Source organism: Rhodococcus sp. IEGM 1305 (assembly GCF_030058635.1).
GTDB lineage: Bacteria > Actinomycetota > Actinomycetes > Mycobacteriales > Mycobacteriaceae > Rhodococcus_F > Rhodococcus_F opacus_D.
Genome location: NZ_JASHKX010000012.1, coordinates 56,371 through 113,536, shown reverse-complemented (window position 1 = coordinate 113,536; position 57,166 = coordinate 56,371). Strand labels below are relative to the sequence as shown.

Annotated in this window: 54 protein-coding genes (2 of these 54 running past the window's edge); 24 read left to right on the top strand and 30 right to left on the bottom strand. The window is 68.5% G+C overall.

Going from position 1 to position 57,166, the window contains the following annotated elements:
• On the bottom strand, positions 1–325 hold the start of the coding sequence (locus tag QM693_RS19145; protein ID WP_283353146.1) for a DUF3710 domain-containing protein. It extends 536 nt beyond the left edge of the window; the window shows 325 of its 861 coding nt (coding positions 1–325); it begins with the start codon at positions 323–325; its stop codon lies off the left edge, out of view.
• A 2-nt stretch (positions 326–327) separates the two neighbouring features.
• On the bottom strand, positions 328–849 hold the full coding sequence (gene dut / locus QM693_RS19140; protein WP_009480080.1) for a dUTP diphosphatase: 522 nt from the start codon (positions 847–849) through the stop codon (positions 328–330).
• An 86-nt stretch (positions 850–935) separates the two neighbouring features.
• On the opposite strand from dut, the gene QM693_RS19135 reads away from it, so the two are divergent.
• On the top strand, positions 936–1,406 hold the full coding sequence (locus QM693_RS19135; protein ID WP_280783357.1) for a DUF3093 domain-containing protein: 471 nt from the start codon (positions 936–938) through the stop codon (positions 1,404–1,406).
• Positions 1,407–1,452: 46 nt separating this feature from the next.
• Here the strand turns inward: QM693_RS19135 and QM693_RS19130 are convergent, their stop codons facing one another.
• Complete coding sequence (locus tag QM693_RS19130; protein WP_005240850.1) at positions 1,453–1,755, bottom strand: DUF4193 domain-containing protein; 303 nt, start codon at positions 1,753–1,755, stop codon at positions 1,453–1,455.
• A 480-nt stretch (positions 1,756–2,235) separates the two neighbouring features.
• Between QM693_RS19130 and cei the strand changes: the two genes are divergently transcribed.
• Entirely contained in the window at positions 2,236–2,925 is a 690-nt protein-coding gene (gene cei / locus QM693_RS19125; RefSeq protein ID WP_105414591.1) for an envelope integrity protein Cei, read from the top strand.
• A gap of 7 nt (positions 2,926–2,932) precedes the next feature.
• Here the strand turns inward: cei and QM693_RS19120 are convergent, their stop codons facing one another.
• Positions 2,933–3,835 carry an inositol monophosphatase family protein gene (locus QM693_RS19120; RefSeq protein WP_283331909.1) on the bottom strand — a complete coding sequence of 301 codons (903 nt, stop codon included), beginning with the start codon at positions 3,833–3,835 and terminating at the stop codon, positions 2,933–2,935.
• Positions 3,836–3,991: 156 nt separating this feature from the next.
• On the opposite strand from QM693_RS19120, the gene ppgK reads away from it, so the two are divergent.
• Positions 3,992–4,744, top strand: a complete 753-nt coding sequence (gene ppgK / locus QM693_RS19115; RefSeq protein WP_283331910.1) for a polyphosphate--glucose phosphotransferase — start codon at positions 3,992–3,994, stop codon at positions 4,742–4,744.
• A 121-nt stretch (positions 4,745–4,865) separates the two neighbouring features.
• Positions 4,866–6,239, top strand: a complete 1,374-nt coding sequence (locus QM693_RS19110; protein WP_283353145.1) for an RNA polymerase sigma factor — start codon at positions 4,866–4,868, stop codon at positions 6,237–6,239.
• Between the two features lie 62 nt (positions 6,240–6,301).
• On the opposite strand, the gene QM693_RS19105 is transcribed toward QM693_RS19110, so the two are convergent.
• Genes QM693_RS19105 through QM693_RS19095 form a run of 3 tightly spaced genes read right to left on the bottom strand, consistent with a single transcriptional unit; the run spans position 6,302 to position 8,365 of the window.
• A complete protein-coding gene (locus QM693_RS19105; RefSeq protein WP_005261095.1) occupies positions 6,302–7,474 on the bottom strand; it encodes a cation:proton antiporter in 1,173 nt (390 codons plus the stop codon).
• Between the two features lie 7 nt (positions 7,475–7,481).
• Complete coding sequence (locus tag QM693_RS19100; RefSeq protein WP_005240833.1) at positions 7,482–7,964, bottom strand: cation:proton antiporter regulatory subunit; 483 nt, start codon at positions 7,962–7,964, stop codon at positions 7,482–7,484.
• Positions 7,965–8,011: 47 nt separating this feature from the next.
• Positions 8,012–8,365 (bottom strand): DUF952 domain-containing protein, encoded by a 354-nt coding sequence (locus QM693_RS19095; RefSeq protein ID WP_283353144.1) that lies wholly within the window; start codon positions 8,363–8,365, stop codon positions 8,012–8,014.
• 260 nt (positions 8,366–8,625) lie between these two features.
• Between QM693_RS19095 and QM693_RS19090 the strand changes: the two genes are divergently transcribed.
• Positions 8,626–8,820 carry a DUF7455 domain-containing protein gene (locus QM693_RS19090; protein WP_005240831.1) on the top strand — a complete coding sequence of 65 codons (195 nt, stop codon included), beginning with the start codon at positions 8,626–8,628 and terminating at the stop codon, positions 8,818–8,820.
• 107 nt (positions 8,821–8,927) lie between these two features.
• Here the strand turns inward: QM693_RS19090 and QM693_RS19085 are convergent, their stop codons facing one another.
• On the bottom strand, positions 8,928–10,688 hold the full coding sequence (locus tag QM693_RS19085) for a DEAD/DEAH box helicase (protein WP_009480072.1): 1,761 nt from the start codon (positions 10,686–10,688) through the stop codon (positions 8,928–8,930).
• A gap of 255 nt (positions 10,689–10,943) precedes the next feature.
• Here QM693_RS19085 and QM693_RS19080 point away from each other — a divergent pair, with 255 nt between their 5' ends.
• A complete protein-coding gene (locus QM693_RS19080) occupies positions 10,944–12,116 on the top strand; it encodes a YihY/virulence factor BrkB family protein (protein WP_283331912.1) in 1,173 nt (390 codons plus the stop codon).
• On the opposite strand, the gene QM693_RS19075 is transcribed toward QM693_RS19080, so the two are convergent.
• Complete coding sequence (locus QM693_RS19075) at positions 12,089–12,325, bottom strand: DUF3039 domain-containing protein (RefSeq protein ID WP_005240826.1); 237 nt, start codon at positions 12,323–12,325, stop codon at positions 12,089–12,091. The genes QM693_RS19080 and QM693_RS19075 overlap by 28 nt on opposite strands.
• 77 nt (positions 12,326–12,402) lie before the next feature.
• On the opposite strand from QM693_RS19075, the gene QM693_RS19070 reads away from it, so the two are divergent.
• From QM693_RS19070 to QM693_RS19060, 3 genes are all read left to right on the top strand, one after another.
• Positions 12,403–12,762 (top strand): DUF3099 domain-containing protein, encoded by a 360-nt coding sequence (locus QM693_RS19070; RefSeq protein WP_009480070.1) that lies wholly within the window; start codon positions 12,403–12,405, stop codon positions 12,760–12,762.
• Between the two features lie 30 nt (positions 12,763–12,792).
• Positions 12,793–14,271 (top strand): DUF7782 domain-containing protein, encoded by a 1,479-nt coding sequence (locus QM693_RS19065; protein WP_283331913.1) that lies wholly within the window; start codon positions 12,793–12,795, stop codon positions 14,269–14,271.
• Positions 14,272–14,437: 166 nt separating this feature from the next.
• Positions 14,438–15,409 carry a sigma-70 family RNA polymerase sigma factor gene (locus QM693_RS19060; protein ID WP_005261102.1) on the top strand — a complete coding sequence of 324 codons (972 nt, stop codon included), beginning with the start codon at positions 14,438–14,440 and terminating at the stop codon, positions 15,407–15,409.
• A gap of 87 nt (positions 15,410–15,496) precedes the next feature.
• Here QM693_RS19060 and QM693_RS19055 read toward each other — a convergent pair whose 3' ends face one another.
• On the bottom strand, positions 15,497–18,259 hold the full coding sequence (locus tag QM693_RS19055; RefSeq protein ID WP_280783308.1) for a bifunctional acetate--CoA ligase family protein/GNAT family N-acetyltransferase: 2,763 nt from the start codon (positions 18,257–18,259) through the stop codon (positions 15,497–15,499).
• A complete protein-coding gene (locus QM693_RS19050; protein ID WP_280783307.1) occupies positions 18,252–19,523 on the bottom strand; it encodes an acetoin utilization protein AcuC in 1,272 nt (423 codons plus the stop codon). Before QM693_RS19050 ends, QM693_RS19055 begins: the two co-directional genes overlap by 8 nt.
• A 134-nt stretch (positions 19,524–19,657) precedes the next feature.
• On the opposite strand from QM693_RS19050, the gene QM693_RS19045 reads away from it, so the two are divergent.
• Both QM693_RS19045 and galE read left to right on the top strand, forming a co-directional pair.
• Positions 19,658–20,350: an iron-dependent transcriptional repressor DtxR gene (locus QM693_RS19045; RefSeq protein WP_005240804.1), complete on the top strand. Its 693-nt coding sequence runs from the start codon at positions 19,658–19,660 to the stop codon at positions 20,348–20,350.
• Positions 20,351–20,353: 3 nt separating this feature from the next.
• On the top strand, positions 20,354–21,346 hold the full coding sequence (gene galE / locus QM693_RS19040; RefSeq protein ID WP_005261105.1) for a UDP-glucose 4-epimerase GalE: 993 nt from the start codon (positions 20,354–20,356) through the stop codon (positions 21,344–21,346).
• A 19-nt stretch (positions 21,347–21,365) separates the two neighbouring features.
• Here galE and QM693_RS19035 read toward each other — a convergent pair whose 3' ends face one another.
• From QM693_RS19035 to QM693_RS19025, 3 genes are all read right to left on the bottom strand, one after another.
• A complete protein-coding gene (locus tag QM693_RS19035) occupies positions 21,366–22,505 on the bottom strand; it encodes a DUF4192 domain-containing protein (protein ID WP_283331914.1) in 1,140 nt (379 codons plus the stop codon).
• 159 nt (positions 22,506–22,664) lie between these two features.
• Positions 22,665–23,330, bottom strand: a complete 666-nt coding sequence (locus tag QM693_RS19030; RefSeq protein WP_283353160.1) for a DUF5642 family protein — start codon at positions 23,328–23,330, stop codon at positions 22,665–22,667.
• Between the two features lie 142 nt (positions 23,331–23,472).
• Positions 23,473–24,099, bottom strand: a complete 627-nt coding sequence (locus tag QM693_RS19025; RefSeq protein WP_283353143.1) for an MBL fold metallo-hydrolase — start codon at positions 24,097–24,099, stop codon at positions 23,473–23,475.
• 285 nt (positions 24,100–24,384) lie between these two features.
• Between QM693_RS19025 and QM693_RS19020 the strand changes: the two genes are divergently transcribed.
• The 3 genes from QM693_RS19020 (at position 24,385) to QM693_RS19010 (ending at position 29,080) form a co-directional block, all read left to right on the top strand.
• Positions 24,385–25,353, top strand: coding sequence for a proteasome assembly chaperone family protein (locus QM693_RS19020; RefSeq protein ID WP_105414577.1), 969 nt, complete (start codon positions 24,385–24,387; stop codon positions 25,351–25,353).
• A gap of 144 nt (positions 25,354–25,497) precedes the next feature.
• On the top strand, positions 25,498–26,535 hold the full coding sequence (locus QM693_RS19015; protein WP_005240793.1) for an alpha/beta fold hydrolase: 1,038 nt from the start codon (positions 25,498–25,500) through the stop codon (positions 26,533–26,535).
• Between the two features lie 40 nt (positions 26,536–26,575).
• Complete coding sequence (locus tag QM693_RS19010) at positions 26,576–29,080, top strand: DEAD/DEAH box helicase (RefSeq protein ID WP_283353142.1); 2,505 nt, start codon at positions 26,576–26,578, stop codon at positions 29,078–29,080.
• A 3-nt stretch (positions 29,081–29,083) separates the two neighbouring features.
• Here the strand turns inward: QM693_RS19010 and QM693_RS19005 are convergent, their stop codons facing one another.
• Entirely contained in the window at positions 29,084–29,488 is a 405-nt protein-coding gene (locus QM693_RS19005; RefSeq protein ID WP_005240786.1) for a DUF5997 family protein, read from the bottom strand.
• A gap of 58 nt (positions 29,489–29,546) precedes the next feature.
• Here QM693_RS19005 and QM693_RS19000 point away from each other — a divergent pair, with 58 nt between their 5' ends.
• Complete coding sequence (locus tag QM693_RS19000) at positions 29,547–30,296, top strand: LysR family substrate-binding domain-containing protein (RefSeq protein WP_283331918.1); 750 nt, start codon at positions 29,547–29,549, stop codon at positions 30,294–30,296.
• Between the two features lie 9 nt (positions 30,297–30,305).
• On the opposite strand, the gene QM693_RS18995 is transcribed toward QM693_RS19000, so the two are convergent.
• A complete protein-coding gene (locus tag QM693_RS18995) occupies positions 30,306–31,229 on the bottom strand; it encodes a hydrogen peroxide-inducible genes activator (protein WP_283353141.1) in 924 nt (307 codons plus the stop codon).
• 111 nt (positions 31,230–31,340) lie between these two features.
• On the opposite strand from QM693_RS18995, the gene QM693_RS18990 reads away from it, so the two are divergent.
• Positions 31,341–32,021 carry a PhzF family phenazine biosynthesis protein gene (locus QM693_RS18990; RefSeq protein ID WP_283353140.1) on the top strand — a complete coding sequence of 227 codons (681 nt, stop codon included), beginning with the start codon at positions 31,341–31,343 and terminating at the stop codon, positions 32,019–32,021.
• Here the strand turns inward: QM693_RS18990 and QM693_RS18985 are convergent.
• On the bottom strand, positions 32,007–32,723 hold the full coding sequence (locus QM693_RS18985; protein ID WP_283331921.1) for a hypothetical protein: 717 nt from the start codon (positions 32,721–32,723) through the stop codon (positions 32,007–32,009). The genes QM693_RS18990 and QM693_RS18985 overlap by 15 nt on opposite strands.
• An 18-nt stretch (positions 32,724–32,741) precedes the next feature.
• On the opposite strand from QM693_RS18985, the gene QM693_RS18980 reads away from it, so the two are divergent.
• A complete protein-coding gene (locus QM693_RS18980; RefSeq protein ID WP_283331922.1) occupies positions 32,742–33,044 on the top strand; it encodes a hypothetical protein in 303 nt (100 codons plus the stop codon).
• Here the strand turns inward: QM693_RS18980 and QM693_RS18975 are convergent.
• Positions 33,008–34,240 (bottom strand): aminotransferase family protein, encoded by a 1,233-nt coding sequence (locus QM693_RS18975; protein WP_283331923.1) that lies wholly within the window; start codon positions 34,238–34,240, stop codon positions 33,008–33,010. The two genes, QM693_RS18980 and QM693_RS18975, sit on opposite strands and share 37 nt — an antisense overlap.
• A gap of 63 nt (positions 34,241–34,303) precedes the next feature.
• Positions 34,304–35,668: an MFS transporter gene (locus QM693_RS18970; protein ID WP_283353139.1), complete on the bottom strand. Its 1,365-nt coding sequence runs from the start codon at positions 35,666–35,668 to the stop codon at positions 34,304–34,306.
• 156 nt (positions 35,669–35,824) lie between these two features.
• On the opposite strand from QM693_RS18970, the gene QM693_RS18965 reads away from it, so the two are divergent.
• Complete coding sequence (locus QM693_RS18965) at positions 35,825–36,208, top strand: VOC family protein (protein WP_283353138.1); 384 nt, start codon at positions 35,825–35,827, stop codon at positions 36,206–36,208.
• Here QM693_RS18965 and QM693_RS18960 read toward each other — a convergent pair.
• Both QM693_RS18960 and QM693_RS18955 read right to left on the bottom strand, forming a co-directional pair.
• Complete coding sequence (locus QM693_RS18960) at positions 36,170–37,249, bottom strand: alpha/beta fold hydrolase (RefSeq protein ID WP_283331926.1); 1,080 nt, start codon at positions 37,247–37,249, stop codon at positions 36,170–36,172. The two genes, QM693_RS18965 and QM693_RS18960, sit on opposite strands and share 39 nt — an antisense overlap.
• 97 nt (positions 37,250–37,346) lie before the next feature.
• Positions 37,347–37,991, bottom strand: a complete 645-nt coding sequence (locus QM693_RS18955) for a Pr6Pr family membrane protein (protein ID WP_283353137.1) — start codon at positions 37,989–37,991, stop codon at positions 37,347–37,349.
• A 70-nt stretch (positions 37,992–38,061) separates the two neighbouring features.
• On the opposite strand from QM693_RS18955, the gene hrpA reads away from it, so the two are divergent.
• Positions 38,062–41,952, top strand: coding sequence for an ATP-dependent RNA helicase HrpA (gene hrpA / locus QM693_RS18950; protein ID WP_283353136.1), 3,891 nt, complete (start codon positions 38,062–38,064; stop codon positions 41,950–41,952).
• 36 nt (positions 41,953–41,988) lie between these two features.
• Here the strand turns inward: hrpA and nrdR are convergent, their stop codons facing one another.
• Both nrdR and QM693_RS18940 read right to left on the bottom strand, forming a co-directional pair.
• Positions 41,989–42,453 carry a transcriptional regulator NrdR gene (nrdR, locus tag QM693_RS18945; RefSeq protein WP_015890458.1) on the bottom strand — a complete coding sequence of 155 codons (465 nt, stop codon included), beginning with the start codon at positions 42,451–42,453 and terminating at the stop codon, positions 41,989–41,991.
• A gap of 180 nt (positions 42,454–42,633) precedes the next feature.
• Positions 42,634–43,131 (bottom strand): LysM peptidoglycan-binding domain-containing protein, encoded by a 498-nt coding sequence (locus QM693_RS18940; RefSeq protein ID WP_283331929.1) that lies wholly within the window; start codon positions 43,129–43,131, stop codon positions 42,634–42,636.
• 291 nt (positions 43,132–43,422) lie between these two features.
• On the opposite strand from QM693_RS18940, the gene lexA reads away from it, so the two are divergent.
• Positions 43,423–44,154 carry a transcriptional repressor LexA gene (gene lexA / locus QM693_RS18935; protein WP_009480043.1) on the top strand — a complete coding sequence of 244 codons (732 nt, stop codon included), beginning with the start codon at positions 43,423–43,425 and terminating at the stop codon, positions 44,152–44,154.
• Positions 44,155–44,242: 88 nt separating this feature from the next.
• On the opposite strand, the gene QM693_RS18930 is transcribed toward lexA, so the two are convergent.
• The 3 genes from QM693_RS18930 to ptsP form a co-directional block, all read right to left on the bottom strand.
• Positions 44,243–45,385, bottom strand: coding sequence for an acyl-CoA dehydrogenase family protein (locus tag QM693_RS18930; protein ID WP_283353135.1), 1,143 nt, complete (start codon positions 45,383–45,385; stop codon positions 44,243–44,245).
• Positions 45,386–45,496: 111 nt separating this feature from the next.
• Positions 45,497–46,825 carry a uracil-xanthine permease family protein gene (locus tag QM693_RS18925; protein ID WP_065490622.1) on the bottom strand — a complete coding sequence of 443 codons (1,329 nt, stop codon included), beginning with the start codon at positions 46,823–46,825 and terminating at the stop codon, positions 45,497–45,499.
• A 69-nt stretch (positions 46,826–46,894) separates the two neighbouring features.
• Positions 46,895–48,565: a phosphoenolpyruvate--protein phosphotransferase gene (ptsP, locus tag QM693_RS18920; protein ID WP_105414561.1), complete on the bottom strand. Its 1,671-nt coding sequence runs from the start codon at positions 48,563–48,565 to the stop codon at positions 46,895–46,897.
• Positions 48,566–48,762: 197 nt separating this feature from the next.
• On the opposite strand from ptsP, the gene QM693_RS18915 reads away from it, so the two are divergent.
• From QM693_RS18915 to QM693_RS18900, 4 genes are read left to right on the top strand one after another with little or no spacing between them, the layout of a single operon-like run.
• Positions 48,763–49,530: a DeoR/GlpR family DNA-binding transcription regulator gene (locus tag QM693_RS18915; protein WP_105414635.1), complete on the top strand. Its 768-nt coding sequence runs from the start codon at positions 48,763–48,765 to the stop codon at positions 49,528–49,530.
• A complete protein-coding gene (gene pfkB, locus QM693_RS18910; RefSeq protein ID WP_283353134.1) occupies positions 49,527–50,507 on the top strand; it encodes a 1-phosphofructokinase in 981 nt (326 codons plus the stop codon). The genes QM693_RS18915 and pfkB overlap by 4 nt, the downstream gene beginning before the upstream one ends.
• Positions 50,508–50,523: 16 nt before the next feature.
• Positions 50,524–52,629, top strand: coding sequence for a PTS fructose transporter subunit IIABC (locus tag QM693_RS18905; RefSeq protein WP_283353133.1), 2,106 nt, complete (start codon positions 50,524–50,526; stop codon positions 52,627–52,629).
• Positions 52,630–52,678: 49 nt separating this feature from the next.
• On the top strand, positions 52,679–52,936 hold the full coding sequence (locus tag QM693_RS18900) for an HPr family phosphocarrier protein (protein WP_005261132.1): 258 nt from the start codon (positions 52,679–52,681) through the stop codon (positions 52,934–52,936).
• Positions 52,937–52,950: 14 nt separating this feature from the next.
• Here QM693_RS18900 and QM693_RS18895 read toward each other — a convergent pair whose 3' ends face one another.
• The 4 genes from QM693_RS18895 to dapF all read right to left on the bottom strand — a co-directional run.
• Complete coding sequence (locus QM693_RS18895; RefSeq protein ID WP_283353132.1) at positions 52,951–54,273, bottom strand: alpha/beta hydrolase; 1,323 nt, start codon at positions 54,271–54,273, stop codon at positions 52,951–52,953.
• A 68-nt stretch (positions 54,274–54,341) separates the two neighbouring features.
• Positions 54,342–55,472, bottom strand: coding sequence for a hypothetical protein (locus QM693_RS18890; RefSeq protein ID WP_283353131.1), 1,131 nt, complete (start codon positions 55,470–55,472; stop codon positions 54,342–54,344).
• Entirely contained in the window at positions 55,465–56,919 is a 1,455-nt protein-coding gene (gene hflX / locus QM693_RS18885; protein ID WP_283353130.1) for a GTPase HflX, read from the bottom strand. The genes QM693_RS18890 and hflX overlap by 8 nt, the downstream gene beginning before the upstream one ends.
• Positions 56,920–56,977: 58 nt before the next feature.
• Positions 56,978–57,166: the end of a diaminopimelate epimerase gene (gene dapF, locus QM693_RS18880; protein ID WP_280783282.1), read on the bottom strand. The gene runs 681 nt beyond the window's last position; the window shows 189 of its 870 coding nt (coding positions 682–870); its start codon lies off the right edge, out of view; it ends in the stop codon at positions 56,978–56,980.

The window sequence follows — 57,166 nt, the reverse complement described above, 5'->3', positions numbered from 1 at the left end:
CGGTGATGCGCCCCTGCTGGGTGACGAGATGCACTGCCTGCGGCGAACCGTCGGGCGCCATCTCGACCTGCAACTGGGCGCCCTGCGGCATCGGGACGAGGACCGAACCGAGGTCGAGGCGGGTTCCCACCTCACCGACGGTGAGGTCGGCGCCCGACTCGAGGTCGTCGGCGTCGTACGGACCGCCGTCCACCTCGGTCACGGCGTCGTAGTCGTCCTCGTAGTCCGCCTCCTCGTAATCCGCGTCGGCGTCGCCGGCCTCGGCGTCCTCGAAGAAACCGGGCCGGTCGTCCTCGGCTTCCTTGTTCTTACGACGTCCGAACATGATCAGGCTCCTTCACTGGCATTGCCGACGAGGCTCGCGTGGCCTCCGCTCGACCCATGTCCGTCACTGCCGCGGGTGGTGCCGTCGAGCGACGGGACCTCGACGAACGACACCAGTTCGACCCGCTGGACGAGCAGTTGGGCGATCCGGTCGCCCCGGCGGATCTCGATCGGGGTCTCGAGGTCGTGATTGATCAGGCACACCTTGATCTCGCCGCGGTACCCGGCATCGATGGTGCCGGGGGTGTTGACCACCGACAGACCCGACTTCGCGGCCAGCCCGGATCGGGGGTGGATCAGCCCGACCGTGCCCAGGGGCAGCGCGATCGCGATGCCGGTTCCGACGAGGACACGGCGCCCCGGCTCGATGGTCACGTCGACGGTGCTGCACAGGTCGACACCGGCGTCGCCGTCGTGCGCACGCTGCGGTACCGGAATGTCGGGGTCCAGCCGCTGAAGGGCGACGGGCGGAAGGGCGGGGGTCGCGGCGGGAGAAAGGCCGGGAGATAGGTCGCTCACGTGCACCGAGCCTACTCTCAGACACCGACTATCCTGGTCGGGTGTCACAAACGTCCCGGCCCGAAGTCGCGCCCACCGATAACACCTCGCCCGTGCTGTACTCCGAGCGCCTGTGGGTGCCCGTCTGGTGGTGGGCAGTGGGCTTGTTCGTCGCCGGTCTGCTCGCCGCGGAGGTGCACATGGGTGCGCCGGGCCTGCGCGCGTGGCTGCCGTACGTCCTTCTACTGCCCCTGCCCGTGTGGGGACTCGTCTGGCTCAGCCGTCTCCGCGTCGAGGTCGTCGAGGAACCGGACGGTGTCCACCTGCGGGTCGGACAGGCGCACCTGCCGCTGGATGTCATCTCGCGGGTCGCCGAGGTACCCGGTTCGGCGAAGAGTGCGGCGCTCGGTCGTCAGCTCGACCCCGCCGCCTTCGTGCAACACCGGGTGTGGGTCAAGCCGATGGCACTGATCGTGCTCGACGACCCCGAGGACCCGACCCCCTACTGGTTGATCAGCACACGACGGCCGGCCGAATTGCTGGCCGCCGTCAACCGTGCCCGCCCGCATACGGACGGAGACTGATCGGACGGTGGGCCTCCCACCGTCCGCCTCTCGTACTCGCCGCCGCTCAGGCTGCGCAGTCCCTGCACACCAGTACTCCGCCCGCGTCGCTGGCGAGTCGGCTGCGGTGGTGCACCAGGAAACAGCTCGAACACGTGAACTCGTCGGCCTGCTTCGGCACGACCCGCACCGAGAGCTCTTCACCGGACAGATCCGCGCCGGGCAGTTCGAACGATTCCGCGGTGTCGGACTCGTCCACGTCGACAACAGCCGACTGAGCCTCGTTGCGTCGCGCCTTCAGTTCCTCCAGCGAATCCTCCGAAACCTCGTCGGACTCTGTTCGCCGCGGTGCGTCGTAGTCAGTTGCCATGTCGCCTTCCCCTCATCCTCTTCGGTGTATCCCGGCCCGTGCGGTACGTCGAACCGATTGCTGGTCGACCGCCCACACGAAAACCGCCTCGGCGCAGATCACACCCTGCGGCTGCACAACGCTGCAGCGGATGGGTTCGTGCCCGGAACCAGGCTCCGGAAACATGATCTACGCCTCATTTGTCATCTTCTGCCGACCCTCGTCCTGCACGCTTTGAACGACTGGGGCCGCCAGACAGTAGCCGAAGGAAGTACAAAAGTCGTAACCGAATCGACCGATCGCGCAAATTGTCTGCTAATCGTCACCAACACCACAGCAAGCTGTGACATTCCACAACGGGGACGGGTTCGGGGTTATGACGTGCCCGGGATCTAAGGTAGGTGCCGAACCTGCGCCACGACGTGTGGCCGGGCCCTGTATCGGTGCGCTGTACGGGTGCAACGTACGAAGCGCAGTTCGTAGGAGAGGTCGAGGCACACTGTGGTTTCACTGATCACCGAAGGCAGCCCGCTCGACGACAAGGGTCGTCCGTTCCGGCGGCGGCGGGCGCTGCCGATCCTCGTGGTGTTCGCGGTCCTCGCCCTGCTCGGGGCCGTCGTGTGGGCCGGCGTCCTCGGCGACGACGAGGATCTGGCCACCACGGTCGACTGCAACCCTCCGCAGCCGGCCGCGCAACCCGTCGACCCCGCCGCCCCGCCGCAGCAGGCGCTGGGCGAAAAGGTCGACGGTTCGACCCTGCGGGACGTGGAGCCTGCCGCGCTGTCCGCCACGAAGGTGCGTGTGTTCAACGCCAACGGCGAGCACGGCCAGGCGGCGCAGGTGGCCGCACAGCTCAGTGACTACGGGTTCGCGAGCGCACCCGACGTCCAGGCGGGCAACGACCCGGTCTACGTCGACCAGAACATGCAGTGCCAGGGTCAGCTGCGGTTCGGTCCCAACGGTGCCGCGGCCGCCAGCGCGCTCTGGCTGGTGGCCCCGTGCGCCGAACTCATCCAGGACACCCGCACCGACGACACGGTCGACCTCGCGCTCGGCACCTACTTCCGCAAGATCTCGCCGAACACGGACGCCGAAGAGGTCCTGCGGTCCCTGAAGGATCCGCCGCCCGGAAGCCAGCCCGCCCCCCTCGACATCGACCTGCTGAAGGCGGCGCGCACCGCCCGCTGCTGACCGGCGGTCACCGTTCCGGGATCGGGGCGTCCACCCCGATCTCGGCGAACAGCGCGTCCAGCGCGTCGGCGATGCCGGGGGCCGCGGCCACCACCACGTCGCCGTCCGCACTCGACGTCTGCGGGGAAGGGATTCGCACGCGGGCCCCCGCCTCGGTCGCGATCAGCGACCCCGCGGCCCAGTCCCACGGGCTCAGCCCGTGTTCGAAATGCGCGTCGACACGGCCGGCCGCGACCATGCACAGATCGAGGGCCGCCGAGCCGATCCGGCGGATGTCCCGCACCCTCGGCAGGATGTCCGCGATGAGGGCGCCCTGCGCCTTGCGCCGCGCTGCGCCGTACCCGAATCCGGTGGCGAGCAACGCCATCGACACGTCGGTGACCGGGTTGCACCGGAGGTCGCTCACCCGCCCGTCCGCGTCGGTGAGGGTGGCCCCGCCGCCGCGTGCCGCCGCGTAGGTCGATCGGGCCGCCACGTCGACCACGGCCCCGGCGACGGACACCCCGTCGATCTGGGCCGCCACGGAGACCGCGTACGCGGGGACGCCGTACAGAAAGTTCACGGTGCCGTCGATCGGATCCACGATCCACCGCACCTCGGCGACGGAATCCTCCTCTCCCCCACCTTCTTCGCCGAGGATCGCGTCGTCGGGGCGAAGCTCCGCGAGCCGGTCGCGAATGACCTGCTCGCTCTCGGTGTCGACCACCGTGACCGGGTCGGTCGGGGTGCTCTTCGAGGCGACGGAATCACCGGATCCCGCTCGCTTCCCGACGATTCCGAAGACCTCGGGCCGTCGCGCCCGCACGTGGGCGGCGGCTTCCTCGGCCACCGCCACGGCGACCTCGAGCAGTCGCCTGGGGTCGGTGCCGACATGGCCTGGCGCGGACTCTGAACTCTGGGGTGCATGCACCCACCCATCGGAACACACTTTCGCTGCCTCACACCACCGCTGACGGTTCGCACGGCTGGTGTCATCGCCCACCGAACACGCGTCGACACACTAGTGTGACGAGCAGCAGAAGAGCGCCGGAGAACACGTCGTCGTCGACACGAAGGAGCACACGCCATGACCAAAACGGGGTTCGGTGTCGACGTCGGAGGCAGTGGCGTCAAGGGTGGCGTCGTGGATCTCGAGACGGGCCAGCTGGTCGGGGACCGCATCAAACTCCTCACTCCCCAGCCGTCCACTCCGGAGGCGGTCGCGGAGACCGTCGCCGAGATCATCCGCCAGGCAGAATGGGACGGACCGGTCGGTATCACCCTGCCGAGCGTCGTCACCGGCGGTGTGGCGCGATCCGCCGCCAACATCGACAAGAAGTGGATCGGGACGGACGCCCGCGCGCTGTTCTCCGAGGCACTCGGCGGCCGGCTCGTTACCGTCCTCAACGACGCGGATGCGGCGGGGATAGGGGAGGACGCGCTCGGCGCAGGCAAGGACGCGAAGGGGGTCGTCATCCTCCTCACGTTCGGCACCGGCATCGGCTCGGCGATCCTCCACGACGGCGTCCTGCTTCCCAACACCGAGTTCGGGCACATGGAGGTGGACGGCAAGGAAGCCGAGCACCGGGCGGCGTCCTCGGTCAAGGAGAAGAAGGACCTGTCGTACAAGGAATGGGCCGGCGAAGTGAGCCGCGTCCTCACCCGGTTCGAGAACCTCCTGTGGCCGGATCTGTTCATCGCCGGCGGCGGAATCAGCCGGAAGAACGAGAAGTGGATCCCGCATCTGACCAACAGGACACCCGTCGTACCTGCTGCGCTGCTGAATACGGCGGGCATCGTCGGTGCTGCGCTCGCAGTGGAAACGGGCATCGCTCCGTAACTAATTCGGATGGGTCGTTACAATGGAAGAGCCCGGCTGCGCGCCGGCGAAACCAGTAGACCTCTCCGCCGGATGACCACTCTGGCGTGACGCCGCACGACACCGTCACGAAAGGGCGTACGTGGCAGCCACCGATACACGTCAGACTGCTGATTCGACTTCGGAGTCAGGACCGGAAGCACCAGTCGGAGCGGCAGCCACCGGCACCGCTCCGGCAGCCGAGGAAGCTCCCGCGAAGAAGCCGGCGGCCAAGAAGGCTCCCGCCAAGAAGGCAGCAGCGAAGAAGGCCCCCGCCAAGAAGGCGGCGGCCAAGAAGGCGGGCGGCAAGAAGGCCACGGCCGGTAAGGGTGCGGACGGCGAAGACCTCGACGAAGACTCCGCCGAGATGGAGGACATCGACATCACCGAGGGCGATCTCGCCGAGGTCGAGTCCGATGTCGTCGAGGTCGTCGCAGTAGGCGAGGACGAGGAGACCGAGGAGCCGTCCGAGAAGGACAAGGCCTCCGGCGACTTCGTGTGGGACGAGGAGGAGTCCGAAGCGCTCCGCCAGGCCCGCAAGGACGCCGAACTGACCGCGTCCGCCGACTCGGTCCGTGCCTACCTCAAGCAGATCGGCAAGGTCGCCCTCCTCAACGCCGAAGAGGAGGTCGAGCTCGCCAAGCGGATCGAGGCCGGGCTCTACGCGACCCAGATCATGCAGGAACTGTCCGATTCCGGCGAGAAGCTCCCCGCCGCCCAGCGCCGGGACATGAGCTGGATCTGCCGCGACGGAAACCGCGCCAAGAACCACCTCCTCGAGGCGAACCTCCGCCTCGTCGTGTCGCTCGCCAAGCGCTACACCGGCCGCGGCATGGCCTTCCTCGACCTGATCCAGGAAGGCAACCTGGGCCTCATCCGTGCCGTCGAGAAGTTCGACTACACCAAGGGCTACAAGTTCTCGACCTACGCCACGTGGTGGATCCGTCAGGCCATCACCCGCGCGATGGCCGACCAGGCCCGCACCATCCGCATCCCGGTGCACATGGTCGAGGTCATCAACAAGCTCGGCCGCATCCAGCGTGAACTCCTGCAGGACCTGGGCCGTGAGCCCACTCCCGAAGAGCTCGCCAAGGAAATGGACATCACGCCCGAGAAGGTGCTGGAAATCCAGCAGTACGCTCGTGAGCCCATCTCCCTCGACCAGACGATCGGCGACGAGGGCGACAGCCAGCTCGGCGACTTCATCGAGGACTCCGAGGCCGTCGTCGCCGTCGACGCCGTGTCGTTCACCCTTCTGCAGGATCAGCTGCAGTCGGTGCTCGAGACGCTCTCCGAGCGTGAAGCGGGCGTCGTGCGCCTGCGCTTCGGCCTGACCGACGGTCAGCCCCGCACCCTCGACGAGATCGGGCAGGTCTACGGGGTCACGCGTGAGCGCATCCGTCAGATCGAGTCCAAGACCATGTCGAAGCTGCGCCACCCGTCCCGGTCGCAGGTGCTGCGCGACTACCTGGACTGACGAACACACCTCGATGCCCCCGGACTCCGAGCGAGTCCGGGGGCATCGTCGTCTGTGTCTCGCTACGCGCTGGTGCGGACCCGGATCCAGGCCCCTGCCACCGGTTCGACCACCCGTGCCGCCACCGGGCCGATGACGGCCATCAGGAGCACGTACGCGGTGGCGAGTGCCACGAGTTCGCTCTCCACCGCTCCGGCCGACAATGCCAGGCCTGCGATGACGATGGAGAACTCGCCGCGCGCGATCAGCGCGACCCCCGCCCGGGCCCGGCCCAGCCGCCCGACGCCCTGCTGTTTCGCCGCCCAGGCGCCGGTGACCATCTTCGTCAGCGCGGTGACCACGGCGAGCAGGACGGCCCAGCCGAGAACCGGTGGAATCGCCCGGGGGTCGGTGTTGAGTCCGAACACCACGAAGAACATCGCGGCGAACAGATCGCGGAGCGGTTCGAGGACGCGGCTCGCGTTGTGGGCGGTCGTACCGGAGATCGCGATCCCCAGCAGGAACGCCCCCACGGCGGCCGACACCTGCATCGCCGAACTGATCCCCGCGACGAGGAGCGCGGCGCCGAGCAGTTTCAGGAGCAGCGTCTCGCTGTCCGGGCTGTCCAGCAGGGCGGACACGTAGCGGCCGTACCGCAGTGCGATCACGAGGACGACCGAGATGACGACGAGGGAGATGCCCACCGCCTCGAGTCCACCGGCGAAACTGACGCCGGCGAGCAGCGCCGTCAGAATGGGCAGATACACGGCCATCGCGAGGTCCTCGAACACGAGAATCGAGAGCACGACCGGCGTTTCACGGTTACCGAGCCGACCCAGGTCGCTCAGCACCTTCGCGATGATGCCCGACGACGAGATGTAGGTGACGCCGGCCATCACAACCGCGCCGGTGGGTCCCCACCCCAGCATCAGTGCGACGACCGCTCCGGGCGCGGCATTGAGAACGGCGTCCACGACCCCGGCCATCCACGACCGTCGCAGCCCGGTGACGAGTTCCGACGCGGTGTATTCCAGCCCCAGCAGCAGCAGGAGGAGGACCACCCCGATCTCGGCCGCCAAGTGACTGAACTCGCTGATGTCGCCGAGGTTGACGAATCCGCCGCTGCCGAAGCAGAGTCCGCCGAGGAGATAGAACGGGATCGGCGACATGCCGAACTGAGCTGCCAGGCGGCCCAGCAATCCGAGCGCGAAGAACACCGCGCCCAGTTCGATGAGCGCGAGCGTGGTGGTGTTCACGGGAATGTCAGCCGTTGGCCAGGAGCTTGGCCGACGCGTCCAGTCCGTCTGTGGTTCCGACGGCGACCAGGAGGTCGCCCGAGGTGAGCAGGAAGTCGGGCTTCGGTGACGGGTAGACCTGACCGGCCCGCATGACCGCGACGATCGAGACCCCGGTGCGTGTGCGCATCGCCGTGTCGCCGAGCGGGCGGCCGTCGAACCGGGAGTCCTCCTTGATGTACAGCTGCTTGGTGCGGATTCCGGGCAGGTCCCGGTGCTCCTCCTCCAGCTGCGCCACCAGTTGCGGCGCCCCCAGCAGGTTGCTGAGGACTGCCGCCTCCTCGGTGGTGAGCGGCACCGACGCAGCGCACGCATCGGGATCGTCGGCCTTCGAGACGATCAGATCGGTGCGACCGTCGCGATGGGTGATGACACCGATGCGGCGACCGGCGGCGAGTTCGAAGTCCTTACGCACCCCGATACCCGGTAGTGGCGTCACTTCAACGTTCATGCCTCCACGGTAGACCGATCGGTGTGACCAACCGCGCAAGGCTCGCGTCAGTGCCGGGCTGGGAACGTTCCGTCGGCGTCGGGGCGGTAATCCTCGACCGCGGTAACCGCCGTGACGGGCAGCGTCCCGTACAGGTGTGGGAACAGCATCGACGCCGGATCGGCCGGCACGCCCGGCTCCCACTTCACCGGCGCACCGAGCGCGGCGGGGTCGAGCCTCAGCAGGACGAGGTCCGTACGCCCGGCGAACAACCTGTTGGCGGGTAGATGCACCTGGGCCGGTGTCGAGAGGTGCACGAAACCGTCCGCGGCGAACGTCGCGGGCACTCGACTGCCTTCACGTTCCGCGGTGCGCCATTCCTCGCGGCTGCAGATGTGGACCAGCTGGTCTTCGGATTTCACACGGTGAGACTAGCGTCACGCCTGAAAACGAATCAGCTGTCAGCGAACTCGGACCGCGCGGTCTGTTCACATCTGCGCTCGTCACGTCCCTGACGGCGCGTTTCCGGCCGGTTTCGTGTGTGATGCAACACTGAGAAACGCCGACGGGAACAACGCGTAAACCCCAAACGTCTGACAGAGTAGATCCACCGCGCCACCCCCGACGCGGCGGACCAAGGCCCCAGGCACTCGGCATCAGTCGAAGCCAGTACGGAGGAGTCATGCCCGGAACACTGACCAGCCCCCCGTTGACCGCAGCCGACCGGTGCGACCGGTGCGGTGCGGGAGCCCGCGTTCGCGCGGTTCTTCCGACCGGAGGAGAGTTGCTCTTCTGCGGTCACCACGCCAACGAGCACGCAGACCGCCTTCGCGAGATGAACGCCACGATCGTGTCCGAAGCCGAAGCTGCAATCTGATACGTCAGCCCGGGTGACCCGTCCCAGGCTCACCTCTTCAGCACAGAGACCGGCGAGTGCGATGCACTCGCCGGTCTCTTCACGTTCGCGTCACCGGGTGACGGCGGTCACCACTGCCGCAGGGTGGAGATCCGCTCGGTGAGCTGCTCGACGGTGGCGATCGCCGTGGGCGGTCCCCCGCAGACGCGGCGCAGTTCGCCGTGGATGGTCCCGTGCGGCTTGCCCGTCCTGTGGTGGTGCATCGCGACGAGACTGTTCAGTTCCCGGCGCAGCTGCGCGAGCTGTCCGGCGGCAGCCACCCGGTCCGCGACCTGGGGCACGGGCGTGTGCACGGGCGCGGGGGCGGGCTCGGCCTTGTCCAGCTGCTCCGACTGACGCTGACGCAGCAGCGCGCGCATCTGATCGGCGTCGAGCAGTCCGGGCAGACCCAGGTAGTCGGCCTCCTCGTCCGAACCCGAGAACGTGGCCGTCCCGAAGGAAGACCCGTCGTAGATCACCTGATCGAGCTCGGCGTCCGCGCCGAGCGAGGTGAACGCCTTCTCCTCCTCGCCGAGCTCGTCCTTTTGCTTGTTCGCGTCGGCGAGAAGATCGTCGTCGAAGCCGTCCTTCTCGCGGTGCGGCTTGCCGAGCACGTGGTCTCGCTGCGCCTCGAGCTGGCTGGCCAGGTCGAGCAGCACCGGAACCGACGGGAGGAACACGCTCGCGGTCTCGCCCTTGCGGCGGGACCGCACGAAACGCCCGATCGCCTGCGCGAAATAGAGCGGGGTGGACGCACTGGTGGCGTACACACCGACGGCCAGGCGGGGAACGTCGACGCCTTCCGACACCATGCGGACGGCGACCATCCACTTCTGGGTGCTCGCCCCGAACTCGGCGATCCGCTTGGACGCCGTTGGGTCGTCGGAGAGCACCACGACCGGGTCTTCCCCGGTGACCGCCTTCAGGGTCTGCGCGTACGCGCGGGCCACGGTCTGGTCGGTGGCGATGACCAGACCTCCGGCGTCGGGCATGCCGCCCGTGCGCAGCTGGCCGAGCCGGGTGTCCGCGGCGTGCAGGACCGCGGGAATCCAGTCGCCCGACGGATCCAGGGCCGTTCGCCACGCCCGGGCCGTCTGTTCCGCGCTGAGCGGCTCACCGAGTCGCGCGGAGAACTCCTCGCCCGCGTTGTTCCTCCAGCGTGCCTCGCCGGAGTACGCGAGAAACACGACGGGCCGGACGACGCCGTCGGCGAGGGCGTCCGAGTACCCGTAGGAGTGATCCGCCTTCGAGCGCATCAGACCCTCGCGATCGGGCTCGTACGTCACGAACGGGATCGCACTGTCGTCGCTGCGGAACGGCGTACCGGTCAGGGCGAGGCGGCGGGTGGCGTCACCGAACGCCTCCCGAATGGCGTCACCCCAGCTCTTCGCGTCACCACCGTGGTGGATCTCGTCGAGGATGACCAGCGTGCGGCGGCTCTCGGTACGGACCCGGTGCTTGAACGGGTGCGAGGCGACCTGCGCGTACGTCACCACGACACCCTGGTAGTCGCTGGACGTCTGCCCGGTCGAGTTCGAGAAGTACGAGTCCAGCGCGATGCCGTTGCGCGCGGCGGACTCGGCCCACTGGTGCTTGAGGTGCTCGGTCGGCGCGACCACGGTCACCTGATCGACGGTGCGGTCGCGCAGCAACTCCGACGCGACCCGCAGCGCGAACGTGGTCTTACCGGCGCCCGGCGTCGCGACCGCGAGGAAGTCCTGCGGTCCGGTGGACAGATACTTCGTCAGCGCACGACGCTGCCAGGCGCGCAGGGATCCTGCGGGTCTGGCCGGTTCCGTCTGTGCGAGGTAGGCCTCGGTGCCCACGATCTGCGCGGCCTCGGTTTCCACTCTCGGCGCCGACTGGGAGCCCACTGTCTCAGCACTCACGGGCTGCCCTCCGCTGGCATGGCACTGTTTGCTCGCACTCCTCGGTATTCGATCGACATGTCCGGGTCCACACCCGAAGGCGCTGTCCGTCAAGGAGCCTAGCGTCCGGATCCGACGCGAACCGCATTCGCGACATCCGATAGTGACAGATTTGTCGCGACACGAGGACAGCAGCGGTGGGCAACCGGGCGTGTCGTCAGGGATGCTGGAAACATCATGACCGAAACACCCTCGACAACGCCGCAGAGTGGCGGTGACCCACCCCGGTCCGGGTGGCATCCGCTACGTCGCACACTGAGCGTGATCGGTCGCACAGCGAGCAAGGCCTGGGACGATTCCATCTTCGGAAAGGCGGCCACGGCGGCGTTCTGGCAGACGCTGTCGCTGCCCCCGCTCCTGCTGGGGCTCCTCGGAATGCTCGGCTACGTCGGCGGCTGGTTCGGGCCCGACACCGTCGACATCATCCAGTCGAAGATCATCAACTTCAGCGGGACGGTGTTCAGCGACAGCGTCGTCGAACAGATCATCCGCCCGACGGTCGGCGACGTACTCGAACGCGGACGTCCCGAGATCGTGTCACTGAGCTTCCTGCTGTCCCTGTGGGCCGGCTCGTCCGCCATTTCCACGTTCGTGGACTCGATCGTCGAGGCCCACGGCCAGCAGGAGGCGCGGCACCCGGTGTGGCAGCGCGTGTTCGCGTTGCTGCTCTACGTGATGTTCCTGATCCTCGCCGTCTTCACCCTGCCGCTGGTCGCGCTGGGTCCGACGCTCGTCGGCAGGGTGCTCCCGGAGGCGTGGCGCACGATCGGGACGGAGATCGTCGACACGTTCTACTACCCCGGCGTGGGTCTGTTGCTCATCGTCGGCCTGACGACGCTGTACAAGGTGGCGCTCCCCCGGTCGCTGCCCTGGCACCGGCTGCTCGGCGGCGCGCTCGTCGCGGGGGTGTTCTTCCTCGGAGCGAGCACCTGCCTGCGCCGCTACCTCTCCTGGGTGGCCGGAACCGGGTACACATACGGGGCGCTGGCCACGCCGATCGCGTTCCTGCTGTTCACGTTCTTCCTGGGGTTCGCGGTGGTGCTCGGTGCCGAGTTCAACGCCACCGTCCAGGAGTTCTGGCCCGCCCGCGCGACGCGCATCGACCAGATGCGGGATTGGATCGCCGCACAGGCCGAGAGTTCGCCGTCGACGGGTCCGGTGACCAGCCTCACACGTCGCATCGCCACCGGTCCGATCAAGGTCGTCGGCGACCGGGCCCGTCCGGATGAGGCCGAGCCGGAGCCCGGGAACGACGACGAGCCCGACGGCCCGGTACGAGAATCCCCCGAGCCACCGGGTGTGCGACGAGCGCCGGTGAAGCCTCAGTCGCCCTTGCGTAATCCTTCGTAGATCTTCTTGCAGTCGGGGCAGACCGGCGATCCCGGTTTCGCGGACTTCGTCACCGGAAACACTTCGCCGCACAACGCGACGACGTGAGTGCCCATGACGGCGCTCTCCGCGATCTTGTTCTTCTTGACGTAGTGGAAGAATTTGGGAGTGTCGTCATCGGTCGACTCGTCGGTGGTGACGTCGGGCCGTTCCTTGGTTTGAGTGCTCACCCCTCAATAATGCCGCAACCGGCCGACGAACCCACCCCCTGTGTGCATTTGCCGCCCGACAGTGGAACAGTGGAGTCATGGCACGAAGTGCAGGGTTCGGTGGGTCCCACGACGCCGGCTCCCCGAGCAATCCGGTTCTCATCACCGAGGCGGCGCGATCCATCGAGGATCAACATCGCGCCCGTGTCCGCAAGTACCTGCTCATCATGTCCTTCCGGTTCCCCGCGCTGATCTTCGCGGCGGTGGCGTACGGCATCTGGGAGAACCCGTGGATCTCGATGGCGATCATCGGTGTGTCGATCCCGCTGCCGTGGATCGCGGTTCTCATCGCCAACGACCGCCCGCCGCGCAGCAAGGACGAGCCCAGCCGGTACGACCACCGCGAGTCGCCGTCCACCGCCCTGCCCGCGCCGCCGCACCACACGATCGAGGGCTGACGCAGTCGGGCGTGCTGCAACAATGCACGGGTGAACCGTGACGAGCTGCTGTCGATCTGCCCCTCTCTGCGTGAGGCCCTCCGCCGCAACCGGTACGACACGGACACCCTGCTCGATGCGCTGGGTCCCGAGGTCCATGCGGCGTTGAGCCGCAACGAGCCGGTCCCGGTGCGCCGCGCCAGCGCCGGCTGCGGCGAACTCGGCAGCCTGATCCGCCTGTTCCTGCTCACCGACGACTGTCCCGTCGGCGAGGTGGCCGCGGCGCTCTCCCCGCTCCCGGTCGAGGATGCTGTGGCAGCAGGCCTGCTCGAATCCGACGGCGACGTCGTCCGCGCGGCCCTCGACCTCCGTCCGATGGACATCGGCGGGGGCAACCGCTGGGTGCTCTCCGACCTCGACGGCTCCCTCCGCCCCCGCGAGACTCCCGTCGACCATGTCATCGGCGTCGGACACGCGTCGCTGTCGCTGCTGCAGGCCACCCCGACCGCGCCGGTCGGGACACTGCTCGACGTCGGGACCGGCTGCGGCATCCAGGCCCTGCACGGCACGTCCTACGCCGACTCGGTCACGGCCACGGACCTGAATGTCCGTGCCGTCGAACTGGCGGCAGTCACCGCGGCGCTCAACGAGGAGCAGGTGGAACTGCTCGCCGGCTCGTGGTTCGAGCCGGTCGAGGGCCGCACGTTCGATCAGGTGGTGGCAAATCCGCCGTTCGTCGTCAGCCGCGCCCGGGTGGGTCACACCTACCGCGACTCCGGACTCGACCTCGACGGCGCGAGTGAACTGATGATCTCCCGCGTGGCGGACTACCTCGCGCCCGGCGGCACGGCGGCGCTGCTGGCGTCGTGGATCCACGTCGAGGGCGAGGACTGGCGGGCCCGGGTGGCCTCCTGGCTTCCCGCCCACGGGATCGACGCGTGGGTGGTTCAGCGGGATGTCGCGGACCCGGCCCTGTACGTCGGCACCTGGATGCGGGACGGCGGCCTCGACACCCGGGACCCGGCCACCGCGACTATTGCCGAGGACTGGCTGGATCACCTCGCGAGCGCGAACGTCGAGGGGGTCGGCTTCGGGTTCGTCTACCTGCGCCGGACCGACGCACCCACCGATCTGATGGCGGAGGATCTCACCCACGGCTTCAGCGACCCCTTGGGCGCGGAGGCGCTCGCGTACTTCGAGCGGGTGGCGTGGCTGCGCGAGCACGACGTGCTCACCGCACGTTTCCGCGTGGAGGAGAGCACCGCCCTGGAGCGGGTGTTCCTGCCCGGCGACGAGGGATGGACCCAGGTGGTCGCCCGGTTGCACCGCGGGAACGGCCCGGCGTGGCAGCACGAGATCGACGATCTCGTCGCGTCGCTCGTCGCGGGCATGCGCGGTGACGGCCTCGTGCTGGGCGAACTGATCGAGCTTCTCGCCGCCGCCCACGGCGTCGACGCCGAGGACCTCGCGCAGTCGGCCGTGCCACTCGTGCACGCCCTCGTCCGGCACGGACTCGTGCTTCCCGCGTAGCCGTCGGGTTCCCGATCCGTCCCCCTTATACGTGTTCTCAGCAACTTCTCAGGACCGAATCGAGGAACCCGCAGGTCACAGCCTCTTCGCAAATTACCGGCCGGGAACTTTCCCAGGCCTTCGGTGCGTTGATCCATATGAGACACCACCGATGAGGAGGCAAGTCATGACAAGCCCCAGCACCACTACTCGCATTCGCCCCAGCGCTGCCGATCTGGACGCCCAGAGCCCCGCTGCCGACCTGGTCCGCGTCTACCTGAACGGAATCGGCCGCACGGCTCTGCTGACGGCCGCAGACGAGGTAGAACTGTCCAAGCGAATCGAGGCTGGGCTGTACGCCGCGCACATCCTGGAGACCGGGAAGCGACTCTCCCCCGCCAAGAAGCGCGACCTCGCGACGGTCGTCCGTGAAGGACAGTCCGCCCGAGCGCACCTCCTCGAGGCCAACCTGCGGCTCGTCGTCTCGCTCGCGAAGCGGTACACCGGACGCGGAATGCCGCTGCTGGACCTCATCCAGGAGGGCAACCTGGGTCTGATCCGCGCGATGGAGAAGTTCGACTACGCGAAGGGGTTCAAGTTCTCGACGTATGCCACCTGGTGGATTCGTCAGGCGATCACCCGCGGCATGGCCGACCAGAGCCGGACGATCCGGCTCCCAGTGCACCTCGTCGAGCAGGTCAACAAGCTGGCCCGTATCAAGCGTGAGCTGCATCAGCAGCTCGGGCGTGAGGCGACGGACGACGAGCTGGCCGAGGAGTCGGGCATCCCGGCGCACAAGATCGCGGATCTCCTCGACCACAGCCGCGACCCGGTGAGCCTCGACATGCCGGTCGGTAACGACGAGGAAGCTCCCCTGGGCGACTTCATCGAGGATTCCGAGGCCACGTCGGCGGAGAACGCCGTGATCGCGGGTCTCCTGCACAGCGACGTGCGCAGCGTGCTGGCCACCCTCGACGAGCGTGAGCAGCAGGTCATCCGCCTCCGTTACGGTCTGGACGACGGTCAGCCGCGCACTCTCGACCAGATCGGCAAGCTCTTCGGGCTCTCCCGTGAGCGTGTCCGTCAGATCGAGCGCGAAGTGATGGGCAAGCTGCGTCAGGGCGACCGCGCCGAGCGGTTGCGCTCCTACGCCAGCTGACGAGAGTCTCCCACCCGGTATCAGCGCCGGTGCCGGTCGTACGCGACCGGCACCGGCGTTGCGCTGTCTGCGGGACCGGGTGACCGGTCAGCGCAGGCGGCGGGGGCCGAGGTCGGCGACGCTGGGTTCCGGGCCGATCCGCACGCGCGAATCGGTGATCTGCGCGCCTTCGGCCGACGCGAGCACGGGTTCGCAGGCCAGTTCCCGTACCTCCGGGAGGTCGTCGGCGAGGGCGGAGATCCGCTGCACGAGGTCGACGAGAGCCGATTTGTTCACCGGTACCGCACTCCGGTAGCCGGACAGCAGCGGCGCCGCTTTCGGTGCGTCGATCAGTTCCGTTGCGGCGTCTTCGGTGAGGGGCAGCACCCGGTAGGCGCGGTCGCCGAGGAGGTCGGAGATCACGCCGGCAAGTCCGAACGAGATGAGCGAACCGAACGACGGGTCGTCCTGCACGCCCACCACACAGCCGATTCCCTTGGTGGCCATCCGCTGCACGTGGAGTAGCGGTTCACCGGACGCGGCGGCGAGGTCGCGGTAGGCCCAGCGCACCGAATCGGGTCCGACCAGATCGAGGCGGACGCCACCGAGGTCCGGCCGGTGCCGCCACTGCTCCCCCGTCGCCTTCACCGCGACCGGGTATCCCAACTCCTCGGCGGCCTGCACGGCCTCGTCTTCGGTGGTGGCGGAACGGAATTCCACGACGTTCACGCCGTAGCACGCGAGGAGTTGCGATGCCTCGAAGTCCGACAGCCAGCGTCCGGACGACGCCGCGAGCCAGCCGTCGATCATCGCTTTCGCCCGCTCCGGATCGATCCCGTTGGGGCGCACCACTTTCGAGGACGGTTTACTCTTCCACGCCGAGTACCGCCACGCGCGCGCCAGCGCCAGCGCCGCGCGCTCCGGACCGGGATAGGAGGGAACCGAACCGCGTGTCGGGTGCCCGTCCTCACCCCGGACCGCCAGGACGTCGGGCACACCCTCCGCCGCGAGGAACGTCGTGAGGACGGGCTTGTCGGCTTCCCGCACCGCCTCCCGCAGCGCCTGGGCATAGGGTTCGACCGGAACGGCGACCGGCGGGACGAACACGGCGATCACCGAATCGACGTCGAAGGACGTGAGCGCCGTCCGCACGGCCGCCGCGAACTCCTCGGGACCGGCCTGCGGACCGAGGTCGACGGGGTCGCCGACCTGCAGACCCTCACTGCGCGCCGCATCCGCGGCGAGCACACCGAGCGCGGTGGAGTTTCCGACCACGGCGAGCCGGGGGCCCGCGGGCAGCGGCTGATACCCGAACAGCAGCGCACAGTCGAACAGCTGGGAGATCGACCCGACCTGCACCACACCGGCCTGCTCGAAGAGGGCACGGACGATCGAATCGTCCATCTCGCCACCGCTGGCCGCCAATGCGGGCGGGACGGCGTGCCTGCCACTCTTGACCGCGACGATCGGCTTGTTCCGCGCCACCCGGCGCGCGATGCGCGAGAACTTGCGGGGATTGCCGAAGCTCTCCAGATACAGCAGCACCACCTCGGTGGCCGGATCCGAATCCCAGTACTGCAGGAGGTCGTTACCGGAGACGTCGGCGCGGTTGCCCGCGGAGACGAAGGCGGACAATCCGATGCGGCTCCGTGCGGCCTCGTCGAGGATGGCGATGCCGAGTGCGCCGGACTGGCAGAAGAATCCGACGTTACCGGGGCTCGGCAGCACCGGCGCGAGGGTGGCGTTCAACGAGACTTCGCTGTCGTTGTTGGCCACGCCGAGCGCGTTGGGCCCGATCAGCCGCATCCCGTGCGCGCGGGCGGCGTGGACGAGGCGACGTTCGGATTGCCGTCCGTCCATGCCGGTTTCACTGAATCCCGAAGACACGACGACGAGGGCCTTCACCCCCTTGACCAGGCAGTCGTCGAGGACGGCATTGATCGATTCAGCGGGTACCGCGACGACGGCGAGATCCACCTCGTCGGGGATGTCGCGGACCGACGGGTACGCGCGCACACCGTGGACCGAACGGTGCTCGGCGTTGACCGGATACACCGGGCCGGTGAATCCCGCCCGCAGCAGGTTGGTCAGCACGGCGTTGCCGACCTTCGCGCGGTCGGTGGACGCGCCGATCACCGCGACCGACCGTGGACTGAGCACGTTCCGCATGCTGCGCGCCTCGGCGGCCCGCTCGCGCGAATTGCGCACGGACACCATCGCTTCGGTGGGGTCGATCGCGAACTCGAGCTTGAGCACTCCGCCCTCGAAGCTGCGGCTCACCTGATAGCCCGCCTCACGGAAGACCGTCACCATGTTCCGGTTCTCCGCGAGGACCTCGGCGACGAACATGGTCAGGCCGTTCTCCGCGGCCGCCGCGGCGAGATGCTCGAGCAGAATGGGCCCGAGTCCGCGGCCCTGATGCGCGTCCGCGACGACGAACGCCACCTCGGCGGACTTGCCGTCCCCCTCACCGATGAGTCGCTCGTATCGGCCGACGGCGATGATCTCGTCCCCGAGCAGCACCACGAACGCCACCCGGTCGTGGTGATCGACCGTGGTGAAGTGAACGATGTCCCGTTGCGACATGGTCGGGTAGGGGCCGAAATACCGGAGATAGCGGGTGCGTTCGGAGAGCTTCGAGTGGAACGCGACGAGTTTGTCCGCGTCCTCGGGGACGATCGGCCGCAACGCCACTGCCCCGCCGTCCGCCGCGAGCACGTCGGCGACCCAGTGCCGCGGGTAGTTGTGCGCTGCGTCGGGGGTCCCCTTCGCCTCGGTCGTGACCGCCGCCCCGGCGCTACCCGACGTCTCGGCGCTGTTCGACGCCTCGGCGCCGCCGGTGGTCTCGCTGCCGTGCGTCGGCTCAGTCACGGGGATCCTCCGGGTCGAGTCCGAGTAGGGGGAAGCAGGCGCGGCGAGTGGCGATGACGGCCGAGTCGATCCGCGTCAGGGCGCGGTCGATCGACGGGACCCCGGTTTCCGGTGTGCCACCGGGACCGTCCCAGGGCAGGTAGTCGACCTCGCCGCCGTCGCCCATCGTGTCCGGCAGGTCCACGCTGGGCGCGAGCGCGTGCGCGCGTTCCTGCCAGGCCTCGGGTACGGCACGGCCCGTGTCGATCTCGCGGTCGAGCGCCGCGGCGATGAGGTGGGTCCACGCGCGCGGGACCACCCGGACGAGGCCGTAACCGCCGCCGCCGACGGCGAGCCAGCGTCCTTCGGCGTAGCGGTCGGCGAGATCGCGCATGGCGAGGAACGCGGCCCGCTGGCCGTCGACCGTCAGCGCCAGGTCGGCCAGCGGATCTTCGCGGTGGCTGTCGACACCGCACTGACTGATCACGATCTGTGGCCGGAACGACGCGAGGGCGCCCGGCACGACGGCGTGGAAACCGCGCAGCCACAACGCATCGACGGTCCCGGGGAGCACGGGGAGGTTGACGGCGGTGCCCTCCCCCGATCCCTCGCCGACCTCGCTCGACCATCCCGTGTTGGGCCAGAGCGTCGCCGGATGCTGGTGGAGCGAGATCGTGAGGACGCGTGGGTCGTGCGCGAACGCGTGCTGCACCCCGTCACCGTGGTGCGCGTCGACGTCGATGTAGGCGATCCGGTCGAACCCGTGGTCCAGCAGCCAGGAGATCGCAATGGCGACATCGTTGTACACACAGAAGCCGGAGGCCCAGTCGGGCATCGCGTGGTGCATGCCGCCGCCGATGCTCACGGCCCGGCGTGTGCGTCCCGCTGCGATCTCCTGCGCCGCGGCGAGGGAACCGCCCGCGAGGATCGCGCTCGCCTCGTGCATCTGGGGGAAGACCGGATTGTCCTCGGTGCCGAGCCCGTGCGGGGCGTCCGCACCGAGCACGCCCGACGTCGCCGAGTGCCCGGCCTGTTTGACTGCTTCGACGTACGCGGGAGTGTGGATCCGCAACAGATCCGCGTCCGAGGCGGCGGCGGGCCGCAACAGTTCGACGCCCTCCAGAATCCCGAGGCTGCGGGCGAGCGACATGGTCAGCTCGAGCCGGGTGGGATTCATCGGGTGGTCCGCACTCCACCGATAACTGAGATAGTCCGGACTCCACACGACTGCACGGTGCGATACCAGTGCAGCCGAATCCTCCCCGGAACTGAACGACGCGGTCATGAACTCACGCTACTGGTCCCCCGCGGAGGGTGCGAGCAGACCCCGGCACGACCGGCACCGACGCGCTGCGGGGACGGACGGCGCCGGTGGCGGGCAATCACCGGTAGAATCAACCGAGACGAAGGGGTGTGAGTGTGAAGGATCTGGTCGACACCACGGAGATGTACCTCCGGACGATCTATGACTTGGAAGAAGAGGGCGTCGTCCCACTTCGAGCACGTATTGCCGAACGACTCGAGCAGAGCGGTCCGACGGTCAGCCAGACCGTCGCCCGGATGGAGCGTGACGGTCTCCTCCTGGTCGCCGGTGACCGCCACCTGGAACTGACGGAGAAGGGCCGCGAACTCGCGGTGTCGGTGATGCGGAAGCACCGCCTCGCCGAACGACTGCTGGTCGATGTCATCGGCCTCAAATGGGAAGAGGTCCATGCGGAGGCGTGCCGGTGGGAGCACGTCATGAGCGAGGAAGTCGAGCGGCGCCTCGTAGAGGTGCTCAACAACCCCACTACCTCGCCGTACGGCAACCCGATTCCGGGGCTCGCGCTGCTCGGGCTGGACCGCCCGGTGGACGCCCCCGAGACGCTCATCCGGCTCACGGACGTGCCGCCCGGCAAGCCGACCGCTGTCGTCGTCCGGCGTCTCGCTGAGCACGTGCAGTCTGATCCGGACGTCATCGGACAGCTGCGCGAGGCGGGTGTCGTCCCGGACGCGCGCGTCACCGTCGAGACCAAGCCCGGTTCGGTCACCATCACGGTGCCCGGCCACAGCGGGTTCGATCTGTCCGAGGAGATGGCACACGCCGTCCAGGTGAAGCAGGTTCAGGGATAGTCGATGAAACTTCTGGTCACCGGCGGCGCCGGCTATGTCGGCAGCGTCTGCAGCACGGTCCTGCTCGAACGCGGGCACGAGGTCGTCATCATCGACGACCTGTCCACGGGTAACGCCGACGCGGTGCCGCTCGGTGCCGAGTTCGTCGAGGGCGACGTCGCGGAGGTGGTGTCGGACGTGCTCGGCACGAGCGGCACACCCCGCTTCGACGGCGTCCTGCACTTCGCGGCGCAGTCGCTCGTCGGCGAGTCCGTCCAGTACCCGGAGAAGTACTGGCGCGGCAACGTCGTCACCACGCTCGAACTTCTGGAGGCCATGCGGCATTCGGGGACGCGGAAACTCGTGTTCTCGTCGACCGCCGCGACCTACGGCGAGCCCGAGCACTCGCCGATCACGGAGGCCGATCCAACCCGTCCCACCAATCCGTACGGGGCGACGAAACTCGCGATCGACCATGCCATCACGTCGTATTCGGTGGCTCATTCGCTCGCGGCGACCAGCCTGCGGTACTTCAATGTCGCGGGAGCGTACAAGTCGGCCGGCGAGAACCGGGTCGTCGAAACGCATTTGATTCCTCTCGTGCTCCAGGTGGCGCTCGGTCAGCGGGAGAAGATCTCGATCTTCGGAACCGACTGGCCGACTCCGGACGGCACGGCGATCCGCGACTACATCCATGTGCTCGACCTCGCCGAGGCGCACGTGCTGGCACTGGAGTCGTCGATCGAGGGCAGGCACCGCATCTACAATCTCGGCAGCGGTGCGGGTTTCAGTGTGCGCGAAGTCATCTCGGCGTGCGCGCGGGTCACCGGGCTTCCCATCGCGGTCGAGGACGCACCGCGCCGGGCAGGCGATCCCGCCGTGCTGGTGGCGTCGAGTGATCGGGCGATCGCGGAACTCGGATGGCGGCCGGAGCACACCGACCTCGACGAGATCGTCGCCGACGCCTGGGCCTACCTGCAGGAGCTGGGCGACCGGTCGCACGCGGCACGTCGGTGACGCCGGCGCGGTCCGCGATTTAGCGGGGCAGCACGACACCGATCGCTTCGGCTCGCTCGTAACCGACGTCGGCCAGGCCCCGCACCTCGGTCGGCCGGAGTCCTGAGTGCAGTGCACCGTCGAGCAGGGTGGCCAGTACGTGCCCCGGCTCCGAGTCCAGTGCGGCGGCCAGCGCGATGCCGGCGAACGGCCCGTCGCCACGAAGATAAGCGCTGTATCCGAGCAGCGCCGCCGCGTTCGCGCGTTCCGGGTCCGGGAGGTTGCGGGCGAGGAGAATCCACAGTTGCTCCGCGTCGTCGGCGTACGGGCCGACGGCCAGAGCGAGCGCGCTGTCCCGGACGGTGACATTGTCCAGTGCGAGCGCGAGTTCCGCGTACTCCGGCGCGAGGAGCCGCTCCCCGGACGACACCCGCGCGACGTGCGTCAGCACCAGTTCGAGCTCGAGACGGTGACCACGCTCCGGCGTGGCCGACCGTCCAGCCAATTCCCTTCGCAGAAGCGATGATTGACGACCACGTTCGATGAGGGCGGCGATCTGCATCCGTTCGAGCACCGGGCCCACCTCGATCGTGGCTTCCAGTTCCTCGCGCGAAGAGCGGATGGCCCTGCCCTCGACGACCCGCGCGAGCGCGACCCGCGACGACGTCGGATCGGACTGGACTCCGCACCCACCGCCGCCGAGGAGGCTGAACCATTCGCGGCCGGCGGCGATCTCCGCCGTGACGAACACGTCGAGAAGTTCGGCCGACGTGAAGTCGAGGAGTTCCTCGAATTCCTCGACGATCGCGGACAGCTCGTCCAGGGAGATCGAGGCCGGGTCGGTGAAGCGGTCGTCGACGAGCACCAGGAGCACCCCGGTGGCCTGCTCCCTCTCGCAGACGGTGGCGAACTGACCCAATGCCGCGTACATCGGCGGGGTCGGCACGTCGCCGCCGCTGAGGACGAGGTCGTGTCTCATGACGGCTCCGACCGACGGGTTGCGCTCCCCGGACAGGCACACCGCCACGATCGACCGGGCAGGCCGGAATCCGAGCAGTGCGGGCACCGAGGCGAGAAGGTCGCCCGGGGCGGACAGCGTGACGGTGTGCTGGTGCGGGGGCGGTCCCCCGCCGGGATCGTCGGAGAATCCGGAACCGTGCGGGAATGCGGGTGTCGTCATGCACCAGACTCTGACGGGTCGACGCGACGGCGCGGGCGGGCGAACTGGGGAAACACAGAGGGCTGTGGATGGGCCGTCGGTTGTGGACAACCGGGTCGCCGCGCCGCACGGACGCGCCGAGCGACCGAGAAGTCGTCGGACCCCTGTGCTAGGGCGCGCTCAGCTGTTCTGCACCTTCTGCACCGCGGCGGTGAACAACTCGTCGAGCGCGACGGTATCGGCCTTCGCGTCGCCGAACGACATGAAGGTCGCAGACACCCGCACGTCGCCCACCTGCGCGATCAACGTGACCATCGACTGGGTGACCTTGTCGCTCCCGTTACCGGACTTGACAGTCCGCCGGAGCGCGAGGGTGTCGTCGGCCCGGACGGGAGGGGCAGGTGTGACCTCGGTGGTGACGGTGGACTCGGCCCCACTGTCCGTCACGGTGACCTCACCGCACTTCTTCGTCTGCGCCGCCAGTTCGTCGAGGAGCGTATCGGTTCTGGTGAGCTCGACCGAGATCGTCGAACGGCTCGCGTTGTCCGTGCCCACCGCCATGACGGTGCCGGTCGGTCCGTAGTCCTGCGCGGGCGGCGCGCAGTCCGCGGGGTCGACCACCGCGCCCTGCGGTACGCCCGTCAGGTCGGGTGCCGCCATCGACACGGCCTGGGCGGGCAGCACGATCGCCTCGTATCGGGCCGGGAAGTCGGCCGGATCCACCAGAAGCTTCGACAGTCCCTTGCCCGACGGCGACCCCGCCGCGATCGTCGTGCTCGGCTGCGCGTCACCGGAGACCGTCGAGGAACATCCGGAGAGAATCGTCACCGCGGCCAGCGAGACCACCGGGACAACCATGGCCGTCCGTACCGCTGTGCGCCGAGACCTCACCGTCGACCTCCCGTGTCGGATGTGTGGTGCTCCCACCCCGGGGAGCCTTTTCCGCCACTCTGCCACGCCGGCGCGCCGACAGCGGGGAGGCTGCGGCTCAGCTGCCGCGGGCGATCCACTCCTCCAGGTGCGGGGATTCGGTCCCGATGGTGGTTCCGTCGCCGTGCCCGGTGCGGACCGTCGTCGACGGCGGCAACGCGAACAAACGGTCGCGGATGGACCCGATGATCGTCGGGAAGTCCGAGTAGGAGCGCCCGGTGGCTCCCGGACCGCCCGAGAACAGGGTGTCGCCACTGAACAACTCCCCCGCGTCCGGCAGAAACAGGCAGCAGGAGCCGGGCGAGTGGCCGGGCGTGTGGAGCACGCGGACGTCGGTCCCGGCCACGGCGATCTGCTGCCCGTCCTCGATCGGCGTGTAGGCGACGGCGGGGTGAGTCTGCCGCCACAACACGTCGTCGGCAGCATGGAGGTAGATCGGGGCGTCCAGCGCCGTGGACAGTTCGGGCGCCACGGTGACGTGGTCGTTGTGGCCGTGTGTGCAGACGATGGCCCTCACGTGCCTGCCGCCGACAGCCTCGACGATCGGGGCGGCGGTGTGGGCGGCGTCGATCACCACCACCTCGGTGTCGTCGCCGACGATCCACACATTGTTGTCGACGTCCCAGGTGCCCCCGTCGAGACTGAAGGTGCCGGAGGTGACCACCCGGTCGATGCGCACGCTCATGACGCGACCGCCGATCGTCGAACCCGGTCCGCACATCTTCGTACCCGTGCCGACATCGCGCACCTCCAGGATCTCGTCCGTCTGGGACCGTGCCGTTCCTCACATTGCCACAGACCGTGCGCGGGATCTCGCTGTGGGCGAACACCGGAACGCCGCAGACGGGAATTATCGGTCGCCCACGCCGTGTTCCCCCAGAGCAGGACCTCCGAGAGCAAAGTCCGACGTATCGATGCCGGAGACGATAGGGGACACTGGAGGCCAGGCACGAAGGAGAAGAGGTCTGTAATGGACGAACAGTCGAAGATGTACGAGCTGGAGTTCCCGGCACCGCAGCTGTCCTCCGCGGACGGCCAGGGACCTGTACTGATCCACGGACTCGAGGGCTTCTCCGACGCAGGCCACGCCGTCAAACTCGCCACGACGCATCTCCGGGAGAGCCTGGAGAGCGAGCTGGTCGCCTCCTTCGCGGTCGACGAACTCGTCGATTACCGCTCACGGCGGCCCACCATGACGTTCAAGGCCGATCACTTCTCGGACTACGACCAGCCCGAGCTGAACCTGTATGCGCTGAAGGACACGGCGGGCACCCCGTTCCTGCTGCTGGCCGGCATGGAGCCCGACCTGCGCTGGGAGCGGTTCACCACGGCGGTCCGCCTGCTGGCCGAGCAGCTCGGTGTGCGCCGGACCGTGGGCATCAATGCCATTCCGATGGCCATCCCGCACACCCGCCCGCTCGGGGTGACCGCGCATTCCACCAACAAGGACCTGATCAAGGATCACCAGCGCTGGTCCGGCGAACTGCAGGTTCCCGGCAGCGCGTCCTCGCTGATCGAGTTGCGGATGGCGCAGCACGGGCACGAGTCGGTCGGGTTCTCGGTTCACGTCCCCCATTACCTGGCTCAGACGGACTATCCGGGCGCCGCCGAGACCCTCCTCGAGAATGTGAGTGACGTCACCGACCTGGACCTGCCGCTGGCCGCGCTCGGCGAGGCCGCCGCACGCGTCCGCGAACAGGTCGACGAGCACATCGCGGGTAACGAGGAGGTACAAACCGTCGTCCACGCCCTGGAACGCCAGTACGATGCGTACGTAACGGCTCAAGAACAGCAGTCCACGCTCCTGGCCAGCGAAGAAGACCTGCCGAGTGGTGACGAACTCGGTGCAGAATTCGAGCGTTTCCTCGCCGAACAGGCCCTGCAGGACGGCGAGGGCGGCGACTCCGACGAGGAGGGGGGATCACCGGGCGGGGCGTGACCGAGGAGCTGTTGTGCGGTCGCCACGCGGACACTGTGCGACCGCACGGTCCAGTTGTTCGGCCGAGAGCGGTGCAATAGCGTCGAGATGAAGCGGATGATTGAGCTGTCAACATTCGGGAGTGCACCTAGTTCAGGAGGCGACATGAGCGACACTCGCATTCGTAAGCTCAGACCCGTTCCGAACGCCGAAACCCGCATGATGTTCCGCACGATCCACGGCTACCGCCGCGCGTTCCGCATGGCAGGCGAGGGTCCCGCACTTCTGCTGATCCACGGCATCGGCGACAACTCGTCCACCTGGACCGAAATTATCCCGCACCTCGCCAAGAACTACACCGTCATCGCCCCCGATCTGCTGGGCCACGGACGCTCCGACAAGCCGCGGGCCGATTACTCGGTCGCGGCGTACGCCAACGGCATGCGCGACCTGCTCTCCACCCTGGGCATCGACAAGGTCACCGTCGTCGGCCACTCCCTCGGCGGCGGTGTCGCGATGCAGTTCTCCTACCAGTTCCCGCAGATGGTCGACCGGCTCGTCCTGGTCTCGGCCGGCGGCGTCACCAAGGACGTTCACCCGCTGCTCCGGCTCGCGTCGGTTCCGGTGGTCAACGAGGCGCTGAAACTGCTGCGCATTCCCGGCGCCATGCCCACCGTGCGTCTGGTGGGCAACGTGTTGAGCCAGCTGAACGGAACGCGGTTGCGTCCCGGTGCGATGCTGCACGACACACCCGACCTGGTACGTGTGCTCGCGGAGCTGTACGACCCCACCGCCTACGAGGCGTATCTGCGCACCCTGCGCGCGGTCGTCGACTGGCGCGGCCAGGTCGTCACCATGCTCGACCGATGTTATCTGACCGAGAACCTCCCGGTGCAGCTCATCTGGGGCGATCAGGACGCCGTCATCCCGGTGAGCCACGCCCACCTCGCACACGCGGCGATGCCCGGATCACACCTCGAGATCTTCCGCGGCGCAGGCCATTTCCCGTTCCGCGACGACCCGATGCGGTTCCTGCGCACCATCGAGAAGTTCCTGTCCGTCACTCATCCCCTGCAGTTCGACGAAGCGAAGTGGCGGCAGATGCTCGTCACCGGCGTCGGTGAGAGCACCATCACCGGCAGCGCGTCCACCCGGATGGCGGTTCTGGACGCGATGGGATCGGACGAACGCAGCGCAACGTAGGCCCGGCAGCGGCGCACCACGTTCCGGCTAGCCTGTAGCAGTGCTTCTCTCCGACCTGCTCCCCGAGAACGCGGATTCCGATTCCGTTTTCGACGCCTTCACCTCCTGGACCGAAGATCGGGGTCTGACGCTCTACCCCGCCCAGGAAGAATCCGTGATGGAGCTGGTGTCCGGGGCCAACGTGATCCTGGCGACGCCCACCGGATCCGGCAAGTCGATGGTGGCGGTCGGCGCCCACTTCTACGCCATGGCCACCGGCAAGCGCACCTTCTACACGGCCCCGATCAAGGCCCTTGTCAGCGAAAAGTTCTTCGCCCTGTGCGAGGTATTCGGCGCGGAGAACGTCGGCATGATGACCGGCGACGCCGCCGTCAACTCACGGGCGCCGATCATCTGCGCGACCGCCGAGATCGTCGCGAACCTCGCACTGCGCGAGGGCCCCGACTCCGACATCGGTCAGGTCGTGATGGACGAGTTCCACTTCTACTCCGAGCCCGACCGGGGCTGGGCGTGGCAGGTCCCCCTGGTCGAACTCCCCCACGCCCAGTTTCTGCTCATGTCGGCCACCCTCGGTGAGGTCGACTTCTTCTCGTCCGACCTCACCCGCCGGACCGGCCGGCCCACCACCGTGGTGGCGGGCACCGAGCGTCCCGTTCCCCTCATGTTCTCGTATGCCACGACACCCGTGAGCGAGACGATCGAGGAACTGGTGACCACCAATCAGGCCCCGGTCTACGTGGTCCACTTCACCCAGGCCGCCGCCCTGGAACGCGCGCAAGCCCTGACCAGCGTCAACTTTTGTTCGCGCGAGGAGAAGGACGCCATCGCCGAAGCGCTCGGCGGCTTCCGGTTCACCACCGGATTCGGCAAGACCCTCTCGCGCCTCGTCCGGCACGGTATCGGCGTCCACCACGCGGGCATGCTGCCGAAGTACCGCCGCCTCATCGAGAAGCTGGCACAGGACGGTCTGCTGAAGGTCATCTGCGGCACCGACACCCTCGGTGTAGGAATCAACGTGCCCATCCGCACCGTGCTCCTCACGGGGCTGACCAAGTTCGACGGCACCCGCACGCGGCACCTCCGTGCCCGCGAGTTCCACCAGATCGCGGGACGCGCGGGACGCGCCGGTTATGACACGCTGGGCACCGTGGTCGTGCAGGCCCCCGAACACGAGGTCGAGAATCTGCGTGCACTCGCCAAGGCGGGCGACGACCCGAAGAAGCGCCGGAAGGTGCAGCGCAAGAAGGCGCCGGACGGCTTCGTGTCGTGGAGCGAGGCCACGTTCGATCGCCTCGTCGCCGCGTCACCCGAACCGCTCGTCTCCCGGTTCTCCGTGTCGAACTCCATGCTGCTCAACGTGATCGCGCGACCGGGCAACTGCTTCGAGTCCATGCGGCACCTCCTCGAGGACAACCACGAGTCGCAGCCCGCACAGCGCAAGCACATCCTCAAGGCGTTGTCGTTGTACCGCGGTCTGATCGACGCCGGGGTGGTGCAGAGACTCGACGAACCCGACGCCGACGGCCGCATGGCCCGGCTGACGATGGAACTCCAGCGGGACTTCGCGCTCAATCAGCCACTGTCCCCGTTCGCCCTGGCCGCCCTCGAACTCCTCGACGTCGAATCCGATTCCTATGCACTGGATGTGGTGTCGGTGATCGAGTCGACCCTCGACGACCCGCGGCAGGTCCTCATGGCGCAGCAGCACTTCGCCCGCGGTGAGGCGGTCGCGCAGATGAAGGCCGACGGGATCGAGTACGAGGAACGTATGGAACTGCTCGAGGAGGTCACCTGGCCCAAGCCTCTCGCAGACCTGCTGTTCCCGGCGTTCGAGATGTATCGCGGTGGGCACCCGTGGATCACGGAGTTCGCGCTGTCGCCCAAGTCGGTCGTGCGCGACATGGTCGAGCGGGCGATGACGTTCGCCGAAATGGTCAGCCACTACGGTCTGGCCCGTTCGGAGGGGCTCGTACTGCGGTATCTCGCGGACGCGTATCGAGCCCTGCGCCAGACCGTTCCGACCGAGGCCCGGACGGAGGAGCTGGACGACCTCATCGAGTGGCTGGGCGAGCTGATCCGCCAGGTCGATTCCAGCCTGCTCGACGAATGGGAATCCCTCACCGACCCCGGCGCCGAGGGAGACGACCAGCAGGTCGCGTTCGGCGCCGATGTGCCGCGCCCGATCTCGGCGAATACGCGAGCATTCCGGGTGATGGTGCGCAACGCCATGTTCCGGCGTATCGAACTCGCGTCGCGGCGGCGGTGGGCCGAACTGGAGGGACTCGACGACGGCATCGACGCCGACGAGTGGGAGGACCAGCTCCAGCCGTACTTCGACGAATACGACTCCCTCGGCACCGGCCCCTCGGCACGCGGCCCCCAGCTGTTCCAGGTGGAGACCGCGCCCGAGCTGTGGCGGGTGCGGCAGGTCCTCGAGGACCCGCAGGGCGATCACGGGTGGGCGTTGACGGCGGTCGTCGACCTTCCCGAGTCCGACGCGGCCGGCGAAGTGATCTTCGACGAGCTCAGCATCGTCGAAGGGTAGCGGTCAGGAACGCGGCCGGCGGGGCTGATCACGCCGCGCCGCGTTCTTCTCCTTGATGCGGACGGTCTCCTTGCGGACCTCGGCCTGGGTGGCGCGTTCCTGCTGCAGCCATTCGGGACGATCCGCCATGAGCGCGTCGATCTGCTCGGTGGTGAGCGCCTCGGTGACGCCGCCCCGGGCGAGGCCCGCGATGGACACCCCCAGCTTCGCCGCGACCACCGGCCGCGGATGCGGGCCGTTGCGGCGCAGCTCGAGCAGCCACTCCGGCGGATCGCTCTGCAGTGCACTCAGCTCGTCGCGGGAGACGAGACCCTCCTGGAACTCCGCGGGGGTGGCCTCGAGGTACACACCCAGCTTCTTCGCCGCGGTGGCGGGCTTCATAGTCTGGGGGCTCTTGTGCGACGTCATGGTGTCAAGAGTAACGAGCGTGTGCGGTGCCGTTGACCAAGGCCGGTAGCCTGACGGGGTGACAGACGCGGATGCATCCCCTTCGTTCCGGCTCGCGTATGTCCCGGGCGTGACCCCCACCAAGTGGGTGCGGATCTGGAACGAACGGCTGCCCGACGTCCCGCTCACCCTCGTCCCGGTGGCGGCCGCGGACGCACCCGACCAGTTGCGCGGCGGCGGCGCGGACGTGGGCCTGGTGCGGCTGCCGATCGACCGGACCGGTCTCAGCGCCATCCCCCTGTATACCGAGATCCCCGTGGTCGTGGCACCGAAGGACCACGTGGTGGCGGCGGTGGACGAGGTGTCGATCGCGGATCTGGCCGACGAGATCGTGCTGCACCCGCTCGATGACATCCTCGTCTGGGACAGCGTGCCGGGACTGCCCGCCCAGGACCGCCCGGCCACGACGGCCGACGCGATCGAACTGGTCGCCGCCGGGATCGGGCTGCTCGTCGTCCCGCAGTCGCTCGCCCGGCTCCACCACCGCAAGGACCTCGTCTACCGGACGGTGTCGGACGGCCCGGAGTCACGGATCGCGCTGTCGTGGCCCGAGGACGAGACCACCGAACTGGTGGAGGAGTTCATCGGCATCGTCCGGGGCCGGACCGTCAACAGCTCCCGGGGTCGCACCCCGACGCCGGCTCAGCCGAAAAAGAAGCGTCCTGCCGCGGCGACGGCACGCCAGAAACCGGCCGCGGGTGCCAGGACGTCCCGGTCGGGCTCCGGAACGAAGGGCGGCAAGAAGGGCAAACCGCGACGGCGGTCGTAGCTCCGACCGTCAGTCGGGCGCGGCGACCGACGCCGTCTTCGTGAGCAGGGCGGCGAGTTGCCCGTAGCCGTCCGCACGGGCACTGGACGAGCGGAACACGAGGCCGATCGTGCGGCCGGGCGCCGGAGCCGCGAAGCGGGCGGTCGCGAGCGGTCCCCGTCCGGTCTCCACCTGAACGGCGGATTCCGGCACCAGGGTCACGCCGAGTCCGCCGGCGACGCACTGCACCACCGTCGACAGCGACGTGGCGCGGGTGTCGCCCGCCACCGGGTGCGCGTCGACCGAGCGGCACAGATCGAGGGTCTGATCGCGTAGGCAGTGCCCCTCGTCGAGCAGCAGGAGGGGAAGCGCGTCCAGCATCTGCGGCGAGACGTCGGTGCGGCCCGCCAGCGTGTGCCCCTCCGGGACGACCATCACGAAATCTTCTGTGTACAAGGGAATGTCGACGAGACCACTCACCCCACTCGGCAACGCCAGCACCGCGACGTCGAGCGCACCCACACGCAACGCCTCCAGGAGTCGCGCCGTCTGGTCCTCGATGACCTGCGGCTCGAGGGCGGGCATCTCCTCGCGCAGCGCCGGCAACAGGGCAGGCAGCACGTAGGGGGCCACGGTGGGGATCAGCCCGATACGCAGCGGTCCGGCCAACCGGTCGCCGACACCCGCGGCCGTCGCGACGAAACCGTCCGCAGCCTCGAGGATGACCTTGGCCTGACCGAGGAGCCGCTCCCCCGCCGCGGTGACGAGGACGCGTCGGGTGCTGCGCTCGATGAGCTGCACCCCGAGCCCGTTCTCCAGGGCGGCCAGCGACTGCGACAACGTGGGCTGGCTCACACTCAAACGCGCTGCCGCCGTACCGAAATGGCGGTACTCCGCGACTGCCACGAACGCACGCAGCTGCGACAGCGTGGGTTGATAACTCTGATCAGCCATACCTATCAGTCTAGCGCCGTCCATCACCTCTGCCTTTCGCCCCGGGACCGGTGGCGACCCCTCCCACCGTCGAGGCACTTCCTCGAGGTCGACGAGCGATAAGGTGCATCAATGCCCATCCACGTAGACGTCGTCCGGGTGTTCACCGACGACAAAGGACGCCACGGCAATCCGCTCGGCATCGTCGACTCCTCGGCCGTCCCGCCCGAGGACCGGCAGTCGGTCGCCGCCGCACTCGGATACAGCGAGACGATCTTCATCGACATGCCCGGACCCGGCGACGAGCACGCACGCGCCCAGATCTTCACCCCCACCAGCGAACTGCCCTTCGCCGGACACCCCACGGTCGGACTGTCCTGGTGGCTGCACGAGCGCGGCGCCGCGGTCACCACACTCGACGTGCCCGCGGGCCCGGTCGCCACCCGCCGTTCCGGCGCCTTCACCTGGGTGCGGGCCCGGCCGGAGTGGGCACCCGAGTTCTCGCTGTACCCCATGAACAGCGTGCGCGAGGTTCAGTCCGCGGACCCGAAGAAGTTCGGTGCCGGACACCACTATCTGTGGGCCTGGACGGACAAGGTCGAGCACTCGATCCGGTCACGAATGTTCGCCCCGGACATGGGCATCACCGAGGACGAGGCCACCGGAGCCGCGGCCGTCCGGATCACCGCGCACCTCCGGCACGCCCTCCTGATCACCCAGGGCAAGGGATCCGAACTGCGCACCACCTACGATCCCGCCGGCTGGATCGAGGTCGGCGGACGAGTCCACCCCGAGAAGTCACGCACCCTCTGACGACGGCCGCCGACCTCGCCCCGCGGTGAGGTCGGCTTCGCTCAGAGTCACCTCGATCTCCCGGCCCAGCGTCACCCCGGGAGCGAGGGGAAGCCTGTCGCCGCTCCAGAACTTGCCGGGGTCGTACCAGTTGGTGCGCCTGCGCCCACTGATCAGCCCCATCTCCTCGTACGTCTGCGCAACCACCTCGGCGCAATAGGCACTCTCGAGGCCGCCCGACTTCTCCTGCCGGCGCCCCGTCCCGGGCAGGCGCCCGCCGAACCACCGTGACGCGAGTTTCGCGGTGGACGGGAACGGGGTTCCGTCGAGCCGAGCGATCGTCCGCAGCAACGCATCCTCCTGCTGCGACGTCGCGGGCTCGGCGAGCTGACGCAGCCATCCCCGCTGCCCGTACCGCGCACCCCACACCTGGACCGCGGCGCGCAGGTCGTGGAGTTGCACACCGCGCTGAAAGCGTCCCGTCCACATGTCCTGCAGCGAATGTCCCAGCTCGGCGTGCCACATCAGCGGCGGCAGGTCCTCGAGGACCACCGACATCCCGACGTGGTTGACCGGACTGTTCGTCAGCGTCTGAATGGCCCGGTCGGCCGGAGACTCTCCGCGGAAGATCCAGATGTCGCCGGTGCGCGTGACCTCGACAGCGGTGTCGAGGTCGATGGTGGAGCCGTGTCGTCGTGCGTCCGTGTGCCGTGGCGCGTCCATGGACCCTAGCCTAGAAGGATGCGACCGCGCGGCAGGCAATGGTGGAAACTACTCGGACTCGCGGGTGCGGTGGGTGTCGCCGCGACCGGGGTCGTCGCGGTGCGCGCGGATCGGCACCGCAAGGCGTACACGCCCGACGAGGTCCGGGCGCGTCTCCACGAGCGCTACACCCGCGCGTACGCGGTGCACGACGGGCAGAAGGAGATCGACCTGACCCCGCCCACCTGGCGGGACCGGGTCACCGGTGCCCTGCGCCGCCTCCGCAGGCGGGGCACCGGGACCGATCAGCCCAGGGCCCGGCGGATTCCGTCCGCGAGCTGAGCGACCTGCCCGTCCGTCATCACGAACGCCGGCGAGATCTGCATGGCACCCTGACCGGCCGCGCGCCCCGAGATCCCGTGTTCGCGCAACGTGTTCACGAACGGGAGCGCTTCCGCCGGATCGGCCAGCTGCACCGCCGCGACCGCACCGAGACCGCTGCGTACTTCCTCGACGCGCGGATGATCGGCGAGAGGCGCGAGGTGCTCGTGCAGTGACGACTCGAGCCGCTTCGACTCCGCCAGCAGATTCTCGCGCTCGATGATGTCGAGGTTGGCGAGTGCCGCCGCGGCGGCACCCGCATGCCCACCGTAGGTGTAGCCGTGCCGCCACCAGACCCCGCCGGCGAAGAACGGCTCGGCCACGCGCGGGGCGATGAACACCGCACCCATCGGGACGTACCCGGAGGTGAGGCCCTTCGCCGTAGTCATCATGTCGGGCTGCAGGTCGAATCGCGTCGACGCGAACCACTCGCCGCCGATGCGGCCGAATCCCGTGACCACTTCGTCGACGACGAACAGGATGTCGTGCTCGCGGCAGATGTCGCGGACCTCCGCGAGATAGCCCTCCGGCGGCAGGTATACGCCGCCCGCGCCGATGACGGGCTCGCAGAAGAACGCGGCGATCGTGTCGGCGCCGATCTTCTCGATCAGTTCGAGCAGGCTCTTGGCGTCGTTCCAGGCGACCGTGGCGGCGTCGGCCATCAACTCGCCGTAGCCCTCGCGGTTGGCGGGGATTCCCGCCAGCGCGGTGCCCGCCACATGCATCCCGTGATAGGCCTTCTGGCGGCCGACCACGATCGTCTTGGACGGCTTGCCCATCTCGTGCCAGTAGCGGCGGGCGAGCTTGGCCGCCGTGTCCACGGAATCCGAACCACCGGACGTGAGGAAGATCTTGCTGCCGGGCACCGGCGCAATGGTCGCGAGACGATCGGCCAGGGCCGCGGTCGTCTCGGGGACGAAGTCACCGAAGTTCGAGAAATGGGCCACGGTCCGCAACTGCTGCGCGACGGCGTCCGCGATCTCCGCACGGCCGTGCCCCACGTTGGTGAACCACAGACCTGCTGTCGCATCCAGGTATCGGTTGCCGCGATCGTCCCAGATGTAGGCGCCCTCGCCGCGGGACACCACGAAGGCGCCCTTCTGTTCCACCGCGCCCATGTCCGCGAATCCGTGCCACAGTGCCGACGCCATGCTCATCCCTTCGTGAAACCCCGCCCGAAGGCGACTATGCCACGACGCCCCACAGAGGATCGTGCCGCGTCACTTCTCCGCCAGGGCGGTGGGGTGTGGCTCGGTGTCGACTCCCGGAATCCCGCGACCGCGGATGGACGCGCCCGCCGTCTCGGCCACGAAGTACAGCGCGACGAGGCCGATCGCGCACGCGGCCATCATGTAGAACGCCGGCATGAGTGTGTTGCCGGTCCATTCGATGAGCAGTTCGTTGACCGCGGGGGCGGTGCCGCCGAACAGAGACGTCGACACGTTGTAGGCGATGGCGAAACCCGCGAACCGCACATGGGTCGGAAACATCGCCGGGAACGTCGCCGAAATCGTGGACAGCTGCAGGACGTACAGCAACCCGAGTACCGCGAACGCGAGGATCGCCCATCCGAAACCCTGACGCATCAGCAGGTACATCGGGACGGCGAGCACGATCAATCCCACGAGCGAGCCGTACCACAACGGTTTGCGGCCGACCCGGTCCGACAACCCGCCGGCGAACGGAATGACTGCCATCATCACGAGCTGCCCGACGATGAACAGGGACAGCGACGCGGTGGACGTCAGACCGATCTGTGTCTCCAGATATGTCGGCATGTAACTGAGCAGGGTGTAATTGGTGACGTTCAACGCGATGACGAGGCCTCCGAGCAGCAGCAACGGCTTCCAGTACTCGGTCACCAGATCCTTGAACTCGTGGGTCGGCGTCGACTCCACCTCGCCCTCCGCGTCCAGTTCCCGGAACACGGGGGTCTCCTCGAGCTTGGTCCGCAGGTAGAGGCCGATCAGACCCATCGGTCCGGCGATCAGGAACGGGATACGCCAGCCCCAGGTGGACATGAACGGATCGCTGGAGAACAACTCCACCGCCAGGACCACGATCGCACCCAGCGCATACCCGCCGAGCGTGCCGAACTCGAGGAAACTTCCGCAGAAACCGCGCTTGCGGTCCGGCGAGTACTCGGCCATGAACGTTGCCGCGCCGCCGTATTCGCCGCCCGTCGAGAAGCCCTGGATCATGCGCAGCAGCACCAGCAGCAGGGGCGCCCAGAAACCGATGACGTCGTATCCCGGCACGAGGCCCACGCAGAACGTCGCACCCGCCATCAGGATGATCGTCAGTGCCAGAACCTGGCGGCGTCCGAGCCGGTCACCCAGCGGACCCCACACGAGGCCGCCGAGCGGTCGCACGACGAACGACACCGCGAACACGAGCAGGGCGTACAGGGTGGCCGAACCGGTGTCGCCTGGAAAGAACGCTGCCGAGATGTACGACACGGTGAACGCGTAGACACCGTAGTCGAACCATTCGGTGGCGTTACCCATCGCCGACGCCGCGATCGCGCGACGGAGAACACCTGGTGGGAGGGTTTCCTGCTCGGCTGACGAACTCGCAGATGCCATGTGATCCCGTCTCCTCGGGCCGGTTTCGCGTTCACCCATTGTGGCCCGAGTGGCACGTGTTGTCGCGCGTTTGCCGGTTACAGACACGCCACGGAGGCGCGCCCGAGCCGTTCCCGCGACAGTGTGCGACCACCGTCGCGCGGGTATCCGCAGCCCATGACCAGCCGAATCATCGCCATCGCCGTCGACTGTCGTGACGCGGAAACACTGTCACGATTCTGGTGCGACGCCCTGGGCTATCCGTCGACCCGCCGATGGAAGGACTCGTACGGGCTCGAGTACGTCGAATCGAACGCACCGGGGTCCCCGTCACTGGTGTTCCAGCCCGTCGACGACCCGAAGTCCGAGAAAAACCGCCTGCACCTCGACATCGCGCCGTCGTCCGGTACCCGCGACGAGGAGGTCCGGCGGCTCCTCTCGCTCGGCGCACGCCGGCTGAGCGACGACCCGAACGTTCCCTGGGTGGTCCTCGCAGACCCCGAGGGCAACGAATTCTGCGTGCTACCGGAACGTGGGGCCGACGACGGGACGACCACGTAGCCCTCGCCACCAGGCGGCGGGCCCGCCGTGGGCGACCCAGTGCCGTGCGTGGTCCACGTAATCCGTCGCCACCCGGACCCACTCACTCCAGGCACTCGGCGTGGGCAGGGTTTCGACCGAACGGGTCAGGAGACGATCGATCGCGTCCGAGACGAGTTCTGCGCGCTCCAACTGCACCATGTGCCCCGCACCGGGGACCTTCACCAGTTCCGCGTCGGGCAGATGCCCGGCGATCGCCTTCGAGTACCGGAAGGGGGTCAGGAGGTCGCGATCGCCGCACACCACCAGCGTCTCGATGGGTGCGAGCAACGGCACCGCCGCCGTCTCGTCGTGATTCTTGAACGACGGCAGGAAGTCGACGAGGGTCTTGAGGGACGTGTCGTTGATCATCTGCTCGGAGTGCCACATGATCGCCGGGCTGATGCTGCGGTCACCGAACGACGCCGACCTCAGGATCGGCGCCAGCACCCTCTTGCTCGCGCCGCGACCGCTCTGGACGACCCGGGGCAGGTGCCGGGCCGCGGTGCTGAATCCGGCAACCACCGGCGTGTTGAGGGTCCGCGCGAGCCCCACGTCACCCAGCTTCTCCGCCGCGGTGGCGATCAGGCCCACCCCGACGACGCGGGACCCGATCAGATCGGGATGCTGCCCGACGTACGACAGGACCGCCATACCGCCCATCGAATGGCCTACCAGCACGATCGGCCCCTCCGGCACGAGCGCACGGATCACGGCGTCGACGTCCTGTGCGAGATGCGGAATGGTGCAGGTGGCGCGCCGCGGCACCCCGGAGTCGCCGTGCCCCCGCAGGTCGAAGAACACCATGCGAATCGTCGAGCCCCACGCCTCCTCGAGCTGAACCCGCTGGAAGTGCCAGCCGGTCATCCGGTTGCAGAAGCCGTGGACGAACACCACCGTCAAGGGGGCGAACGCCGGACCCACCTCGCGCACCGCGAGGGGCACACCGTCGTCGGCGGCGACGACACTGCCGCGGTCGCGGCCGAGCAGGTCGAAGTTCTCGCCTGCGAACTCGTCGAACATAGTCTCCCAGCCGTTGCCGAAGTCACGGATGATCGCGCGGACGCCTGTCGTGTGGAGGATAGCGCGGTGCGCGAATCGTCTGCGCGCAGCTTCGCCGCTACCGGTCCTCGCCGTACCGCCGGCGCGCACCGAGACGTCCCACCGCGTTCACGGCGAGCGCCATCAACGCCATTGCCAGCAACAACACGACCGCCGTGACGGCGAGCTGGAGGTACCCCTGCTGTCGGGGGTCCAGGAACGGATACGGGTACCAGTCGACGATCGGACCCCGGATCAGGGAATAGGCGCCATACACGGCCGGAAAGACCAGCCAGCCGAGGCTCTGCGCCTCGGAGATCCGCACCCGGGACGGGGCCACCACCCAGTCGAGCAGCAGCACGAGCGGCAGCAGACGGTGCAGGGCCGTGTTGATCCAGGCGTCCTGCAGCATGACGTCGATGTTCGCCAGCAGCACCGCGTACACAATTCCGGTGATGACCATGTACAGCGTGGTCGCGCCGCGGAACAGCTGCCAGCCCCGCGACTGCGGATCCCGGATCGCGCCGACGAGCAGGACGACGGCGGCGAGGATGTTGCTCTCGATGGTGAAGTAGCTGAGGTAGTTGGCCAGGGAGAAGTCGTCGCTGCCGGCGCTGCGGAGGGGAATCCACAGCAACGCGATCAGACCGTAGACGGCGAAGACCGCCCGCAGAACCCGAACGATCCTCTGACCTCGCAGGTCCGTGACGACGGCAGCGCCCATCCGCCGATATTCGCACACGGGCGGGCGCGGCACAGGGTGATCAACCGGGTTGGCTAGGCTGGGGTCCAGCATGTCCACCACAGCACCCAGCCGGCGGGAACTGAAAAACAGCCTCGGCGAACTCACTCTGCGCGACGAACACCGGCTCCGCCGGCGACTCGACCGTGCGCGCACACCCGACGCACTCGCGTCCCTGTCCGACGAGATCGCCGCCGCGCGCGGACGCATCGCACGAAGACTCGACAGCGTCCCTGTCATCGACTACCCCGACGCGCTACCCGTCAGCCAGCGCCGCGACGACATCGCGAAGGCGATCGCCGAGAACCAGGTCGTCATCGTCGCCGGCGAGACGGGCTCGGGCAAGACGACGCAGATCCCGAAGATCTGCCTCGAACTCGGCCGCGGCGTCCGCGGCCTCATCGGACACACCCAGCCCCGCCGTCTCGCGGCGCGGACGGTTGCCGAACGCATCGCCGAGGAACTCCGCAGCGAACTCGGTGAGACCGTCGGCTACACCGTGCGATTCACCGACCAGGTGTCGGACGGCACGCTGGTGAAACTGATGACCGACGGAATCCTGCTCGCCGAGATCCAGCGCGACCGGATGCTGCGCCGGTACGACACGCTCATCATCGACGAGGCCCACGAACGCAGCCTCAACATCGACTTCATCCTCGGATACCTGCGACAGCTACTCCCCCGCCGGCCCGATCTGAAAGTGATCATCACCTCGGCCACCATCGATCCGGAACGCTTCGCGCAGCACTTCGCCACCGACGACGGGGTGCCCGCACCGATCGTCGAGGTGTCCGGACGCACCTTCCCCGTCGAGATGCGTTACCGCCCACTCACCGTGGAAGTGGGCGACCAGACCTTCGACCGCGACCCCGTCGACGCGGTGTGCGAGGCGGTCGAAGAATTGTCCGGCGAGGGCGACGGCGACATCCTGGTCTTCCTCTCCGGCGAACGGGAGATCCGCGACACCGCCGACGCGCTCCGCGACCGCAGACTGCGCGGCACCGAGATCGTGCCCCTGTACGCCCGGCTGTCGGCGGCGGAACAGCACAAGGTGTTCACCCCCCACACCGGGCGGAGGGTCGTGCTGTCGACGAACGTCGCGGAAACCTCCCTCACCGTGCCCGGCATCCGGTACGTCGTGGACCCGGGAACCGCCCGCATCTCCCGCTACTCGGTGCGCACCAAGGTGCAGCGCCTCCCCATCGAACCGATCTCGCAAGCGTCCGCCCGCCAGCGTTCCGGGCGTTGCGGCCGTGTGGCCGAGGGCATCTGCATCCGCCTCTACTCGGAAGAGGACTTCGAGGCGCGGCCCGCGTTCACCGAACCGGAGATCCTGCGCACCAACCTCGCGTCCGTCATCCTGCAGATGACGGCGCTCGGCCTCGGCGACATCGCCGCGTTCCCGTTCGTCCAGCCACCCGACCCGCGGGCCGTCCGCGACGGCATCGGCCTGCTCGAGGAACTCGGGGCGATCGAACGGAAAGCCCAGAACGAGCAACCCGTCCTCACCGCGGTCGGACGCGAACTCGCGCAGATCCCCGTCGATCCGCGCATGGCCCGGATGCTCGTCGAGGCACACCGGAACGGCTGCCTGTCCGAGGTGCTGGTCATCGTCTCGGCCCTCTCGATCCAGGACGTGCGGGAACGTCCCGCCGAATTCCAGCAGGCAGCGGACGAGAAGCACGCCCGGTTCACCGTGGAGAACTCCGACTTCCTCGCCTTCCTCGAACTGTGGAAGTACCTGCGCGAGCAGCGGAACGAATTGTCGTCCAACCAGTTCCGCAAGATGTGCCGAAACGAGTTCCTGCACTGGCTGCGCATCCGCGAATGGCAGGACCTGCACGGCCAGCTCCGGCAGATCACCCGCGGGCTGGGCTGGGACACCACCGATACCCCGGCCGGCGAGGCGGCGATCCACCAGTCCCTCCTCGCGGGACTGCTGTCGCACATCGGACTCCGCGAGGGTGACAAGCGAGACTTCCTCGGGGCCCGCGGAAGCCGATTCGCGGTCTTCCCCGGCTCGAGCCTGTTCAAGAAGCCCCCGCGATGGGTCATGGCCGCCGAACTGGTCGAGACGTCCCGGCTGTGGGCGCGCATGTCGGCCAGGATCGAACCCGAGTGGGCGGAGAAGCTGGCGCCGCACCTCGTGAAACGCACCTACTCCGAGCCGCACTGGTCGTCGAAGCGCGGCGCCGCCATGGCCTACGAACGCGTGACGCTGTACGGGATCCCGCTCGTCGCCCGGCGTGCGGTCACCTACAGCACCATCGACCCCGAGACGTCCCGGGACCTGTTCATCCGCCACGCTCTGGTGCAGGGCGAGTGGCAGACGCAGCACAAGTTCTTCCACGCCAACCGCGCACTCCTCGAAGACGTCGAGGAACTCGAGCACCGCGCCCGCAGGCGCGACATCCTCGTGGACGACGACACCCTCTACGACTTCTACGACCAGCGCGTCGGCCCGGAATCGGTCTCCGCCCGGCATTTCGACTCCTGGTGGAAGGTCGCCCGCCGCAAGAACCCCGACCTGCTCACGTTCACCCAGGCGACGGTCGTCAACGCCGAGTCCGCAGCAGTACTCGGCGGCGAGTACCCCGACGCCTGGCGTCAGGGCGACATGCAGTTCCCCCTCACCTACCAGTTCGAGCCCGGCACCGAGGACGACGGCGTCACCGCCCGCATCCCGATTGCGCTGCTGGCGGGCCTGCGCCCGGTCGGCTTCGACTGGCTGGTCCCCGGCATGCGCGTCGAACTGGTCACCGCCCTGATCAAGACGCTCCCGAAGACCCTTCGCCGACATGTGGTTCCGGCACCGGATTTCGCGGCCGCCGCGCTTTCCGCCGTGAAACCCCGCTCCGAACCGCTCACCACGGCGATGGCCCGCGAGTTGTCGCGGCTCGGCGCGTGTCGCATCGATCCCAAGGACTTCGACGTCACCGCGCTCCCCGACCATCTGCGCATGACGTTCGCTGCCGTGGACGAGAAAGGTGCCGTCCTCGGCCGGGACAAGGATCTCGTGTCGCTGCGCAAGTCGCTCGCTCCCCGCGTCCAGGTGGAGGTGGCGAAGGCGGCGTCGAATTCGGAGCGGCCGCCCGCACTCACGTGGACCCCTGCCACCCTCGGTTCGCTCGAGGCCACCGTGACACGCGAACTCGGCGGCCAGAAGGTCACCGGCTACCCCGCCCTGGTCCCGGAGGGTGACGGTGTCGCCGTCCGCGTGCTCAGCACCGCGGCGGCGCAACGATCCGCAATGCGCGCCGGAACGCGCCGGCTGCTGCTCGCCGCCGTTCCCACCCAGGCGAAGACGGTCACGTCGGGCCTGAGCAACGCACAGCGACTGGCGCTCGGGCAGAACCCCGACGGCAGCCTCGACGCCCTGATCGACGACTGCCGCAACGCCGCCGCGAACCAGTTGATCGCCGCACACGGCACGCCGGTGCGCACCCCTCAGGAGTTCGACGCCCTCGTGGCGACGGCGCGCGCCGAGATGGCCCGGAACGTGGCGATGCTCCTACGACTGGTGTCGCCGGTGCTCGAAGCCGACCATCGGCTCGCCGTCGTGCTGGAACGCGCGACCGGTGAGGCCGCCGACGACGTGCGCGAACAGCGGCAGTCGCTGCTGTTTCCCGGATTCGTCGCCGACATCGGTGCCACTCGCCTCCGTGAACTGCCCCGCTACCTCGCCGCCGCGGCGGCCCGTCTCGAAGCTCTTCCCGGGAGCGCACCGCGCGACCAGAAGGGGATGGACGTTCTCGACCGGGTGTACGCCGGATACGAACGCATGCTCGCGGGCCTGCCGGAAGAACGACAGCACACACCCGAAGTCGACGCCATTCACTGGATGATCGAGGAACTGCGCGTCAGCCTGTTCGCTCAAACACTCGGGACACCGATCCCCGTGTCCGAGAAGCGCGTGATCAGTGCCATGGAGAAGGTGCGCTGACGCGCAAGGCCATGGAGAAGGTGCGGTGACCTCGGCTCAGGCGTCGTCTCGGGATTCGCGGTGTTCGCGTAGCTCTTTGATCTCGCGGGCGAAGTCCTCGGCGGAGCTGAAAGACCGATACACGGACGCGAAGCGCAGGTACGCCACCTCGTCGAGATCACGAAGCGGACCGAGAATGGCGAGGCCGACCTCGTTGCTCGGGATCTCCGCAGAACCCGACGCCCGGACCGCGTCCTCGACCTGCTGGGCAAGAAGATTCAGGGCGTCGTTGTCTACCTGCCGGCCCTGGCAGGCGCGGCGCACTCCCCGTACCACCTTCTCCCGGCTGAACGGTTCGGTGACACCACTGCGCTTGACCACCGACAGCACGGCCGTCTCGACGGTGGTGAATCGGCGACCACACTCGGGGCACGAGCGGCGGCGACGGATGGCCTGTCCTTCGTCGGCTTCTCGCGAATCGACCACACGTGAATCGGGGTGCCGGCAGAACGGGCAGTGCATGGCGATTCCTTCGTTGTAGCCGTCGTGGCCGCAACTGTTCGCCTCCCCCGATGGCGAACCGACGAAAACGGATTCACGCAGCGGATGCACGATCTCGACGCGACCACACGAAGTGGTGGGACTGACAGCATCCGAGACTACTCGGCCGCCCTGGGGGACAGACATGCAGAGCCACCCCCGTCACCGGGTAGAGGACGACGGGACGATCAGACTCTGGCCCGGGTGGAGCGCCGAATTGGACATGGCGTTCAGCTCCATGATCCGCTCGACCACCTGTGCCACCGGCAATTCCGGGGAGATCCGCGCCGCGAGCGCTGCCAGGCTCTCCCCCTGCTGCACCTGCACGACCTCCGTGGCCGCCGAATTGCTCACACCGTCGGTCGTGGCCAGCTGAGCCACCCCGACGAGCCCGCACAACACACCCGCCGTGATCACGACACTCGCGAGCACCATCCGCCAGCCGACGTCGTTTGCCCCGCGCGCGTGATCGGCACGGGAGACACCGGTGTGGGTGGGCCGGTACGCGACGGCGCCGGACGACGGGCGCCGCAGCTCGCCGTCGGTGCGCCGGCGGCGCGGCTCGGTCCGGTACGACCGTGCGGCCCCGGACCGGACGACACCCCGTTCCAGGGCCTGCCGGTTCAGCACTGCCTGCCGATGGAGAACTGCGTTGCTCATCGGTACCTCCGCTGCTCGTATCCGTTGTCAGATCCGTTGTCGTCAGATCCGTTGTCGTATCCGCTACCGACCCGGTCGGTGTCTGATCGCTCCGGTCGTTCGATCACGCGTTCGAAAGAACACATGTTCGATTTCTACCACGGCACTCCGACAATGTCTCTACTTCTCGCGACACGTGTCGAACAGATGTTTGAAACTCCGAGGAAAGCGGGATAGATTCGTGTCACGCGGCACAGCAGTCACATGCGACCCATACCGAGAAGATCCACATACAGACGGAGGCACCTCGCCATGAAGGACGACAGCTCGACCGACGGTTCGACTCCACGTGTGAGCGGTGGCTCCGCCGCCGGGTTGACCGACCGGCAGCGCCGTGTCCTCGAGGTGATTCGCACGTCCGTCAACGAGCGCGGATATCCGCCGAGCATCCGCGAGATCGGCGACGCCGTGGGGCTCACCTCCACGTCGTCCGTCGCTCATCAACTGCGCACGCTGGAGCGGAAGGGCTTCCTCCGCCGGGATCCCAATCGTCCCCGCGCCGTGGACGTGCGCGGCCTCGACGAGGTGGCGGCGGGAGCCGCGGCGAACGCGAGCGCCGCAGTCGGGTTGGCCGCGGTCAAGTCCGGCGCCGACGGCGCACCCCTGCCGGAACCCACGTTCGTCCCGGTCCTCGGCCGGATCGCGGCCGGTGGCCCGATCCTCGCCGAGGAAGCAGTCGAGGACGTGTTCCCGCTCCCCCGCGAACTGGTGGGCCAGGGCTCACTGTTCCTGCTCAAGGTCGTCGGCGAATCGATGATCGATGCCGCGATCTGCGACGGCGACTGGGTAGTGGTCCGTCAGCAGAACGTGGCGGAGAACGGAGACATCGTGGCAGCGATGATCGACGGCGAAGCAACCGTCAAGACGTTCAAACGCACCGAGAACGAGGTGTGGCTGATGCCGCACAATCCGCTGTTCGATCCGATCCCCGGCAACGACGCGGTCATTCTGGGCAAGGTCGTCACGGTCATGCGCAAGATCTAGTCACCGCCGCGCGGAGACACGAGGAGGCCCCACGGCGATTGCCGTGGGGCCTTCTCGCATCCACCCCGGATACGCAGGTCGCGCCTCGTCAGAGATTGAGGCCGCGACCGATGATTTCCTTCATGATCTCGGTGGTACCGCCGTAGATGGTCTGGACACGAGAATCCATGTAGGCCTTGGCAATCGGGTACTCCTTCATGTATCCGTAGCCGCCGTGCAGCTGCAGGCACCGGTCGATCAGCCGGACCTGCGCCTCGGTGGTCCACCACTTGGCCATCGCCGCTTCCTGCACCGACAGCTTCTCGTCGTTGAGCAGTTCGATGAACTTGTCGACGAGCACTCGGACGGCCGTTGCCTCGGTGGCGAGTTCGGCGAGCACGAAGCGGGTGTTCTGGAAGCTGCCGATCGACTTGCCGAACGCCTTCCGGTCGCGGCAGTACTGGATCGTCATGTCGAGTGCCGATTCCATTGCGGCCGCGGCCACCACGGCGATCGACAGCCGCTCCTGGGGAAGGTTCTTCATCAGGTAGAGGAAGCCCATCCCCTCCTCACCGAGGAGGTTGGCGGCGGGAACGCGGACGTCGGCGAAGCTGAGCTCCGCGGTGTCCTGCGCCTTCATCCCGATCTTGTCGAGATTGCGGCCGCGTTCGAAGCCCGGCATGTCCCGTTCGACGACCAGGAGGCTGAATCCCTGCGCCCCCTTGTCGGGATCGGTACACGCGACGACGATCACGAGGTCGGCGTTGATGCCGTTGGTGATGAACGTCTTGGAACCGTTGAGGACCCAGTCGTCGCCGTCGCGCACGGCGCGCGTCTTGATGCCCTGCAGGTCGCTGCCGGTGCCCGGTTCGGTCATCGCGATGGCGGTGATCAGCTCGCCCGACGCGAAGCCGGGCAGCCAACGCTGCTTCTGCTCCGCGTTGCTCAGTTCGAGCAGGTACGGCGCGACGACGTCATTGTGCAAGGTGAAGCCGATGCCGCTGTACCCGCCGCGGGTGGTCTCCTCGGTGATTATCGCGTTGTACCGGAAGTCGCGCACGCCGCCGCCGCCGAATTCCTCCGGTACGGCCATGCCGAGGAAGCCCTGCTTGCCGGCCTCGACCCACAGGCTGCGGTCGACGATGTTCTGCTCTTCCCACTTGGCGTGGTTCGGCTCGGCGTGCTGTGCGAGAAACTTGCGGTACGACTCCCGGAACAGTTCGTGCTCCGGTTCGAACAGGGTGCGCTCCACGCCGACTCCTCGTATCAACTATCTGGGTACGTCTCGTTCGACGGTAGAGGCGAGGAACACCGTGGTGAATGACCCAGGTGATCGGGATTCGTGACCCATCCGGTCACCGTGTCAGGGCTTGCGGAACCGCGCGAGCGAGCGCATCACCGGGTAGGCGACGAGGATGCCGACCGAACCCCACGCGATGCCACCGAGTTCCACGGATCCGATCGTCAGCGTCAGGTCGCCGATGCCGGCGACGAGCGCCGCAGCGACCACGGTGAGGTTCACGGGGTCGGTGAAGTCCACCTCGGCGTCCATCCAGATGCGCACACCGAGGACGCCGATCAGTCCGTACAGCACGAGGGTGGCGCCGCCGATGACACCGTTCGGCACCGTGAACACGAGGGCACCGAACTTCGGTGAGAACGCGAGAACCACGGCGGTGGCGGCCGCGACCCAGTAGGCGGCGGTGGAGTACACCCGCGTCGCGGCCATGACTCCGATGTTCTCGGCGTACGTGGTGGTTCCGGAGCCGCCGCCGAATCCGGCGAGGGTGGTGGCCAATCCGTCCGCAACGAGGGCGTCGCCGGCGACGTCGTCGAGCGACCGACCCGTCATGGCCGACACCGCCTTGACGTGGCCGACGTTCTCGGCGATCAGGACGATGACCACCGGCAGGGTCAGCGCGATCACGGACCATTCGAACGTCGGTCCCCGCAGTTCGGGCACGCCGAACCAGGCCGCCTCCCGCAGCGCCGTCACCCGCTCCTCGGCGAGCCCGCCGATCACGGCGGCGAACACCCAGCCGACGACGACCCCGACGAGAATGCCGAGACGGCCCAGCAGTCCCGGACCGAGCACGGTCACGAGCAGGATCGCCAGCAGGGTCACCCCGGCGATCAGCGGTTGCGATTCGAACGAATCCACCGCGGTGGGTGCGAGATTGAGCCCGATCAACGCGACCACGGCGCCGGTGACGACCGGGGGCATGACGGCGTCGATGACTCGCGATCCGGCCAGCTTCACTGCGATGCCCACCACGAGCAGCAACAGACCCGCGGCGGCAACACCGCCGAGTTGCGCGGCGGGACCCGAACTCTGCGACGCCGTCAGCGGCGCGATGAACGCGAACGACGATCCGAGATAGCTGGGGATGCGGCCACGGGTGATGAGCAGGAACAGGGCCGTCCCGATACCCGAGAACAGCAGTGTCGTCGTGACCGGGAACCCGGTGATGGTCGGCACCAGGAGGGTGGCGCCGAACATCGCGATGACGTGCTGCATCCCGATTCCGACCGTGCGCGGCCAGGTGAGACGCTCGCCGGGAGCGACCACCTCGCCCTCACCGATCCGCCTGCCGTCACCGTGCAGCGTCCACCCGAACGCCCGTGTGGGGGTGGACGGGCCGGCTGAGCCGCCGGCCGGACCGTCGGGGGCGTCGGTTTCTCTTTTCGTCACAGTTCGCCAATAGTAGGCACGATCTGGGAGTTTCGCGCCTTCGGGACCGGATCCCGCAGCACACCGGGGCTACGCGCCCAGCACCCGGACCGCCGCGGCACGCGCCTCCGCAGGATCGCTCGTGGCGAGCACGTCCTCGGCGGCACGACGGCAGTCGTCCAGCGAGACCGATCCCACCTTCGCACCCACACCGGATACGGCGGCACCCGCGCAGGACAGCGACGTGACCCCGAGTCCGATCAGCACGCAGGCGAGCAGCGGGTCGGCGGCCGCCTCGCCGCAGACGCCGACCGGTTTGCCTGCCGCGATGCCCGCCGCGGCCGTGCGGGCGACGAGCGCGAGGACCGCCGGCTGCCAGGGATCGGTGAGCGATGCCAGGTCGGAGGACATCCGGTCGGCGGCCATCGTGTACTGCGCGAGGTCGTTCGTGCCGATGGACAGGAAGTCGACGTGGCGCAGAAGACGGTCGGCCAGGAGCGCGGCGGCCGGTACCTCGACCATCACGCCGGGCACGAGTCCGCGAGCCCGGACCTCCGCCGCGAAGGATTCGGCCTCGGCGGGAGTCGAGATCATCGGCGCCATCACCCACGGCTGCGACTGCGTCTGCTTCGCCGCGGCGGCGACGGCGTCGAGTTGCCTGCTGAGGATGCCCGGATTCTGTTCGGCGATCCGGATTCCGCGGACCCCGAGTGCCGGGTTCGCCTCTTCGGCGTGGTTGGCGAAGCGCAGCGGCTTGTCCGAACCCGCGTCGAGCGTCCGGATCACCACTTTCCGGCCGGCGAACGCGTCGAGCACCTCGCCGTAGATCTCGGCCTGCTCGTCGACGCCGGGCTCGGAATCGCGGTCCAGGAAGCACAACTCGGTGCGGAAAAGTCCGACGCCCTCGGCGGCGGTCGTGGCGGCCGACCGCGCACCGGCCCCGTCCTGAACATTGGCCAGAATCGACACGGAATGTCCGTCGCTCGTGCGGCCGGGCCCCTCCCACGACTGGATGCGGATCCGTTCGGCGCGGCCGTGTTCCACGGCGGCGCGGGCCTCCACGGGGTCCGGTTCGACGACGAGTTCGCCGGCCGAGCCGTCGAGGAGGACGGGGGTGCCCGCGACGACGGATTCGAGGTCACGCACCGCGACCACACACGGAATGCCCAGCTGCCGCGAGATGATCGCGGTGTGGCTGGTGGGGCCGCCGAGGACGGTCACGAGTCCGACGATCAGCTCGGGATCGAGACCGGCGGTGTCGGCGGGCGCGAGGTCCTGGGCACACAGGATCGACGGTGTCGTGGGCACGGGGATGCCGGGTTCGGGCAGACCGAGGAGTTCGGACACCACGCGGTCCCGGATGTCGCGCAGGTCGGTCACCCGTTCGGCCATCAGCCCGCCCATCTTGGTGAACAGGGTTGCGAACTGCTCGGTGGCCTCGGCCGCCGCTTCCTCGGCCGGGGTTCCACCGGCGATCAGCTTCTGCGCTGCACCGAGCCAGCCGCGATCGGCGGCCATCGCCGCGTTCGCCTGCAGCACCTCTGCCGCGGCGCCGGACACGCTCGCCGCGCGGTCGCGGAGTCGTTGCGACACCACGGCGGCCGCTTCCTCGAATCGGACCTTCTCCGCGTCGCGCGACACCTCGTCGATCCGGGCCGAACCGGGCGCGACCTCCGGCCGCGGAGCCGGCCAGATCACCGGCGCGTAGGCAATGCCCGGTACCACCGGTGTACCTCGCACGATTTCACGGTTTTCGGTCATCGGATCCTCCTGGCCGGTTCGTTCTGTCTTCGCACAGTCGGAAATGCGAATCGACTATGTGACGGAGATTACTCTCAACTCTTGACATGTCAACACACTCGGGCGTAAAACAACATGACACAACATTTCGTGTGATGCAGACCATAACGGATCGCGTCACCGAATACTTCATCGACGAGAACAGGAACGGGGTCACGGTGTATCCGGAAGAACGCCAGCAAGCGGTCACCACGCTGATCTCGCAGCGGGGACGCATGTCGGTCGCGGACCTCTCCGACACGTTCGGCGTCACCACCGAGACCGTGCGACGTGACCTCGCGCTACTCGAGCGTCTCGGCCACGTCCGCCGCGTGCACGGCGGCGCGGTGCCCGCGGGGTCCCTCACCGTCACCGAGCCCGGCATGACGGAGCGCGATCACACCCGCGCCGAGCAGAAGGACCGGATCGCCAAGCGCGCCGCCACCTACCTGCCGCCGTCCGGTGGCAGCGTGCTGTTCGACGCGGGAACCACGACGGGGCGCATCATCCCGGAACTCCCGTCCGATCTGGACCTCACCGTGATCACCAACTCGGTGCCGATCGCCGCCCGGCTCGCGGGACTCAATTCGGTGACGCTCCACATGCTGGGCGGCCGGGTGCGCGGCATCACGCAGGCCGCCGTCGGCGAGGAGGCGCTGCGCATCCTCGATGTCCTCCGCGTCGACGTCGCGTTCATCGGCACCAACGCGCTCAGCGTCGGCCACGGCCTGTCCACACCGGACACCGAGGAGGCCGCGGTCAAGCGCGCGATGGTCCGGTGCGCCAACCACGTCGTCGTGGTCGCCGACTCGTCGAAGGTCGGCCGCGAGCACCTCGTGAGCTTCGCCCCCATCCACAGCGTCGACATCCTCGTCACCGACGCCGACATCAGTTCCGCAGACCGAGCCCACTTCCACGACCAGGGAATCGAGGTGGTGATCGCATGATCGTCACGCTGACCGCCAATCCGAGCATCGACCGCACCGTCAACCTGGTGGGGCGCCTCGAACGAGGAACCGTCCTGCGCGCGGCCGCGACCCACAGCGACCCCGGCGGCAAGGGCGTCAACGTCGCCCGCGCACTCACCTCGGCCGGTGTCGCCGCGGTCGCCGTACTCCCCGGCAACGAGGGCGATCCCCTGCTCACCGCCCTGTCCGAGCACGGGATCGAGCACGTGACCGTGGCGACGTCCGGTCCGGCGCGCACCAACATCACCATCACCGAGCCGGACGGCACCACCACCAAGGTCAACGAACCGGGCGTCGCGATGTCGGCCGGGTCCCTCGCCGATCTGCAGTCGGAGATCATCGAGCGCGGGTCCCGGGCCGAATGGGTGGTGCTGTCCGGGTCGCTTCCCCCGGGCATTCCCACCGACTGGTACGCCACGCTCGTCGAGGCTTTGCGCTCGGCGCCGTGCAGGGTCGCCGTCGACACGTCGGACGCCCCGCTGCTCGCGCTCGCGGACCGGTTCCCCGCGGCCGCTCCCGACCTCGTGAAACCGAACAGCGAGGAACTCGCGCAGCTCACGGGCGCCGACGGGCAGCTGCTCGAGGCGTCCGCGCTGCGCGGGGACCCGACGGCCACCGCCCATGCCGGCAGGCAACTCGTGGACCGCGGGGTCGAAGCCGTCCTCGCCACGCTCGGCGCCGCGGGTGCGGTTCTCGTGACCGAGGCCGGCGCCTGGTGGGCCACGCCACCACCGATCGTCGCCCGCAGCACCGTCGGCGCCGGCGACTCGTCGCTGGCGGGTTACCTGGCAGCGCACATGTCCGGTGCAACGCCCGCGGACTGCCTCCGATCCGCCGTCGCCTACGGCAGCGCAGCGGCAGCCCTCCCCGGCACCACCCTGCCGACCCCCGAACACGTCGACATCGACGCCGTCACCGTCACCGCCCTCAGCTCCCCCGCCCCCGATCCGGCCTGAACCAGAAGGAAACACCATGTCTCACTCGACACCCGACCGCGATTCGGGGCCGCAGATCATCAGCGAAGATCTGATCTCCCTGGACACCGACCTCGGAGCCTCCAAGGAGGACGTGATCTCCGCGCTCTCCCGGCGTCTGGCCGACGCCGGTCGCGCCACCGAAGCGGACGCTCTCCGCGACGCCGCACTGGCGCGTGAATCACAATCGGCTACAGGACTTCCCGGTGGGATCGCGATCCCCCACTGCCGTTCCGAAGCTGTTGTGGCGGCGTCCCTCGGATTCGCCCGGCTCGCCCCGAAGGTCGACTTCGGCGCCCCCGACGGACCCGCAGATCTGGTGTTCCTCATCGCCGCACCCGAAGGTGCGGGCGCGGAGCACATGAAGCTGCTCTCCTCGCTCGCGCGGGCACTGGTCCGCCCCGCCTTCGTCGGCGCCCTGCGTGATGCGAAGACCCCCGCCGAGATCGTCACCCTGGTGAACGACGTCCTGGCACCCGCACCCGCCGCCACACCGGCTGCCGCGTCCCCCGCCACACCGGCTGCCGCTGCGGCAGCCCCCGCGGCCGCTGCCGCGGCCCCGGCTCCGAAGCCCGAACCGGTCACCCCGGAGAAGGAACCCGAGCCCGAGGCACCGAAGCACATCGTCGCGGTCACGGCCTGCCCCACCGGCATCGCCCACACGTACATGGCGGCCGACTCCCTCGTCGCCGCCGGCGAACGCGCGGGCGTCGTCGTCCACGTGGAGACGCAGGGTTCGAGCGGAAGCACACCGCTGGCACCGGGAGTGATCGCGGGCGCGTCCGCCGTCATCTTCGCCACCGATGTCGGGGTGAAGGGCAAGGAACGCTTCGCGGGCAAGCCGGTGGTGGCGTCGGGAGTCAAGCGCGCCATCAACGAGCCCGACACCATGATCACCGAGGCACTGCGCGCGGGCATGAACCCGTCCGCGGCCACCGTGGACGCGGGTAGTGCCGGCAGCGCGGCGGACGAGCCGGCCGGATCGATCGGCTGGGGCACCCACCTGCGTCAGGTGCTGCTCACCGGTGTCAGTTACATGATCCCCTTCGTCGCCGCCGGCGGTCTGCTGATCGCCCTCGGCTTCCTGCTCGGCGGGTACGAGATCTCCGGTCCCGCGGAGGACATCGTCCTCAGCAACTCCCTCGGCCAACTCCCCGACGGTGGCCTGGCGACGTACCTGGGCGCGGTGCTGTTCCAACTGGGTTCGCTGGCATTCAGCTTCCTCGTGCCCGCTCTGGCCGGTTACATCGCCTTCGCCATCGCCGATCGGCCTGGTCTGGCGCCGGGCTTCACCGCGGGTGCCGTCGCGGTCTTCGTCGGCGCCGGATTCATCGGAGGCCTCGTCGGTGGTCTGATCGCCGGTGTGGTCGCGCTGTGGATCAGCCGGATCCCGGTTCCCCAATGGTTGCGCGGCCTGATGCCGGTGGTGATCATTCCGCTGTTCGCGACCCTGATCGTCGGCGCCCTCATGTTCCTGGTCCTGGGCCGTCCGCTCGCCGCGATCACGTCGGGCCTGACGAACTGGCTCAACGGTCTGTCCGGCAGCTCCGTCATCTTCCTCGGCATCATCCTCGGCCTGATGATGTGCTTCGACCTCGGTGGCCCGGTGAACAAGGCGGCGTACGCGTTCGCGGTGGCCGGCCTCAACGTCAACGATCCCGCCTCGCTGCGGATCATGGCGGCCGTCATGGCTGCGGGCATGGTCCCGCCGCTGGCGATGGCTCTCGCGTCGACCGTCCTGCGTCCCAGCCTGTTCAGCGAGGCGGAACGCGAGAACGGCAAGGCGGCCTGGCTTCTCGGCTCGGCGTTCATCTCCGAAGGTGCCATTCCGTTCGCCGCCGCCGACCCGCTGCGCGTCATTCCCTCGATGATGGCCGGCGGCGCAGTCACCGGCGCCCTGATCATGGCGTTCGACGTCACCCTCAGCGCACCGCACGGCGGAATCTTCGTCTTCTTCGCCATCGGCAACCTGCTGTGGTTCCTGGTGGCGCTGGCCGCCGGTGTCGTCGTCGCCGCACTGTGCGTCGTCGGCGCCAAAGAATTCATCAAGCCCGGCGCGTCCGACGCCGAACTCGACCCCGACGTTGCGACCGTCGCAGCGTAAGAGAAACAGATCGCCCCGCATCAACCCCACCGACAGAGGAGAGAGTCCCATGCCCAGCACCACAGTCGCCGTCGGTTCGTCCATCGGCCTGCACGCCCGTCCCGCCGCCGTCATCGCCGAAGCGGTTGCCGCCGCCGGTGTGCCCGTCACGCTGGCCGTGGCGGACGGCGAACCCGTGGACGCCGGCTCCGCACTGCTCATCATGACGCTCGGCGCCACCAAGGGCACCGACGTCACGGTCACCAGCGACGACGCCGACGCCGTCGAGAAGGTGGCCCAGCTGGTGGCGGCCGACCTCGACGCCTGACCGGTATCCGGCCGTCAGCCGGTGACGCCCAGCTGACGGCCGGTCCAGTCCATCTCCCGTTCGAGCGCCGCACTCCAGGTGGCCCCTTCGTGGCCACCGGGGAGGTCGTAGTACCGCACGTGCAGACCGGCCGCCCGCGCGGCAGCGAACATCCGCTGCTGCTGCGGGCGGTATTCGTCGTCCGCCGCCCCGGCGACGAACACCCCGGTCAATTCCGGGAACTGCCGCGTCCTCAGCACGTCGACCGGATTGACCGCCGCGAACGCCCGCTCGTCGCCGGCGAACGTCGCCGCGACCGTCCCCGCGTGATCGCCCAGCGAGGGCTCGTCCTGGCCTAAGAAGTCGAGAAACGTCGGGTAGATCGCCGGATAGTTCACGGCCAGCTGGATCGAACAGGTTCCCCCGTAGGAGAATCCGCCGATCGCCCACTGCGCAGGATCGTGCGACACCTGCAGAGACTTCTCGATCCAGGCGGGGACGTCACGAGCGACGTAGGTGGCGGCGTTCCCCAGCGCCGAATCCAGGCAGAGCGGATTCGCGTCCTGCGACCCCAGTGCGTCGACCACCACGACGACCGGTGCGAGGCCGTCGTGCCGCGCGGCGTACGCATCCACCGTGGACCCCAGTCGTCCGCTGCTGAACCAGTCCTGGGGGCGCCCCGGCTGTCCCGCGATCATGACCATGACGGGGAGCACGGCGCGGGGTGAGGTCAGGTACGCCGGCGGCAGATACAGCACGGCCGGCCGGGCCGGGAATCCGGATTCGGTGCCGGGGATCTCCACTTCCGTCACCACACCGGAGCCGGGTGTGCGCACCGGACGTGTCCACACCGAGTCCGCCGGGGTCCCGGACTGCACGGCGCTCTCGAACCCGGGGACGTCTCCGAACGACACCGGCTCGACGACCGTCGGCGGGCGGTGTCCCACCAGCGAACCGACGGTCGGGAAGACGCCGACCTCCGCGTTTACCTGCCCCACCGCCGCGGCCGCGACCACGGCACCTGCCGCCCCGACCGCCGCGGCGCGGAGGACACCGGGTTTCCGGAGCAGGATGGTGGCTGCGAGTACGAGGGTGCCGACGGCGAGCCAGATCCATGCGTAACCCGCCGGCGGTATCTGATTGGGAAGCGGCCGGTACCTCGCCCACACCGCTCCCCCGATCACCGCGGTCGCGGGCACCGCGACCGCGGCGGCGCGGAGGATCGGCGCCCTTGCGGAACGCGACGCCGCGAGCATCACGACGACGCCCACCACTACGGCAACGGTCGATGCGGCCTGGGCGCGACCGTGCTCGAGCGACAGGTGGGCGATACGCGACAACAACTCGTGGGCCTGCACCCCGCCAGTATTCACACCGCGTCGGTCATCGAAAGAATCAGGCTCGCAACATTTCTCGCAAAACAGACCTATCGGGCACGGCGGCGGATCAGGAAGCCGGCGACGACCACGAGCACGACCGCGCCGCCGGCGACGCCGATTCCCCACACCGTTCCCGGCGACTGCGCCGACGCCTCGTCGGCGGCTGTCTGCGCGCGGGCCTGCTCCTGCACCCTCGACACCGCCCCGGGCAACGCCTGAATCGGCGGAACGGGCCCCTCCCGCGCCTCGGAGGCGATCAGCAGGTCGCCGTTCTCGGTGAACGCGATCGACTCCCCCTGCGGCTGCTGCGGCACGTGTGCGCGCACCACGGGCCCCGCGGCGAACGCGGCGGCCAGGTCGCCGTCCGGGGCGGAGAACAGGAACACGTCGGAGTAGCTGCGGATGGCGGCCACGGTTCCGTCGGCGGACACGGCGCCGCCGGTGAACATCGTCGAATGCAGGGCCGGCGCCGTGGTGCCGCTCCCGGTGGTGGCGTCGTCGGCGCCGTTCGTCTCCGCGACGTCCAGCGTCCCCACCTTCTCGAGCGGGGTCGGGCCGGGGCTCGCGAGGTCGCCCACGACGGCGCCCCCGGCAGGCCGGTACACGTTGCCCGCCCCGAACACTTCCTTCGTGACGATCAGCGGGGTGCCGTCGCGCTGGACGAGAACGGTCTCCGCGTCGTGCGGGCCGTCCGGATACGTCAGCCGATGCAGTTCTCCCGCACCGGTGTCGCGGTCCATCGCGATCAGTGCCACCGTGTCGCGGCGGCGTCCGTTGTCGCCGGTGTCGGCGAGCCACAGCCGGCCGTCGGGGCCGGACGCCATGTCCTCGACGTCGTACGGATCGACCGGCAGCGGAAGCCACCGCTGCACGGCGCAGTTCCCGTCCATCACCGCGACCGCGCGGTCGGAACCGCTGTCACCGACCGCATAGAGCAGTCCCCCGGCCGACACGAGCCCCGACAACTCTTCCAGCGAGGCCTCGTCCGGGGTTCCGGCCGCCGAATCGTCGGGAGTGCAGAGCGGACCGAATTCCGACGCATCGACGGCCGTCTGATCGCGGAAGAACGGCTCGGCCGATCCGGCGCCCGCCGCCGCGAGCGGTGTGCACGCAGCGAGGACTGCAACCGCGACTCGGAGCGACCACCGTGAGCGCGACCACCGTGAACGGTCAGGCACTGCCGTTGTACTGAACCAGTGCCGACGCCAGCGCTTCGGGCACCCGCGCATGGACGCGCGTGCCGTCCTCCTCGTGGGACGAGTCGAGGATCTGTCCGTCCGAGTGGATCCGGGCCATCAGATCTCCCCGGTTGTACGGGAGGAGCACGCTGACCTCGATCTCCGGGCGGATCAGGACGTCGCTGAGATGCTCGCGCAACTCGGCGATGCCTTCCCCGGTCCGGGCGGAGACGAACGACGCACCCGGCAGCAGGCCGCGCAACTGGGTCAACGTGACCGGGTCGGCCGCGTCGATCTTGTTCACCACGATGAGCTCCGGCGGCGCTGCGGCGTCGTTCTCCCGGATCACCTCGGTGATCACCTCGTGGACGGCCCTGATCTGATCCGTGGGCAGCGGATCGGAACCGTCGACGACGTGCAGCAGCAGATCCGCGTCCGTGACTTCCTCCAGCGTCGAGCGGAACGCCTCGATCAGCTGCGTCGGCAGGTGCCGCACGAACCCGACGGTGTCGGTGAGGACGTACTCGCGGCCGTCGTCCAGCGCCGCCCGCCGGGTGGTGGGATCCAGGGTGGCGAACAGCGCGTTCTGCACCAGCACCCCGGACCCGGTCAGCGCGTTGAGCAGGCTCGACTTGCCTGCGTTGGTGTAGCCGACGATCGCGATGGACGGGGTCTCGCTGCGCAGACGCCTGGTGCGTTTGGTGTCGCGGGCGGCCTTCATGCCCTTGATCTCGCGGCGCAGCTTCGCCATCCGCTCCCGGATTCGCCGGCGGTCCGTCTCGATCTTGGTCTCACCAGGACCACGCAGACCCACGCCGCCGTTGCTGCCGGCGCGACCACCCGCCTGCCGGGACATCGATTCACCCCAGCCACGCAGTCGGGGCAGCATGTATTCCATCTGGGCCAGCGCCACCTGCGCTTTGCCCTCCCTGGACGTCGCATGCTGAGCGAAGATGTCGAGGATGAGGGCCGTCCGGTCGATGACCTTGACCTTGACGACCTTCTCCAGCGCGGTCAACTGCGCGGGAGTGAGTTCACCGTCGCAGATGACGGTGTCGGCGCCGGTCGAGAGGACGACCTCACGGAGTTCCTCGGCCTTACCGGAGCCGATGTAGGTGGCAGCGTCGGGTTTGTCCCGCCGCTGGACGAGGCCCTCGAGGACCTCGGACCCGGCGGTCTCGGCCAGCGCCGCGAGCTCGGCCATGCTGGATTCGGCCTGCGCCGCGGTTCCCTGCGTCCAGACACCGACGAGCACCACGCGTTCGAGGCGCAGCTGTCGGTATTCGACCTCGGTGACGTCTGTGAGCTCGGTGGAGAGCCCGGCAACTCGGCGCAGCGCGCTGCGGTCCTCGAGTTGCATCTCGCCGACCGAAGGGCGCCCGTCGTCGTAGGCGAACTCAGTGGAGTCGGAGATCGGCGATTCTTCTGTGCGATGTGTTTTCGTCATACACCCTCATGATCCCACGGAATGTCGAGGGTGTGCACGTGCATTTCGCGCAGGGCGATCAGGCGAGTCCGTTCCACCAGCCGTCGTCGAGGTTCCCGGACGCCACCAGGACGGACGGTCCACGCAACGTCGCCCGGCCGCCGGACACCGCGACAGTGACCTGACCACCGGGAATACGGACGTTCACCTCACCGGAGTCGGCCCCCTCGAAGCGCAGCGCGGCGGTGGCCGCGGCCACCGTGCCGGT

Excerpts from the sequence above, each read along its gene's own strand:
- lexA (WP_009480043.1), top strand. The coding sequence starts at position 43,423 with ATGAAGGACGACAGCTCGACCGACGGTTCGACTCCACGTGTGAGCGGT.
- hflX (WP_283353130.1), bottom strand. The coding sequence starts at position 56,919 with ATGACGAAAACACATCGCACAGAAGAATCGCCGATCTCCGACTCCACT.
- QM693_RS19060 (WP_005261102.1), top strand. The coding sequence starts at position 14,438 with ATGACAAGCCCCAGCACCACTACTCGCATTCGCCCCAGCGCTGCCGAT.
- QM693_RS19005 (WP_005240786.1), bottom strand. The coding sequence starts at position 29,488 with ATGACGTCGCACAAGAGCCCCCAGACTATGAAGCCCGCCACCGCGGCG.
- galE (WP_005261105.1), top strand. The coding sequence starts at position 20,354 with ATGAAACTTCTGGTCACCGGCGGCGCCGGCTATGTCGGCAGCGTCTGC.
- QM693_RS19050 (WP_280783307.1), bottom strand. The coding sequence starts at position 19,523 with ATGACCGCGTCGTTCAGTTCCGGGGAGGATTCGGCTGCACTGGTATCG.
- QM693_RS19090 (WP_005240831.1), top strand. The coding sequence starts at position 8,626 with ATGCCCGGAACACTGACCAGCCCCCCGTTGACCGCAGCCGACCGGTGC.
- pfkB (WP_283353134.1), top strand. The coding sequence starts at position 49,527 with ATGATCGTCACGCTGACCGCCAATCCGAGCATCGACCGCACCGTCAAC.
- QM693_RS19070 (WP_009480070.1), top strand. The coding sequence starts at position 12,403 with ATGGCACGAAGTGCAGGGTTCGGTGGGTCCCACGACGCCGGCTCCCCG.
- QM693_RS18980 (WP_283331922.1), top strand. The coding sequence starts at position 32,742 with ATGCGACCGCGCGGCAGGCAATGGTGGAAACTACTCGGACTCGCGGGT.
- QM693_RS19035 (WP_283331914.1), bottom strand. The coding sequence starts at position 22,505 with ATGACGACACCCGCATTCCCGCACGGTTCCGGATTCTCCGACGATCCC.
- ptsP (WP_105414561.1), bottom strand. The coding sequence starts at position 48,565 with ATGACCGAAAACCGTGAAATCGTGCGAGGTACACCGGTGGTACCGGGC.
- hrpA (WP_283353136.1), top strand. The coding sequence starts at position 38,062 with ATGTCCACCACAGCACCCAGCCGGCGGGAACTGAAAAACAGCCTCGGC.
- QM693_RS19015 (WP_005240793.1), top strand. The coding sequence starts at position 25,498 with ATGAGCGACACTCGCATTCGTAAGCTCAGACCCGTTCCGAACGCCGAA.
- QM693_RS19020 (WP_105414577.1), top strand. The coding sequence starts at position 24,385 with ATGGACGAACAGTCGAAGATGTACGAGCTGGAGTTCCCGGCACCGCAG.
- QM693_RS18990 (WP_283353140.1), top strand. The coding sequence starts at position 31,341 with ATGCCCATCCACGTAGACGTCGTCCGGGTGTTCACCGACGACAAAGGA.
- QM693_RS19130 (WP_005240850.1), bottom strand. The coding sequence starts at position 1,755 with ATGGCAACTGACTACGACGCACCGCGGCGAACAGAGTCCGACGAGGTT.
- QM693_RS18955 (WP_283353137.1), bottom strand. The coding sequence starts at position 37,991 with ATGGGCGCTGCCGTCGTCACGGACCTGCGAGGTCAGAGGATCGTTCGG.
- QM693_RS19100 (WP_005240833.1), bottom strand. The coding sequence starts at position 7,964 with ATGAACGTTGAAGTGACGCCACTACCGGGTATCGGGGTGCGTAAGGAC.
- QM693_RS18905 (WP_283353133.1), top strand. The coding sequence starts at position 50,524 with ATGTCTCACTCGACACCCGACCGCGATTCGGGGCCGCAGATCATCAGC.
- nrdR (WP_015890458.1), bottom strand. The coding sequence starts at position 42,453 with ATGCACTGCCCGTTCTGCCGGCACCCCGATTCACGTGTGGTCGATTCG.
- QM693_RS18975 (WP_283331923.1), bottom strand. The coding sequence starts at position 34,240 with ATGAGCATGGCGTCGGCACTGTGGCACGGATTCGCGGACATGGGCGCG.
- ppgK (WP_283331910.1), top strand. The coding sequence starts at position 3,992 with ATGACCAAAACGGGGTTCGGTGTCGACGTCGGAGGCAGTGGCGTCAAG.
- QM693_RS18985 (WP_283331921.1), bottom strand. The coding sequence starts at position 32,723 with ATGGACGCGCCACGGCACACGGACGCACGACGACACGGCTCCACCATC.
- QM693_RS18995 (WP_283353141.1), bottom strand. The coding sequence starts at position 31,229 with ATGGCTGATCAGAGTTATCAACCCACGCTGTCGCAGCTGCGTGCGTTC.
- QM693_RS18940 (WP_283331929.1), bottom strand. The coding sequence starts at position 43,131 with ATGAGCAACGCAGTTCTCCATCGGCAGGCAGTGCTGAACCGGCAGGCC.
- QM693_RS19080 (WP_283331912.1), top strand. The coding sequence starts at position 10,944 with ATGACCGAAACACCCTCGACAACGCCGCAGAGTGGCGGTGACCCACCC.
- QM693_RS18900 (WP_005261132.1), top strand. The coding sequence starts at position 52,679 with ATGCCCAGCACCACAGTCGCCGTCGGTTCGTCCATCGGCCTGCACGCC.
- QM693_RS19025 (WP_283353143.1), bottom strand. The coding sequence starts at position 24,099 with ATGAGCGTGCGCATCGACCGGGTGGTCACCTCCGGCACCTTCAGTCTC.
- QM693_RS18960 (WP_283331926.1), bottom strand. The coding sequence starts at position 37,249 with ATGTTCGACGAGTTCGCAGGCGAGAACTTCGACCTGCTCGGCCGCGAC.
- QM693_RS18965 (WP_283353138.1), top strand. The coding sequence starts at position 35,825 with ATGACCAGCCGAATCATCGCCATCGCCGTCGACTGTCGTGACGCGGAA.
- QM693_RS18970 (WP_283353139.1), bottom strand. The coding sequence starts at position 35,668 with ATGGCATCTGCGAGTTCGTCAGCCGAGCAGGAAACCCTCCCACCAGGT.